The sequence below is a fragment of the Streptomyces bikiniensis genome (assembly GCF_000716625.1).
GTDB lineage: Bacteria > Actinomycetota > Actinomycetes > Streptomycetales > Streptomycetaceae > Streptomyces > Streptomyces bikiniensis.
On record NZ_JNXJ01000008.1, the window covers coordinates 109,598 to 165,544 of the forward strand.

At 72.9% G+C, this 55,947-nt stretch carries 53 protein-coding genes (2 of these 53 only partly in view); 34 read left to right on the forward strand and 19 right to left on the reverse strand.

What is annotated here, in order from left to right:
- Both OO47_RS07950 and OO47_RS37690 read right to left on the reverse strand, forming a co-directional pair.
- On the reverse strand, positions 1-1,219 hold the 5' portion of the coding sequence (locus tag OO47_RS07950; protein ID WP_234323105.1) for a serine/threonine-protein kinase. It extends 821 nt beyond the left edge of the window; 1,219 of the gene's 2,040 nt are visible here — the first part of the coding sequence; it begins with the start codon at positions 1,217-1,219; the stop codon falls past the left edge of the window.
- A 112-nt stretch (positions 1,220-1,331) separates the two neighbouring features.
- Positions 1,332-1,475, reverse strand: coding sequence for a hypothetical protein (locus tag OO47_RS37690; protein WP_234323106.1), 144 nt, complete (start codon positions 1,473-1,475; stop codon positions 1,332-1,334).
- Positions 1,476-1,568: 93 nt separating this feature from the next.
- On the opposite strand from OO47_RS37690, the gene OO47_RS07960 reads away from it, so the two are divergent.
- Positions 1,569-1,892 (forward strand): hypothetical protein, encoded by a 324-nt coding sequence (locus OO47_RS07960; protein ID WP_030209206.1) that lies wholly within the window; start codon positions 1,569-1,571, stop codon positions 1,890-1,892.
- A 13-nt stretch (positions 1,893-1,905) separates the two neighbouring features.
- Here the strand turns inward: OO47_RS07960 and OO47_RS07965 are convergent, their stop codons facing one another.
- The 3 genes from OO47_RS07965 to OO47_RS07975 are packed head-to-tail and all read right to left on the reverse strand — an operon-like array spanning position 1,906 to position 3,634.
- On the reverse strand, positions 1,906-2,532 hold the full coding sequence (locus tag OO47_RS07965; RefSeq protein ID WP_030208768.1) for an HAD family hydrolase: 627 nt from the start codon (positions 2,530-2,532) through the stop codon (positions 1,906-1,908).
- Positions 2,529-2,774 carry a DUF397 domain-containing protein gene (locus OO47_RS07970; protein WP_030208770.1) on the reverse strand — a complete coding sequence of 82 codons (246 nt, stop codon included), beginning with the start codon at positions 2,772-2,774 and terminating at the stop codon, positions 2,529-2,531. Before OO47_RS07970 ends, OO47_RS07965 begins: the two co-directional genes overlap by 4 nt.
- Positions 2,771-3,634 carry a helix-turn-helix domain-containing protein gene (locus OO47_RS07975; RefSeq protein WP_030208772.1) on the reverse strand — a complete coding sequence of 288 codons (864 nt, stop codon included), beginning with the start codon at positions 3,632-3,634 and terminating at the stop codon, positions 2,771-2,773. The genes OO47_RS07970 and OO47_RS07975 overlap by 4 nt, the downstream gene beginning before the upstream one ends.
- A 90-nt stretch (positions 3,635-3,724) precedes the next feature.
- On the opposite strand from OO47_RS07975, the gene OO47_RS07980 reads away from it, so the two are divergent.
- Positions 3,725-4,135 (forward strand): ATP-binding protein, encoded by a 411-nt coding sequence (locus tag OO47_RS07980; protein WP_030208774.1) that lies wholly within the window; start codon positions 3,725-3,727, stop codon positions 4,133-4,135.
- Between the two features lie 9 nt (positions 4,136-4,144).
- On the opposite strand, the gene OO47_RS07985 is transcribed toward OO47_RS07980, so the two are convergent.
- Together OO47_RS07985 and OO47_RS07990 are read right to left on the reverse strand one after the other, a co-directional pair.
- Positions 4,145-4,654: a mycothiol transferase gene (locus OO47_RS07985; protein WP_030208778.1), complete on the reverse strand. Its 510-nt coding sequence runs from the start codon at positions 4,652-4,654 to the stop codon at positions 4,145-4,147.
- Positions 4,651-5,079, reverse strand: coding sequence for a DnaJ family domain-containing protein (locus OO47_RS07990; RefSeq protein ID WP_030208781.1), 429 nt, complete (start codon positions 5,077-5,079; stop codon positions 4,651-4,653). Before OO47_RS07990 ends, OO47_RS07985 begins: the two co-directional genes overlap by 4 nt.
- A 154-nt stretch (positions 5,080-5,233) precedes the next feature.
- On the opposite strand from OO47_RS07990, the gene OO47_RS07995 reads away from it, so the two are divergent.
- Positions 5,234-6,067: a M23 family metallopeptidase gene (locus OO47_RS07995; RefSeq protein WP_030208783.1), complete on the forward strand. Its 834-nt coding sequence runs from the start codon at positions 5,234-5,236 to the stop codon at positions 6,065-6,067.
- Positions 6,068-6,196: 129 nt separating this feature from the next.
- Here the strand turns inward: OO47_RS07995 and OO47_RS08000 are convergent, their stop codons facing one another.
- Complete coding sequence (locus tag OO47_RS08000) at positions 6,197-6,400, reverse strand: cold-shock protein (RefSeq protein WP_030208785.1); 204 nt, start codon at positions 6,398-6,400, stop codon at positions 6,197-6,199.
- Positions 6,401-6,660: 260 nt separating this feature from the next.
- On the opposite strand from OO47_RS08000, the gene OO47_RS08005 reads away from it, so the two are divergent.
- The 6 genes from OO47_RS08005 (at position 6,661) to OO47_RS08030 (ending at position 12,865) form a co-directional block, all read left to right on the forward strand.
- The gene (locus OO47_RS08005) at positions 6,661-7,530 is read left to right on the forward strand and encodes a menaquinone biosynthetic enzyme MqnA/MqnD family protein (RefSeq protein WP_030208787.1); all 870 of its coding nucleotides are present in this window, start codon (positions 6,661-6,663) and stop codon (positions 7,528-7,530) included.
- Between the two features lie 291 nt (positions 7,531-7,821).
- The gene (gene mqnC / locus OO47_RS08010) at positions 7,822-9,021 is read left to right on the forward strand and encodes a cyclic dehypoxanthinyl futalosine synthase (RefSeq protein WP_030208789.1); all 1,200 of its coding nucleotides are present in this window, start codon (positions 7,822-7,824) and stop codon (positions 9,019-9,021) included.
- Between the two features lie 5 nt (positions 9,022-9,026).
- Complete coding sequence (locus OO47_RS08015) at positions 9,027-9,626, forward strand: hypothetical protein (protein WP_030208790.1); 600 nt, start codon at positions 9,027-9,029, stop codon at positions 9,624-9,626.
- Positions 9,627-9,726: 100 nt separating this feature from the next.
- Positions 9,727-10,419: a demethylmenaquinone methyltransferase gene (locus OO47_RS08020; RefSeq protein ID WP_030208792.1), complete on the forward strand. Its 693-nt coding sequence runs from the start codon at positions 9,727-9,729 to the stop codon at positions 10,417-10,419.
- Between the two features lie 70 nt (positions 10,420-10,489).
- Entirely contained in the window at positions 10,490-11,776 is a 1,287-nt protein-coding gene (locus OO47_RS08025) for a geranylgeranyl reductase family protein (RefSeq protein ID WP_030208794.1), read from the forward strand.
- 33 nt (positions 11,777-11,809) lie between these two features.
- Positions 11,810-12,865, forward strand: a complete 1,056-nt coding sequence (locus tag OO47_RS08030) for a hypothetical protein (protein WP_030208796.1) — start codon at positions 11,810-11,812, stop codon at positions 12,863-12,865.
- A gap of 43 nt (positions 12,866-12,908) precedes the next feature.
- Here OO47_RS08030 and OO47_RS08035 read toward each other — a convergent pair whose 3' ends face one another.
- Entirely contained in the window at positions 12,909-13,808 is a 900-nt protein-coding gene (locus OO47_RS08035) for a C40 family peptidase (protein ID WP_030208799.1), read from the reverse strand.
- A gap of 659 nt (positions 13,809-14,467) precedes the next feature.
- On the opposite strand from OO47_RS08035, the gene OO47_RS08040 reads away from it, so the two are divergent.
- The 16 genes from OO47_RS08040 (at position 14,468) to OO47_RS08115 (ending at position 32,205) form a co-directional block, all read left to right on the forward strand.
- Complete coding sequence (locus tag OO47_RS08040; protein ID WP_030208801.1) at positions 14,468-14,827, forward strand: NADH-quinone oxidoreductase subunit A; 360 nt, start codon at positions 14,468-14,470, stop codon at positions 14,825-14,827.
- A gap of 17 nt (positions 14,828-14,844) precedes the next feature.
- Positions 14,845-15,399: a NuoB/complex I 20 kDa subunit family protein gene (locus tag OO47_RS08045; RefSeq protein WP_030208804.1), complete on the forward strand. Its 555-nt coding sequence runs from the start codon at positions 14,845-14,847 to the stop codon at positions 15,397-15,399.
- On the forward strand, positions 15,396-16,127 hold the full coding sequence (locus OO47_RS08050; RefSeq protein ID WP_030208808.1) for an NADH-quinone oxidoreductase subunit C: 732 nt from the start codon (positions 15,396-15,398) through the stop codon (positions 16,125-16,127). Before OO47_RS08045 ends, OO47_RS08050 begins: the two co-directional genes overlap by 4 nt.
- On the forward strand, positions 16,124-17,446 hold the full coding sequence (locus OO47_RS08055; protein ID WP_030208811.1) for an NADH-quinone oxidoreductase subunit D: 1,323 nt from the start codon (positions 16,124-16,126) through the stop codon (positions 17,444-17,446). Before OO47_RS08050 ends, OO47_RS08055 begins: the two co-directional genes overlap by 4 nt.
- Positions 17,443-18,183: an NADH-quinone oxidoreductase subunit NuoE gene (gene nuoE, locus OO47_RS08060; protein ID WP_030208812.1), complete on the forward strand. Its 741-nt coding sequence runs from the start codon at positions 17,443-17,445 to the stop codon at positions 18,181-18,183. Before OO47_RS08055 ends, nuoE begins: the two co-directional genes overlap by 4 nt.
- Complete coding sequence (gene nuoF, locus OO47_RS08065) at positions 18,183-19,538, forward strand: NADH-quinone oxidoreductase subunit NuoF (RefSeq protein WP_030208814.1); 1,356 nt, start codon at positions 18,183-18,185, stop codon at positions 19,536-19,538. Before nuoE ends, nuoF begins: the two co-directional genes overlap by 1 nt.
- Positions 19,535-22,033 carry an NADH-quinone oxidoreductase subunit G gene (locus tag OO47_RS08070; protein WP_030208815.1) on the forward strand — a complete coding sequence of 833 codons (2,499 nt, stop codon included), beginning with the start codon at positions 19,535-19,537 and terminating at the stop codon, positions 22,031-22,033. Before nuoF ends, OO47_RS08070 begins: the two co-directional genes overlap by 4 nt.
- The gene (gene nuoH / locus OO47_RS08075; RefSeq protein WP_030208816.1) at positions 22,030-23,391 is read left to right on the forward strand and encodes an NADH-quinone oxidoreductase subunit NuoH; all 1,362 of its coding nucleotides are present in this window, start codon (positions 22,030-22,032) and stop codon (positions 23,389-23,391) included. The genes OO47_RS08070 and nuoH overlap by 4 nt, the downstream gene beginning before the upstream one ends.
- Positions 23,366-23,965 (forward strand): NADH-quinone oxidoreductase subunit NuoI, encoded by a 600-nt coding sequence (gene nuoI, locus OO47_RS08080; RefSeq protein WP_030208818.1) that lies wholly within the window; start codon positions 23,366-23,368, stop codon positions 23,963-23,965. Before nuoH ends, nuoI begins: the two co-directional genes overlap by 26 nt.
- The gene (locus OO47_RS08085; RefSeq protein WP_030208822.1) at positions 23,962-24,825 is read left to right on the forward strand and encodes an NADH-quinone oxidoreductase subunit J; all 864 of its coding nucleotides are present in this window, start codon (positions 23,962-23,964) and stop codon (positions 24,823-24,825) included. Before nuoI ends, OO47_RS08085 begins: the two co-directional genes overlap by 4 nt.
- Entirely contained in the window at positions 24,822-25,121 is a 300-nt protein-coding gene (gene nuoK, locus OO47_RS08090; RefSeq protein WP_030208826.1) for an NADH-quinone oxidoreductase subunit NuoK, read from the forward strand. Before OO47_RS08085 ends, nuoK begins: the two co-directional genes overlap by 4 nt.
- Before the next feature lie 10 nt (positions 25,122-25,131).
- The gene (nuoL, locus tag OO47_RS08095) at positions 25,132-27,024 is read left to right on the forward strand and encodes an NADH-quinone oxidoreductase subunit L (RefSeq protein ID WP_030208828.1); all 1,893 of its coding nucleotides are present in this window, start codon (positions 25,132-25,134) and stop codon (positions 27,022-27,024) included.
- Between the two features lie 6 nt (positions 27,025-27,030).
- Positions 27,031-28,617 carry an NADH-quinone oxidoreductase subunit M gene (locus tag OO47_RS08100; protein ID WP_030208830.1) on the forward strand — a complete coding sequence of 529 codons (1,587 nt, stop codon included), beginning with the start codon at positions 27,031-27,033 and terminating at the stop codon, positions 28,615-28,617.
- Positions 28,614-30,278 carry an NADH-quinone oxidoreductase subunit NuoN gene (nuoN, locus tag OO47_RS08105; protein WP_030208833.1) on the forward strand — a complete coding sequence of 555 codons (1,665 nt, stop codon included), beginning with the start codon at positions 28,614-28,616 and terminating at the stop codon, positions 30,276-30,278. Before OO47_RS08100 ends, nuoN begins: the two co-directional genes overlap by 4 nt.
- Before the next feature lie 134 nt (positions 30,279-30,412).
- Positions 30,413-31,333 (forward strand): helix-turn-helix transcriptional regulator, encoded by a 921-nt coding sequence (locus tag OO47_RS08110; protein ID WP_030208835.1) that lies wholly within the window; start codon positions 30,413-30,415, stop codon positions 31,331-31,333.
- 41 nt (positions 31,334-31,374) lie between these two features.
- The gene (locus OO47_RS08115) at positions 31,375-32,205 is read left to right on the forward strand and encodes a dioxygenase family protein (protein ID WP_030208836.1); all 831 of its coding nucleotides are present in this window, start codon (positions 31,375-31,377) and stop codon (positions 32,203-32,205) included.
- 3 nt (positions 32,206-32,208) lie between these two features.
- Here OO47_RS08115 and fahA read toward each other — a convergent pair whose 3' ends face one another.
- The gene (gene fahA, locus OO47_RS08120) at positions 32,209-33,435 is read right to left on the reverse strand and encodes a fumarylacetoacetase (RefSeq protein ID WP_030208837.1); all 1,227 of its coding nucleotides are present in this window, start codon (positions 33,433-33,435) and stop codon (positions 32,209-32,211) included.
- Between the two features lie 285 nt (positions 33,436-33,720).
- Between fahA and OO47_RS08125 the strand changes: the two genes are divergently transcribed.
- The gene (locus OO47_RS08125; RefSeq protein WP_030208840.1) at positions 33,721-35,031 is read left to right on the forward strand and encodes an LAETG motif-containing sortase-dependent surface protein; all 1,311 of its coding nucleotides are present in this window, start codon (positions 33,721-33,723) and stop codon (positions 35,029-35,031) included.
- Between the two features lie 30 nt (positions 35,032-35,061).
- On the opposite strand, the gene OO47_RS08130 is transcribed toward OO47_RS08125, so the two are convergent.
- Positions 35,062-37,032 (reverse strand): CocE/NonD family hydrolase, encoded by a 1,971-nt coding sequence (locus tag OO47_RS08130; RefSeq protein ID WP_051715574.1) that lies wholly within the window; start codon positions 37,030-37,032, stop codon positions 35,062-35,064.
- Between the two features lie 263 nt (positions 37,033-37,295).
- On the opposite strand from OO47_RS08130, the gene OO47_RS08135 reads away from it, so the two are divergent.
- The gene (locus OO47_RS08135; protein WP_030208844.1) at positions 37,296-38,306 is read left to right on the forward strand and encodes a polyprenyl synthetase family protein; all 1,011 of its coding nucleotides are present in this window, start codon (positions 37,296-37,298) and stop codon (positions 38,304-38,306) included.
- 61 nt (positions 38,307-38,367) lie between these two features.
- Here OO47_RS08135 and OO47_RS08140 read toward each other — a convergent pair whose 3' ends face one another.
- Positions 38,368-40,527 carry an FUSC family protein gene (locus OO47_RS08140; protein WP_051715539.1) on the reverse strand — a complete coding sequence of 720 codons (2,160 nt, stop codon included), beginning with the start codon at positions 40,525-40,527 and terminating at the stop codon, positions 38,368-38,370.
- A gap of 252 nt (positions 40,528-40,779) precedes the next feature.
- On the opposite strand from OO47_RS08140, the gene OO47_RS08145 reads away from it, so the two are divergent.
- Positions 40,780-42,003, forward strand: coding sequence for a LolA family protein (locus tag OO47_RS08145; RefSeq protein ID WP_030208846.1), 1,224 nt, complete (start codon positions 40,780-40,782; stop codon positions 42,001-42,003).
- Between the two features lie 78 nt (positions 42,004-42,081).
- Here the strand turns inward: OO47_RS08145 and OO47_RS08150 are convergent, their stop codons facing one another.
- Complete coding sequence (locus tag OO47_RS08150; RefSeq protein WP_033208408.1) at positions 42,082-43,137, reverse strand: M28 family peptidase; 1,056 nt, start codon at positions 43,135-43,137, stop codon at positions 42,082-42,084.
- 295 nt (positions 43,138-43,432) lie between these two features.
- Here OO47_RS08150 and OO47_RS08155 point away from each other — a divergent pair, with 295 nt between their 5' ends.
- Positions 43,433-44,023, forward strand: coding sequence for a DUF1203 domain-containing protein (locus tag OO47_RS08155; RefSeq protein ID WP_078489528.1), 591 nt, complete (start codon positions 43,433-43,435; stop codon positions 44,021-44,023).
- Positions 44,024-44,034: 11 nt separating this feature from the next.
- Here the strand turns inward: OO47_RS08155 and OO47_RS08160 are convergent, their stop codons facing one another.
- The 3 genes from OO47_RS08160 to OO47_RS08170 are packed head-to-tail and all read right to left on the reverse strand — an operon-like array spanning position 44,035 to position 46,038.
- The gene (locus tag OO47_RS08160) at positions 44,035-44,502 is read right to left on the reverse strand and encodes a VOC family protein (RefSeq protein WP_030208849.1); all 468 of its coding nucleotides are present in this window, start codon (positions 44,500-44,502) and stop codon (positions 44,035-44,037) included.
- Positions 44,499-45,167 (reverse strand): DUF4291 domain-containing protein, encoded by a 669-nt coding sequence (locus tag OO47_RS08165; RefSeq protein ID WP_051715542.1) that lies wholly within the window; start codon positions 45,165-45,167, stop codon positions 44,499-44,501. The genes OO47_RS08160 and OO47_RS08165 overlap by 4 nt, the downstream gene beginning before the upstream one ends.
- Before the next feature lie 40 nt (positions 45,168-45,207).
- The gene (locus tag OO47_RS08170) at positions 45,208-46,038 is read right to left on the reverse strand and encodes a nucleotidyltransferase domain-containing protein (RefSeq protein WP_030208853.1); all 831 of its coding nucleotides are present in this window, start codon (positions 46,036-46,038) and stop codon (positions 45,208-45,210) included.
- Positions 46,039-46,230: 192 nt separating this feature from the next.
- Here OO47_RS08170 and OO47_RS08175 point away from each other — a divergent pair, with 192 nt between their 5' ends.
- Positions 46,231-46,812 carry a dihydrofolate reductase family protein gene (locus tag OO47_RS08175; protein ID WP_030208856.1) on the forward strand — a complete coding sequence of 194 codons (582 nt, stop codon included), beginning with the start codon at positions 46,231-46,233 and terminating at the stop codon, positions 46,810-46,812.
- Positions 46,813-46,866: 54 nt separating this feature from the next.
- Here OO47_RS08175 and rarD read toward each other — a convergent pair whose 3' ends face one another.
- Both rarD and OO47_RS08185 read right to left on the reverse strand, forming a co-directional pair.
- Positions 46,867-47,862 (reverse strand): EamA family transporter RarD, encoded by a 996-nt coding sequence (gene rarD, locus OO47_RS08180; protein WP_030208858.1) that lies wholly within the window; start codon positions 47,860-47,862, stop codon positions 46,867-46,869.
- Positions 47,863-47,973: 111 nt separating this feature from the next.
- Complete coding sequence (locus tag OO47_RS08185; RefSeq protein ID WP_030208861.1) at positions 47,974-48,861, reverse strand: NmrA family NAD(P)-binding protein; 888 nt, start codon at positions 48,859-48,861, stop codon at positions 47,974-47,976.
- A gap of 96 nt (positions 48,862-48,957) precedes the next feature.
- Between OO47_RS08185 and OO47_RS08190 the strand changes: the two genes are divergently transcribed.
- The 4 genes from OO47_RS08190 to OO47_RS08205 all read left to right on the forward strand — a co-directional run bounded on the left by OO47_RS08190 (position 48,958) and on the right by OO47_RS08205 (position 55,517).
- A complete protein-coding gene (locus OO47_RS08190) occupies positions 48,958-49,374 on the forward strand; it encodes a winged helix-turn-helix transcriptional regulator (protein WP_030208864.1) in 417 nt (138 codons plus the stop codon).
- 141 nt (positions 49,375-49,515) lie between these two features.
- Positions 49,516-50,322 (forward strand): hypothetical protein, encoded by an 807-nt coding sequence (locus OO47_RS08195; protein ID WP_234323107.1) that lies wholly within the window; start codon positions 49,516-49,518, stop codon positions 50,320-50,322.
- A gap of 734 nt (positions 50,323-51,056) precedes the next feature.
- The gene (locus OO47_RS08200) at positions 51,057-53,285 is read left to right on the forward strand and encodes a bifunctional serine/threonine-protein kinase/ABC transporter substrate-binding protein (protein WP_030208868.1); all 2,229 of its coding nucleotides are present in this window, start codon (positions 51,057-51,059) and stop codon (positions 53,283-53,285) included.
- 6 nt (positions 53,286-53,291) lie between these two features.
- Positions 53,292-55,517, forward strand: a complete 2,226-nt coding sequence (locus OO47_RS08205) for a bifunctional serine/threonine-protein kinase/ABC transporter substrate-binding protein (RefSeq protein ID WP_051715545.1) — start codon at positions 53,292-53,294, stop codon at positions 55,515-55,517.
- A gap of 46 nt (positions 55,518-55,563) precedes the next feature.
- Here the strand turns inward: OO47_RS08205 and OO47_RS08210 are convergent, their stop codons facing one another.
- Positions 55,564-55,947 carry the end of a 2-oxoacid:ferredoxin oxidoreductase subunit beta gene (locus tag OO47_RS08210; RefSeq protein ID WP_051715548.1) on the reverse strand. The gene runs 723 nt beyond the window's last position, so 384 of the gene's 1,107 nt are visible here — the last part of the coding sequence; its start codon lies beyond the right edge, outside the window; it ends in the stop codon at positions 55,564-55,566.

Consider the following 55,947-nt stretch of genomic DNA (forward strand, 5'->3'; position numbering starts at 1 on the left):
ACGGCGGGGCGGAGTCCTGCGGGGCCGCGCCGAGGCGCCCGACCTCGTACGGCCCGAGGGCCACGGTCAGGGTGGTGCCGGTCGTCACGACGACGGGCACGGCGAGCATGACGAAACGGTTCCGCCGCTTCTCCGGCTTCCCCGTACCCCCGGCGGCGGTCACGGCGAGCGCGTCCGGCGAGGCCGTCGCGGGCTCCTTCCCCGCCTGCGGGGTGAGCGAGGCCGTCGGAACGTCCTCGGCGGGATCGGCCGCCTCGAGGTCCGCGAGCTGCCCGGCGGTCGGCGCCCCGGCCGCGAAGGCCGCCCGCTCCTCGATCCGCGCGGCGACGACCTCCGGCCACGCGGCCCCCGCCGCCCCCTCCTCGGTGAGTTCCACCAGCTCGGCGGCGGTCGGCCGCTCCGCCGGATCCTTGGAAAGACACTTCTGTACGAGCTCCGCGAGCGCGGGATCGGCCTCGGCGAGGCCCCCGAAGTCGGGCTCGCCGTGCACGACCCGGTACAGCAGGTCGGGACCGGAACCGTCACCGAACGGCGGCCGCCCGTTCGCCGCGTACAGCAGCAGGCTGCCGAGCGCGAAGACGTCGGCGGCACCCGTCAGGACCGGTTGCGCGACGGCCTGCTCGGGGGCCATGTAGGCGGGGGTGCCGATGACCATGCCGGTCCTGGTCAGCCGGCTCTGGTCGGCGGCGCGGGCGACCCCGAAGTCGATGAGGGAGAGCCCGTTCCCGGTCAGCATCACGTTGGACGGCTTGAGGTCCCGGTGCACCATGTCGGCGCCGTGCACGACCCGGAGTCCCGTGGCCGCACCCCGGAAGAGCCGCCACAGGGCCCCGCCGGACAGCGGGCCGCCGTTGAGCCGGATCGCCTCGTCGAGGGTGATGCCCGGGATGAACTCGGTCGCGAACCACGGCGGTTTCGACGTGCGGTCGCTCGCGAGCAGCTTGGTGTCGGCGCCGCCGGGCAGCCGGGCCAGGTTGTCCAGCTCGTGCCCGAAGTGGCTCAGGAAGTCCGCGTCCTCCGCGAGGATCGGCAGCACCCGCTTCACGGCGGCGAACTTCCCCGGCACGGCGCCGAGATAGACCCGGCCCATGCCCCCGGACCCGAGCACGCCGAGCAGCCTGAAGGCCCCGATCCTCCGAGGGTCCTCAGCGGCCAACGGCATGGCCCCGCTGCCGCTCAGACCGTCCGGGCTGGAATTCTTGTTCGGCTCCCCCTGCATGGGCGTCACCCTAGCCGAGCGGCCCGACACCCAAGGGTCCTCGAACTCCCTCTTTCTGCAATGTAGTTGAAGGAACGATGGACGAACGATGAAAGCCCTGGTGGAGACCGGGTCAGTCCGGCGCGTCGGAGCGCTCGGCGGTGACGAGGAAGGCGGCGGCGGCCCGGGGCCCTTCACCGGCGGGCAACTCCTCCACCCGGATCCCGGCGAACCCGGCCCCCTCCAGGACCTTGGTCCACACGTGCTCCCGCAGCACCCACCGGCGCAGGGTGGCACTCCCCCCGTCCGGGGTCTTCGCGGATACGTCGACCGCCGTGACGTCCGGCTGCGCGGGCTCCCCGGACGGGCGGTGCGCGAGCGTGGAGAAGCCCAGGACCTGATCCTGCGCGAGCTGCGCACCCTCACCGAACGGGCCGCCCCCTTCGCCGCCGTCCTCCTGATGCCCGCACCGGAGGAACGCCCCGCCGGCGCCCCCGCCACCGACCGCATCCGCGCCCTCAAGGAACTCCGCCCCGGCCTGACGGCCCACTGCCGCGGCCTCGCCTTCGTCGCCCCGGCCGACATCCCGGAGGAACGAGCCGGGGCCGTCCACAGCAGCGGCAGCCTCTGGGGCTGTCCGACGACGGCCACCCAGGACGCGGAGGCGGCACGCGCCCGGGTACGGAGCCGGTGACCCGGACCCCGGGTCAGGCCCCCAGCGCCGCCAGGACGTGCGGGGCCGCCTCCGCCAGGGTCGGGAAGTGGCGGTGGGCCTCCGGGTGCGGGGCCGGGACGTTGACCGTCCAGACCGTCATCCCGGCGTCGAGCCCCGCCCGTACGCCCGAGGGCGCGTCCTCGATCACCAGGCAGTCCGCCGGGTCCGCGCCCAGCTTCTCGGCGGCGATCAGGTACGGGACGGGCGAGGGCTTCCCCTCCGCCACCGAGGCCGCGTCGACGATCAGCCCCGGCAGCGGGAGGCCGGTCCGCTCGAACCGTCCCCGCACCCGGTGCTCGTAGTTCGACGTCACCAGCGCCCACCGGTCCGCCGGGAGCGCGCCCAGCAGCCCGGCGGCCCCGTCGAAGGCCGTGTACGTGCCCGTCCGCACGTCCTCGTCCTCCAGCTCGTGCAGGAGCGCGAGGCACGCGGCCGGGTCCTCGGCCGGTACGACCGCCGCGAACGTCTCGACGGGGCGGGTGCGCAGCGCCACGGCGTACACCTCGTCCCCGTCGAGCCCGTACCGCCCGGCCCACTCGTGCCAGACGCGGCGCTGGTTGGCGACGGCGTCCATGAGGGTGCCGTCGACGTCGAAGAGTACGAACTTCTTACTGGTCACACGGTGGAGGCTACGTCCACGAACGCGGCCCAGGCAGCGGGGGCCACGGCGAGCTGCGGGCCGTGCGGGACCTTGGAGTCACGGACGTGGACGGTGGTGGGGTGGGCGGCGACCTCGACGCAGTTGCCACCTTCGGAGCTGCTGTAGCTGGACTTCCGCCAGTCGTAGGCGATCTCGACGCAGTTGCCACCCTCGGGACCGCTGTAGCTGCTCTTGAACCAGGCCAGTTGCGCGGTGTTCATCGTTCTCCCAGCAGTTTCTCGATCCAGTCCAGGGACTCGCGCTTGGTGAGTGCCTGAGCCCGGATGATCCCATAGCGCTCGGTGTACATGCGCACCTCTTCCGGGTCGGTGATCAGCCGGGAGTGGCCGTAGATCTCGGTGTACGCGACTTCCCGCCGTCCCTTCGCAGTGATCAGGGTGAAGGGGGCTCCCAAGTAAGGGTGTTCGGGCTTGTCCTGCGGCATGATCTGAAGCTCGATCGTGCGCCGCCGGGCTACTTCGAGGATGCGCCTCAACTGCTCGCGGTGTACTTCCGGGCCGCCGAACGGCCGGAGGAGGGCGGCCGCCTCCAAGACGAAGCTGATCGTCGGGGCAGGCCACTGATCGAGCAGCACCTGTCGAGAGATCCGGTCCGCCACCCGCTTCTCGACGGTGGCCTCGTCCAGCAGAGGACGGCTGTGCTCGAACAGTGAGCGCGCATACGCAGGTGTCTGGAGAACGCCCGGCACCGCCTGCACCTCGTAGTAGTGCAGCGCGACCGCCTTCGCCTCCTCGTGGGCGAAGTCCCGGAACCAGTCCGGGTGTCGTACCCGCGCCTTCGCCAGCGCGGCCCGCACCTCGTCCGCCGTCGCCGCCAGCACCCCGCCCGCCTTCACCAGCGGGTCCACCCGCACCAGGAAGTCCGGCTGCGGAGTCCGTACGCCCCTCTCCACCGACGAGATCAGGTCCTCGCTGCAATGGGCCAGGTCGGACAGTTCCGCCTGGCTCAGTCCCGCATTGCGCCGCAGGACTTTCAAGATCTTGCCCAGAGCTTGGAAGAGGTGCGCCGTACCGTCCACCTCGGAGGGCCGTTCCGGCCTCTCCTCCTCGTTCCCCGACATCCGTACCGCCTTCTTGGCGTGCCCCTACCGTTACGCAGCGTCGTCACGTCGCTGCTGGTCAGCGTAGGGGCGGCGGTCCAGTCTCGGGGCATGAAGTCAGAAACCACCACCCCGACCGGTGAGTTCGTGCTCCGTCTCTCCGCCACGCGCCGGGGCGCGCGCCTGGCGCGTCTGCTGGGCGCGCAACAGCTCCGGGACTGGGGCGTGACCGGCCCGGCGACCGAGGCCGCCGAACTGGTCCTCGCCGAGCTGGCCAACAACGCGGCCCTGCACGGGCGGGTGCCCGGGAGGGACTTCGAGGTGCGGATGGAGCGCGGCGAGGGGCACGTACGGATCGAGTTGTCCGACGCGCACGGCGAGCGGCGGCCGTTACCGTCCGCGACGCCCGACGAGGGCGGCTACGGGCTGCTGCTCGTCGCCGCCCTCGCCACCGCGTGGGGCGTGAAGGAGCGGGAGGTCGGCAAGACGGTCTGGGCGACCGTCCCGCTGACGCCCCGGTGACGGGAGTCGTCAGCGGGCCCGCTCCACCACACCCCGTACGTACGCCGCCTGCCCCGCGTGCTGGAGGTCGTCCGCGATCACCGACACCAGGCGTACGCCGAGGGTGACCGGCGGGTCCCAGGACGTGTCCACGACCCGGTCGAGGTCCGCGTTCGTGACCGCCCCGACCAGCTCCGCCGTCCGGTCGTGCACGGCGTCGTGGTAGCCGAGGAGGAGGTCCGCGGGGGCCCGGACCCGGCCCGTCTGCGCGGGCGTCTGGCCGTACCCGGTGGCCTCCTCCGGGAAGGGCAGGCCGAAGCGGTCCGCCCAGCCCTCGGTGGTCCACAGCTGTTCCGTGCCGAAGGCGCCCGCCAGGTGGTCGTCCTGGATGCGGGTGAGGTGCCAGACGAGCCAGGCGATCGAGTTCGCCTCCGGATCGATCCGGGCGGCCAGCTCGTCCTCCGTCAGGCCCTCCACGGCCCCGTGGACGGCCTCGCGCACCCGGCCGAACGAGTCGACCAGCAGACCGGCGCTGTTCATGGGGACTCCTCGCGGTGGGAGGGGGCCGCGGACCGGGCCGCCCGCCACCGCTCCACCGTCGCCTCCACGTCGAAGGGCTTCAGGTTCAGCGGCGGCCCGGGCGGCGGGCGCAGCAGGGCCCCGGCGATCTTCGTGTTGATCTCGCCCAGGATCCGGCGGACCTGGCTCTCCGAGACCGCCGCGGCCACCGCCGCCTCCGCGTCCTCGGCCTCCTTGCGCAGGGCGAGGGCCGGCGGCAGCACGGACGCGCCCTCGCGGTGCATCTTCCCCTTGATCCACCACAGCTCGTCGTACGGCGCCGCGTCGTCGGGGAGCGGCTTTCCGAAGCCCGGCAGGCTCCGGAACTCGCCCCGTTCCGCCGCCTCGCGGATCTGCTTGTCCACGAACGACTCGAAGCTGACTCCCGGCGGCTTGCGTTCGGTCATGTGTCCAGACTACGTAACCGGCCCGGTCCGGGTGTGGCTCACGCGGTCTACTGCGACACGCGATCTTGCGGCACCCTGAGATCCGTTCAACGCGCGTCGACCCTTGTCCCGCCACGCTCCACCACGTCCCGCCACCCCACGTACCGGAGGACGCATGCGTGCACGGATCACCCCGCTCGGCACCCTGCTCGCGCTCGTCGCGGGCCTGCTCACCGCGCTCGTCACCACGACCCCCGCCCAGGCCGCGCCGCTCTTCAAGGCGCCCTTCGCCTGCGGCCAGAAATGGACCTACAGCCACCACTCGGCCGAGGTCCGCCAGGCCCTCGACTTCGTCCGCTCCGACGGCGGCGGCACCGCCGGGGCCCCGGTCCTCGCCTCGGCGTCCGGCACCGCCTACCGCTACTCCCAGCCGTCCGGCGCCGGGAACTACGTCGTGATCGAGCACGGCGGCGGCTGGAAGACGTACTACTTCCACCTCAACGCCTACTCGGTCGCCCACGGCGCCGCCGTCTCCCAGGGCCAGCAGATCGGCACCACCGGCTCCACCGGCAACAGCTCCGGCGCCCACATCCACTACGAGCAGCTGTACAACGGCGTCGGCCAGCCCGTCACGATCAACGGCGCCTCCCTCGCCCCCTACCCCGGCTCCTACGGCTCCCGGCACCTGACCAGCGACAACGGCTGCTCCGGCGGGGGCGGGAAGTACTGGGTGGACACCTTCGCCAACGCCGTCGGCTACGCCCAGGCCGACACGGGCGACGCCCAGGGCGTGCTGAACGCCGGCACGAACTACGTCTACTGCAAGGTCTGGGGCCAGGAGATCCGCGACGCCTCCGGCAACTACAACCACTGGTGGCTGCGGACCGACCTCGACACGGTGTACGCCGGGAAGAACGGGCGGGGCGCCTACGTCTCCGCCTACTACCTGTCCCGCTGGGGCAACGACGAGGCCCGGGACAACAACGGGACCGTGATCCCGAACTGCTGACCCCGAAAGGGACGGGTCCCGAAAGGGACAGGCCCCGGAAAAGGGCAGGAGCCCCGCTCGTGCCGTGAGGCACGGAGCGGGGCTCCTTGGGTACTGCTCTAGTCGTGCGCTGTCGCCGACCCGGGCACCTTAGGCCGGGGTGACGTTCTCCGCCTGCGGGCCCTTCGGGCCCTGCGTGACGTCGAAGGTCACGAGCTGGTTCTCCTCGAGCGAACGGAAGCCGTTCGCGTTGATCGCGGAGTAGTGGACGAAGACATCCGGGCCGCCGCCGTCCTGGGCGATGAAGCCGAAGCCCTTTTCAGCGTTGAACCACTTGACGGTTCCGGTAGCCATAAGCCCTCCTTGGGCCAAAGGGTTGCCCTGCTCCAGAACCTGCAAACAAGTCTGAAAACTACAAAAGCCTGCGGGTCACATGCTCCGCAGGCTCTGTACTGCAAGGGAAACCAAACTGCAACTTGCGTTGAGCGTAGCACGCAGAACGCTCTGGAGGGTAGAGGGAAAGATCACGTCACCCGAGTGTTTGAACGTCTCTTCCGTGCTGACGCGCGTGCCCCGGCGACGCCCGGTCCGTGAGACGGGTCTAGCCTCACGATGTGGACAAAGCAACCGACGACCAGCGCAGCCGGCCCCGCGTCGGACACATCCAGTTCCTGAACTGCCTCCCCCTCTACTGGGGCCTGGCGCGCACGGGGACGCTCCTGGACCTGGAGCTCACCAAGGACACCCCGGAGAAGCTCAGCGAGCGGCTGGTCCGGGGCGACCTGGACATCGGCCCCGTCACCCTCGTCGAGTTCCTCCGCAACGCGGACGACCTGGTCGCCCTCCCGGACATCGCCGTCGGCTGCGACGGACCGGTGATGTCCTGCGTGATCGTGTCCCAGCGGCCCCTGGAGGAGCTCGACGGCGCGCGCGTGGCGCTCGGCTCCACCTCCCGCACCTCCGTACGGCTCGCCCAGCTGCTCCTGGCCGAGCGGTACGGCGTGTCGCCCGACTACTACACCTGCCCGCCGGACCTCGGCGTGATGATGCAGGAGGCCGAGGCGGCCGTCCTCATCGGCGATGCCGCCCTCCGGGCCTCGCTCCACGACGCGCCCCGGCTCGGGCTCCAGGTCCACGACCTGGGCCTGATGTGGAAGGAGTGGACGGGCCTGCCGTTCGTCTTCGCCGTCTGGGCGGTGCGGAAGGACTACCTGGCGCGCGAGCCGGAGACCGTCCACGAGGTCCACCAGGCGTTCCTGGCCTCGCGCGACCTCTCCCTCGAAGAGGTCACCAAGGTCGCCGAGCAGGCGGCCCGCTGGGAGGCCTTCGACGCCGAACTCCTGGAGCGGTACTTCCGCACCCTCGACTTCCGCTTCGGGCCCGAACAACTGGCGGGCGCCCGCGAGTTCGCCCGCCGCACCGGCCCCACGACCGGTTTTCCGGCGGACGTCGCGGTGGAACTCCTGGAGCCCCCGCGCGACTGACCGCACGGGCCCGGTGGCGAGCCCGGTACGGGTCCGGGACGGGCACCCGTGAATTCACACGAATGTAATTCCGGTCGTGTCCCCGGACCCATTCCGGACGCCCGAAAGGCGGGGACGGTTTCCCGGTCGTTCACCCGCCGGGACCCCGGACGCCGGTAATTCACCGGAATGGCCGGGCGGCTTCCCGGGCGCTTCCCGGTGACTCCCCGGCCGCTCCCCGCCGGAGGCGGCCCGGACCCCTGGCGTACGCTGGTTCGGTCTGTCAGTACCCCTCCGAAAGGGACGAACCCGGTGACCGAGAAGGCCGAACTGCAGTCCGTTCTGGACCGCGCCGCCGCGGGCGGCCGGATCACCCCCGAGGAGGCGCTCGACCTCTACCGCTCGGCGCCCCTGCACGCCCTCGGCGCCGCCGCCGACGCCGTGCGCCGCCGCCGGTACGCGGGGACCGAGCACATCGCGACGTACATCATCGAGCGGAACATCAACTACACGAACGTCTGCGTGACGGCGTGCCGGTTCTGCGCGTTCTACGCCGCCCCGAAGGACACCGCGAAGGGCTGGACCCGGGACCTCGACGACATCCTGCGCCGCTGCGCGGAGACCGTCGAGCTGGGCGGCACCCAGATCATGTTCCAGGGCGGCCACCACCCGGACTACGGCGTCGAGTACTACGAGGAGCACTTCGCCGCGATCAAGGCCGCGTTCCCGCAGCTGGTCATCCACTCCCTCGGCGCCTCCGAGATCGAGCACATGGCCCGCATCTCCGGCGTCCCCGTGGAGGAGGCGATCGGCCGCATCCACGCGGCCGGCCTCGACTCCTTCGCCGGCGCGGGCGCCGAGCTGCTGCCCGAGCGCCCCCGCAAGGCCATCGCGCCCCTGAAGGAGTCCGGCGAGCGCTGGCTGGAGATCATGGAGATCGCCCACAAGCTGGGCGTGGAGTCCACCTCCACCATGCTCATGGGCACCGGCGAGACCAACGCCGAGCGCATCGAGCACCTGCGGATGATCCGCGACACGCAGGACCGGACGGGCGGCTTCCGGGCCTTCATCCCGTACACGTACCAGCCCGAGAACAACCACCTCAAGGGCCGCACGCAGGCCACGCTCTTCGAGTACCTGCGCATGATCGCGATCGCCCGGCTGTTCCTGGACAACGTCGCCCACATCCAGGGCTCCTGGCTGACCACGGGCAAGGAGGTCGGCCAGCTCTCCCTGCACTACGGCGCCGACGACCTCGGCTCGATCATGTTGGAGGAGAACGTCGTCTCCTCGGCCGGTGCCAAGCACCGCTCCAACCGCCTGGAGATCATCGACCTGATCCGCAAGGCGGGCCGCGTCCCGGCGCAGCGCTCCACCACGTACGAGCACCTGATCGTCCACGACGACCCGGCGAACGACCCGGTGGACGAGCGCGTCGCCTCCCACATCTCGTCCGTCGCGATCGAGGGCGGCACGGCCCACCCGGAGCTGAAGCTCCTCGACGCCCACTGAGATCCGTGCTGACGATCCACGTCGCCGAGGCGACCCCCGAGAGCGCCGTCCTGGTCGACGGCGCCCTCGTCGCGGCCGTCGGCCCCTACGAGGACCTGGCCGCCGTACGCCCCGGGGCGCGGGTGCGGCGGTGGCCCGGCGTCCTCACCCCGGGCCTGCTCAACCCGTACGGGCCCGAGCTGCTGGAAGCCACTTACCACCCGGACCCCCGGGAGGCCGAGGGGTTCGGCACCGAGCCGATCACGGGAGAGCGGGCGCGGCGGCTCTTCCGCGCCGACCCCGCGCGGCGGGGCGCCTCCGCGCGCCGGGGCGTGCAGCGGCTCCTGGCCCACGGGACGGTCGCGGTCGCGGGCGAGCTGCGCGACCGGGCCGCCGTGGACGCCGTGCGCCGGGCCGGTCTCGCCGTGGGCCGCCGCCCGGAGCGGCTGCCCGGTCCGCCGTCCCTGTCCCCGGTGCCGCTGGTGCTGCTGCCCGCCCTCGCCCCGGGGAGCCCCGCCCGCTTCGCGGTCTTCGACGTCCCCGACCGGGCGTCCCTGGTCCGCCTCGGGGCGTCGACCTGCGTCGCCACCGTGCTCGGCGGGCGGCTCGTCCACCGGGCCCGCTGAGCGCCCGGCGGCGCCGAGCGCGCCCTGCCGACCGGGACGGGAGGGGCCCTGAGACAATGGGACCGCCCGCCCGTCTCCGATTCTGCGAGGCCGAACACCCGTGACCCGCGCCACCCTGGACAAGCAGCCGCACGAAGTCGCGTCGATGTTCGACGACGTGGCGGCCAACTACGACCTCACCAACGACGTGCTCTCGCTCGGCCAGGACCGGCGCTGGCGCAAGGAGGTCGCGAAGGCGGTCGACGCCCGCCCCGCGCAGAAGGTCCTCGACCTCGCCGCCGGCACGGCCACCTCCTCGCAGCCCTTCGCGCGCGCGGGCGCGTACGTCGTGCCGTGCGACTTCTCCCTCGGGATGCTGCGGGTCGGCAAGAAGAACCACCCGTGGATGCCGTTCACGGCGGGCGACGGCACGAAACTGCCCTTCAGGGACGACGTGTTCGACGCCGTCACGATCTCGTTCGGGCTGCGGAACATCCAGGACACCGAGCAGGCGCTGCGCGAGCTGTACCGGGTGACGAAGCCCGGCGGCCGGGTCGTCATCTGCGAGTTCTCGCACCCGACCTGGGCGCCGTTCCGCACGGTGTACGAGGAGTACCTGATGCGCGCGCTGCCGCCGGTGGCCCGCGCGGTCTCCTCCAACCCCGACGCGTACGTGTACCTGGCCGAGTCCATCCAGTCCTGGCCGGACCAGCCGACCCTGGCGGGCCTGCTCCAGAAGGCCGGCTGGTCGAAGGTCGCCTGGCGGAACCTGTCGGGCGGCATCGTCGCCCTGCACCGCGGCTTCAAGCCGTAACCCCCGCCGCCCCACCGCCCCGCACCTAGACTTCCCCCATCCTTCCCTCGACCCCTTAGGGAGACCCGCCGTGACCGAGCAGCCCCTCTCCGAGCACAGCGCAGATGTGATCGTCGTCGGGGCGGGCCCGGCCGGCTCGACCACCGCCTACTACCTGGCGAAGGCGGGCCTGGACGTCCTCCTCCTGGAGAAGACCGCGTTCCCCCGCGAGAAGGTCTGCGGCGACGGCCTCACCCCCCGCGCCACCAAGCAGCTCGTCGCCATGGGCATCGACATCTCCGAAGAGGCCGGCTGGCTGCGGAACAAGGGCCTGCGGATCATCGGCGGCGGCGTCCGCCTGGAGCTGGAGTGGCCGGAGCTGGCCTCGTACCCGGACTACGGACTCGTCCGCAAGCGCGACGACTTCGACGAGCAGCTGGCCCGGCAGGCGCAGAAGGCCGGCGCCCGCCTGTACGAGCGCTGCAACGTCGGCGCCCCGATCGTCGACGACCGCACGGGCCGGATCACCGGCGTCCACGCCAAGCTGGGCGAGGAGAAGCGCGAGGTCACCTTCCACGCCCCGCTGGTCGTCGCCGCCGACGGCAACTCCAGCCGCATCTCGCTCGCGATGGGCCTGCACCGGCGCGACGACCGGCCGATGGGCGTCGCCGTCCGCACGTACTTCACCACCCCCCGGCACGAGGACGACTACCTGGAGTCCTGGCTGGAGCTGTGGGACCGGCGCGGCCCGCAGGACCGGCTGCTGCCCGGCTACGGCTGGATCTTCGGCATGGGCGACGGCACCTCGAACGTCGGCCTCGGCATCCTCGACTCCTCCTCCGCGTTCAAGGAGCTGGACTGGCGCGAGGTGCTGAAGGCCTGGTGCGCGTCGATGCCGGAGGACTGGGGCTTCGTCCCGGACAACATGACGACCCCGATCCGGGGCGCCGCCCTGCCGATGGCGTTCAACCGGCAGCCGCACTACACCAAGGGCCTGCTGCTCGTCGGCGACGCGGGCGGCCTGGTCAACCCGTTCAACGGCGAGGGCATCGCGTACGCCATGGAGTCGGGCCAGATCGCGGCCGACGTCATCGTCCAGGCGCACGCGCGCGCGACCCCGGCCCAGCGCGAACTGGCCCTGCGGAACTACCCGCAGGTCCTCAAGGACACCTACGGCGGCTACTACACGCTGGGCCGCGCCTTCGTGAAGCTCATCGGCAACCCGAAGATCATGAAGATCGCGACCCAGCGCGGCCTGACCCACCCGCTCCTGATGAAGTTCACCCTGAAGATGCTGGCGAACCTCACCGACCCGACGGGCGGCGACGCGATGGACCGCATCATCAACGGCCTGTCGAAGGTCGCGCCGAAGGCCTGACGGGGGCGAAGGACGCGAGGGGCGGGCGGGAGCGTGCGGGACGACGGGGGCGAAGCGGACGACGCGGAGTTCCCGGAGTTCTACGGGGGCGACGGGGACGACGGGGACGACGGGGACGAGGGCGCCGACGAGCAGGACGGCCCCGAGGCCCTGGAGCCCGTGGCCTTCCCCGGGGGCGCGCAGGAGGACCGGGTGCTCGCGGCGGCTCTGCTCGCCGTGCGCCACACCGCGCTGCTCGCGCCCGTGGCGGCCTCGCCCTGGGTCGGCCCGGTGCGCGACGCGCTGGTCCGGGCGCACTCCACCGCCGTGGTCATGCTCCGGGAGGGGTACGGCCCCGGCGGCGAGGTCGGCGCCTTCGACATCGGGCTCACCCGCTGGATGCTGGCGGGCGCTGCCGGGCTGCCCGGGGCGGTCCGGCGGCCGGAGGCGGCCGTCGACGGGCAGCTGGAGCTGGCCCGCGCGGTCTTCGACGCCGTCGCGCACCCGGGCGACGGGGAGCGGTTCGCCGGGGCGTGTGAGCTGGCGGAGCGGCTGGCGGGACCGGCCGCGGCGGAGGAGCGCGCGCTGCGGGCCCGGGACCTCGCGGACCTCGCGGCGGCGCGGGAGGCCGGCCGGCGGCCGGACGGCGCGGCGCTGGAGGCGCGTTCGGCCGTCTTCGGCCGGGTGCGGGCGGACCGGGTGCGGGCGGAGCTGCGGGCCCGGGGGCACCGCATCGGCGAGGTGACGACCGACTTCCCGGTGACGGCGACGGCGACGGCTCCGGTGCCGGTGAGCGAGCGGGGCGCGGAAGTGGTGCGCGCGATCGTGGCGGAGATGGCGGGCCGGTTCCGGGTGTCCGAGGAGGAGGCCCGGAGGCGGGTCCTCGCGCACTTCTCGGACCTGGACCTCGCGGACGAGTCCGACATGGGGGACCTGGACCACATCGACCACCAGAAGCCGGACCAGTGGGCGGGCAGCATCTACCTGGGCCTGGAGTTCCACGAGGTGCGGTGGGACGTCGACCTGAGCACCCGGACGCCGGTGCCGGAGCAGCCGGAGCAGCCGGAAGAGCAGGAACGGCCGAAGGGCCGTCACTCCCCCGAGGAGTGACGGCCCTTCCGCGCGAGCGCACGAGCGCTGCGATCGGGAGCGCTCAGAGGATGCGCACGGCGCCCGACGGCGGGTCCCAGTCCAGGGAGCGCTCGACGACGCCGGTGGAGGAGTTCTGCGCGCCGACGTACTTGCCGCCGCCGACGTAGATCGCGACGTGGTACGAGCCGCTGCGGCTGCCCCAGTACAGGATGTCGCCCGGCTGGAGGTCGCTCAGGGAGACGGAGCTGCCCCTGCTCGACTGCTGGTACGAGATGCGGGGCAGGTCGATGCCGGCCGCGCGGTAGGCGGCCTGGACGAGGCCGGAGCAGTCCCACGAGTTGGGGCCGGTGCCGCCGGTGACGTAGGAGTCGCCGACCTGGGCGCGGGCGAAGGCCACGATCGAGGCGGCGGAGCCGCTGGGGGCCTCCGAACGGCTGCCGCTGTCCGAGGCGCGCGAGCCGCTGTCGGAGGACGACGAGGACGGGCCGCCGTCGTCCGAGGAGCTCGCGGAGGTGGTGGCGAGCTGGGTGCGCGCACGGGTGCGGGAGGCGCGCTCGGCGGCCTCCTCGGCCTCCTTGCGCTCCTTCTCGGCCTTCAGGCGGGCCTTCTCGGCGCGCTCGGCCGCGGCCTTGCGGTCCGCCTCGGCCTTGGCCTTCTTGGCCTCCTGGGCGGCCTTCTGGAAGGCGGCCTGCTCCAGGGTCTGGAGGCTCTGGTCGAGGGCCTCCTGCTGGGACGCCTCGGCGGAGGCGGCGACCGCGCTCGCGAGGTTCGTACCGGCGTCGAGCGAGCCCAGGGTGGGCATTTCGATGGTCTCGGTCACCGGCTCGGCGTTCGCCGGTCCGGCGGCACCGGCCACCGCGATGGTGCCGAGGACGCCACCGGCAACTCCGGCGCGGAGCGCGAGCTTCGAAGCGCTGCGGCGGGGCTTCCGGTGGCTGGGTATGTGAGCGGTGTGGGACATGGGAACAACCGCTATCAGGGCTTGACGGTTCCCTTCAAGAAACGTGGGTTGCGCCACAGTTACGTTCGGAACCTGTGAATCCGCTTCTGTGGCACCCTTATTGACGCCGTAACGGGCAAATCGGTCATGGGCCATCCGGGCCTTGATCACGGGTTTTCAATGAAAAGCCCGAATTGCCCGACGCCTACCACTCCTTGACACCCTTGGCCAAGCCCCCTTCTTTTCGCGCCTCGGGTCTGTGGTGCAGATCACAACGCGGCTCGTGAAAACGCGCACGTGTCCACCTGCGTACGCGCGACCCCCCGACCGGGCGACGAGCGGGTCCTTTATCACCCGGCCGCGTCCACCGCCAATTTGCCTGTAGGGGCCAGCATTTGATAGTGCGACACCCCCTCCGAACAGCGATTTCCGGTACGGATGTCACATCTGGTGATCACCTGGGCGCTTCGCGCGACAAGATCACCGCTCATCCGACTTCATGATCCTTCGTCAGGTGGTGGAGATCACAAACTACGTGCTGCACCCCGTGTCGCAGATCACAGAGGGGCAGGCATAAGATGCGGGGCAGCCGGGCTTGTGAACTGCCTCACATGGGGGCGATCTTTCACGGCGCGGCGGTGCGGTCCAACGGTCAAGGACGACTGGAAGGAGCGAGGAGCGTGAATGCGTACGCGCCCGTCCTCGTGCTCGGTGCCCTGGGTGCGGGGTTTGCGATCTTCTCCGTGGTCATGGCCACGATCATCGGGCCAAAGCGGTACAACAGGGCGAAACTGGAGGCGTACGAGTGCGGCATCGAGCCGACGCCCACGCCTGCCGGAGGCGGCCGCTTCCCGATCAAGTACTACCTGACGGCGATGCTCTTCATCGTCTTCGACATCGAGATCGTCTTCCTCTACCCCTGGGCCGTCACCTTCGACGCCCTGGGGCTTTTCGGGCTCGTGGAGATGCTGCTCTTCGTGCTCACCGTCTTCGTCGCCTACGCCTACGTGTGGCGGCGCGGCGGCCTGGAATGGGACTGAGGGGCTGAGGGGCACCTATGGGACTCGAAGAGAAACTCCCGAGCGGCTTTCTGCTGACGACGGTCGAACAGGCCGCGGGCTGGGTGCGCAAGGCGTCCGTCTTCCCCGCGACCTTCGGCCTCGCCTGCTGCGCCATCGAGATGATGACCACCGGAGCCGGCCGGTACGACCTGGCCCGCTTCGGCATGGAGGTCTTCCGCGGCTCGCCGCGCCAGGCCGACCTGATGATCGTCGCCGGCCGGGTCAGCCAGAAGATGGCGCCCGTCCTGCGGCAGGTCTACGACCAGATGCCCAACCCCAAGTGGGTCATCTCCATGGGCGTCTGCGCCTCCTCGGGCGGCATGTTCAACAACTACGCGATCGTCCAGGGCGTCGACCACATCGTCCCGGTCGACATCTACCTGCCCGGCTGCCCGCCGCGCCCCGAGATGCTGATCGACGCGATCCTCAAGCTCCACCAGAAGATCCAGACCTCCAAGCTCGGCGTGAACGCCGAGGAGGCGGCGCGCGAGGCGGAGGAGGCGGCGCTCAAGGCACTGCCGACCATCGAGTTGAAGGGTCTGCTCCGGTGAGCGACGAGACACCCAACCCCGACAAGGACCTCAGCGCGCAGAACCTGCCGGGCCAGCGCGGGGACCACGGCGAGGAGGTCCGCGTCCAGCGCGGCATGTTCGGCGCCCAGAGCGGCGGCGACACCTCCGGATACGGCGGCCTCGTCCGCTCGATCCGGCTCCCCGGCCCGGCCACCCGCCCGTACGGAGGATGGTTCGACGAGGTCGCCGACGAGCTGGAGGGCGCCCTGGAGGAACAGGGGCTGCTCCCTTCGAGCGCGATCGAGAAGACGGTCGTGGACCGCGGCGAGCTCACCTTCCACGTCGAGCGCGAGCACCTGGTCCGCACGGCCCGCACCCTGCGCGACGACCCGGCGCTCCGCTTCGAGCTCTGCACCGGCGTCTCCGGCGTGCACTACCCGCACGACAAGGGCCGCGAGCTGCACGCCGTCTACCACCTGCGCTCGCTCACCCACGGCCGGACGATCCGCCTGGAGGTCTCGGCCCCGGACACCGACCCGAGGATCCCGTCCCTCGTCGCCGTCTACCCGACGAACGACTGGCACGAGCGCGAGACGTACGACTTCTTCGGCATCGTCTTCGACGGCCACCCCGCCCTCACCCGGATCATGATGCCGGACGACTGGCAGGGCCACCCGCAGCGCAAGGACTACCCCCTCGGCGGCATCGCCGTCGAGTACAAGGGCGCCCAGATCCCGGCTCCGGACCAGCGGAGGTCGTACTCGTGACCACTCCCCATGCGTCTCCGCGAGAGACGACAGAAGGCGCCGTCTACACGGTGACCGGCGGCGACTGGGACGAGGTCGTCCGGTCCGCCGCCAAGGCCGACGACGAGCGGATCGTCGTCAACATGGGCCCCCAGCACCCGTCCACCCACGGCGTGCTCCGCCTCATCCTGGAGATCGACGGCGAGACCGTCACCGAGGCCCGCTGCGGCATCGGCTACCTCCACACCGGCATCGAGAAGAACCTCGAGTACCGGACCTGGACGCAGGGCACCACCTTCGTCACGCGCATGGACTACCTCACCTCGTTCTACAACGAGACGGCGTACTGCCTCGGCGTGGAGAAGCTCCTCGGCATCACCGACCAGATCCCGGACCGCGCCAGCGTCATCCGCGTCCTGCTCATGGAGCTCAACCGGCTCTCCTCGCACCTGGTCTGCATCGCCACCGGCGGCATGGAGCTCGGCGCCACCACGATCATGATCTACGGCTTCCGGGACCGCGAGATGATCCTGGACCTGTACGAGCTGATCACCGGCCTGCGCATGAACCACGCGTACATCCGCCCCGGCGGCCTCGCCCAGGACCTCCCGCCCGGCGCCGTCGACGCCGTGCGCGAGTTCGTGAAGACCATGAAGAAGAACCTGCCGGAGTACGACAAGCTCGCCACCGGCAACCCCATCTTCAAGGCCCGCATGCAGGACGTCGGCTACCTCGACCTCACCGGCTGCATGGCGCTCGGCGCCACCGGACCGATCCTGCGCTCCGCGGGCCTCCCGCACGACCTGCGCAAGACCGACCCGTACTGCGGCTACGAGGAGTACGACTTCGAGGTCCCCACCGCCGACACCTGCGACTCCTACGGGCGGTTCCTGATCCGCCTGGAGGAGATGCGCCAGTCGCTGCGGATCGTCGAGCAGTGCCTCGACCGCCTGGAGCCCGGCGCGGTCATGGTCGCCGACAAGAAGATCGCCTGGCCCGCGCAGCTCGCGCTCGGCACCGACGGCCTCGGCAACTCCCTCGACCACATCAAGAAGATCATGGGCACCTCCATGGAGGCCCTGATCCACCACTTCAAGCTGGTCACCGAGGGCTTCCGGGTCCCGCCCGGCCAGGCCTACGCGGCCGTCGAGTCCCCCAAGGGCGAGCTCGGCGCGCACGTCGTCTCCGACGGCGGCACCCGTCCCTACCGGGTCCACTTCCGCGACCCGTCCTTCACCAACCTCCAGGCCATGGCGGCGATGTGCGAGGGCGGCCAGGTCGCCGACGTCATCGTCGCCGTCGCCTCCATCGACCCCGTGATGGGAGGCGTCGACCGATGACCGAGCAGATCAGCCTGGGCATGCCCCAGCTCCCCGCCCCCGGCTACCCGGCGGACGTCCGCGCCCGCCTGGAGGAGGACGCGCGGGCCATCGTCGCCCGCTACCCGGACTCCCGCTCCGCGCTCCTGCCGATGCTGCACCTCGTGCAGTCCGAGGAGGGCCACGTCACCCGCACCGGCATGGCGTTCTGCGCCGACGTCCTCGGCCTCACCACCGCCGAGGTCACCGCCGTCGCCACCTTCTACACCATGTACCGGCGCAAGCCCTCCGGCGACTACCAGGTCGGCGTCTGCACCAACACCCTCTGTGCGGTCATGGGCGGCGACGCCATCTTCGAGGAGCTCAAGGAGCACCTGGGCGTCGGCAACAACGAGACCACCGAGGACGGCAAGGTCACCCTCGAACACATCGAGTGCAACGCGGCCTGCGACTTCGCGCCCGTCGTGATGGTCAACTGGGAGTTCTTCGACAACCAGACCCCCGAGTCCGCCAAGAAGATGGTGGACGACCTGCGGGCCGGACGGACCGTCGAACCCACCCGGGGCGCCCCGCTCTGCACCTTCAAGGAGACCGCCCGCATCCTCGCCGGCTTCCCCGACGAGCGCCCCGGCGCCGTCGAGGCCACCGGCGGCGCGGGCCCCGCCTCCCTCGTCGGCCTCCGACTGGCCAAGGGCGAGCAGCCGCACCGTCGAATCGTCCACCCGCGCGGCGAGACCTCCGGACAGGAGGGGGAGTGATGACCTTGGCCACCGAGATCAACAACGGCAGCAGCAGCCCCGAGAAGCTGCTCGCCCCCGTCCTCTCGGCCTTCTGGGACCAGCCCGATTCCTGGACCCTGGAGACCTACGAGCGCCACGAGGGCTACCGGGGCCTGCGCAAGGCCCTCGCGATGAGCCCCGACGACCTCATCGCGTACGTCAAGGAGTCCGGGCTCCGCGGCCGCGGCGGCGCCGGCTTCCCCACCGGCATGAAGTGGCAGTTCATCCCGCAGGGCGACGGCAAGCCGCACTACCTCGTCGTCAACGCCGACGAGTCCGAGCCCGGCACCTGCAAGGACATCCCGCTCCTCTTCGCCAACCCGCACTCCCTCATCGAGGGCATCGTGATCGCCTGCTACGCGATCCGCTCCAGCCACGCCTTCATCTACCTGCGCGGCGAGGTCGTCCCCGTCCTGCGCCGCCTCCACGAGGCCGTGCGCGAGGCCTACGCCGCCGGCTACCTCGGCCGGAACGTCCTCGGCAGCGGACTCGACCTCGAACTCACCGTGCACGCCGGCGCCGGCGCGTACATCTGCGGCGAGGAGACCGCGCTCCTCGACTCCCTCGAAGGCCGCCGCGGCCAGCCCCGGCTGCGGCCCCCCTTCCCCGCGGTCGCCGGCCTCTACGCCTGCCCCACCGTGGTGAACAACGTCGAGTCCATCGCGTCCGTTCCCGCGATCCTCAACAAGGGCAAGGACTGGTTCACCTCCATGGGCAGCGAGAAGTCCCCGGGCTTCACGCTGTACTCGCTCTCCGGGCACGTCGCCTCGCCCGGCCAGTACGAGGCCCCGCTCGGCATCACCCTGCGCCAGCTCCTCGACATGAGCGGCGGGATGCGCCCCGGCCACCGCCTCAAGTTCTGGACCCCCGGCGGCTCCTCCACCCCGATGTTCACCGACGAACACCTCGACGTGCCCCTCGACTACGAGGGCGTCGGCGCCGCCGGCTCCATGCTCGGCACCAAGGCGCTCCAGTGCTTCGACGAGACCACCTGCGTGGTCCGGGCCGTCACCCGCTGGACCGAGTTCTACGCCCACGAGTCCTGCGGCAAGTGCACGCCCTGCCGCGAGGGCACGTACTGGCTCGTCCAGCTCCTCCGCGACATCGAGGCGGGCAAGGGCGAGACGTCCGACCTGGACAAGCTCAACGACATCGCCGACAACATCAACGGCAAGTCGTTCTGCGCCCTCGGCGACGGCGCCGCCTCGCCGATCTTCTCCTCCCTGAAGTACTTCCGCGAGGAGTACGAGCAGCACATCACGGGCAAGGGCTGCCCCTTCGACCCGGCCAAGTCGACCGCCTGGGCGGACAACCACAAGGAGGTGACCGCATGACCGTCACCGAGTCCGGACCGACGGGAGGCGCCGGCCCGGCCGTGCCGCCGGAGGACCTCGTCACGCTGACCATCGACGGCATCGAGGTCTCCGTCCCCAAGGGGACCCTGGTCATCCGCGCCGCCGAACAGCTCGGCATCGAGATCCCGCGCTTCTGCGACCACCCGCTCCTCGACCCCGCCGGCGCCTGCCGCCAGTGCATCGTCGAGGTCGAGGGCCAGCGCAAGCCCATGGCCTCCTGCACCATCACGTGCACCGACGGCATGGTGGTGAAGTCGCAGCTCACCAGCCCCGTCGCCGAGAAGGCCCAGCACGGCGTGATGGAGCTGCTGCTCGTCAACCACCCGCTCGACTGCCCCGTCTGCGACAAGGGCGGCGAGTGCCCCCTGCAGAACCAGGCCATGTCCCACGGACAGGCCGAGTCCCGCTTCGAGGGCGTCAAGCGCACCTACGAGAAGCCGATCCCGATCTCCACCCAGGTCCTCCTCGACCGCGAGCGCTGCGTGCTCTGCGCCCGCTGCACCCGCTTCTCCAACCAGGTCGCGGGCGACCCGATGATCGAGCTGATCGAGCGCGGCGCGCTCCAGCAGGTCGGCACCGGCGAGGGCGACCCCTTCGAGTCGTACTTCTCCGGCAACACCATCCAGATCTGCCCGGTCGGCGCCCTCACCTCCGCCGCCTACCGCTTCCGCTCCCGCCCCTTCGACCTGGTCTCCTCGCCGTCGGTGTGCGAGCAGTGCGCGGGCGGCTGCGCCACCCGCACCGACCACCGGCGCGGCAAGGTCATGCGGCGGCTCGCCGCCGAGGACCCGGAGGTCAACGAGGAGTGGATCTGCGACAAGGGCCGCTTCGGCTTCCGGTACGCGCAAGCGCGCGACCGGCTCACCACCCCGCTCGTACGGAACCAGGCGACCGGTGAGCTGGAGCCCGCCTCCTGGCCCGAGGCCCTGGAGGCCGCCGCCCGCGGGCTCGTCCGCGGCCGCACCGGCGTCCTGGCCGGCGGCAGGCTGACCGTCGAGGACTCCTACGCGTACGCCAAGTTCGCCCGGGTCGCCCTCGACACCAACGACGTCGACTTCCGGGCCCGGGTCCACTCCGGCGAGGAGGCCGACTTCCTGGCCTCCGCCGTCGCCGGCCGGGGACGGGACCTGGACGGCAGCGGAGTCACGTACACCTCGCTCGAAGCCGCCCCGGCCGTGCTCCTCGTCGGCCTGGAGTCCGAGGAGGAGGCCCCCGGCGTCTTCCTGCGGCTCCGCAAGGCCTGGCGCAAGCGCGGCCAGAAGACCTACGCCGTCGCCGCCTTCGCCACCCGGGGCCTGGAGAAGGCCGGCGGCACCCTGCTGCCCGCCGCCCCCGGCACCGAGACCGAATGGCTCGACGCCCTCACCTCCCGGGTCGGCCTCACCGGTGACGGGCTCGCCGCCGCCGAGGCCCTGCGCCAGGAGGGCGCCGTCCTCGCCGTCGGCGAACGCCTCGCGGGCGTGCCCGGCGCGCTCACCGCCGCCCTGCGCGCCGCCACCGCCACCGGCGCCCGGCTCGTCTGGATCCCGCGCCGCTCCGGCGAACGCGGCGCCGTCGAGGCGGGCGCGCTGCCCTCGCTGCTCCCCGGCGGCCGGCCCGCGACCCACCCCCGCGCGCGCGAGGAGGTCGCCGCCGCCTGGGGCCTGCGCGAGCTCCCCGCCCGCTACGGCCGCGACACCGGCCAGATCGTCGAGGCCGCCGCCACCGGCGAACTCGCCGCCCTGCTCGTCGGCGGCGTCGAGGTCGCCGACCTGCCGGACCCGGCACGCGCGCGCGAAGCGCTCGACGCGGCCTTCGTCGTCTCCCTGGAGCTGCGGCCCGGCGAGGTCACCGACCGCGCCGACGTCGTCCTTCCGGTCGCCGCCGTCGCCGAGAAGCCCGGCACTTTCCTCAACTGGGAGGGCAGGGCCCGGCTGTTCGAGGCCGCGCTCAAGCCGGAGCAGATGACCCGGCCGCTTGCCCCGACCGACACCCGCGTCCTGCACATGCTGGCCGACGCCCTCGACGCCCACCTGGGCCTGCCCGACCTCAGGGCCGTACGGCGGGAGCTGGACCGGCTCGGCGGCTGGGCCCACGAGCGGGCCACCGAGCCCACCGAGCCCGGCCGGCCCGCGCCCCGCACCGGCGACGGCGAGGCCGTCCTCGCCGGACACCGGCTCCTGCTCGACCTCGGCCGCCTCCAGGAGGGCGACACCGCCCTCGCCGGCACCCGGCACGCGGCCGTCGCCCGGCTCTCCGCCGCCACCGCCGCCGACACCGGCGTCAAGGACGGCGACGTCCTGGAGGTCACGGGCCCGGCCGGGTCCACCGCCCTCCCGCTCCTGGTCACCGAGATGCCCGACCGCGTCGTCTGGCTCCCGCTGAACTCGACCGGGCACGGCGTCCTCTCCGACACCGGCGCCCGCCCGGGCGACCTGGTCCGCATCGGCCCGGCGGCCCCGCGCCCCGCCGACGTCACGGAGGTGCAGGCATGAGCGTGCCGCTCGCCGCTGAAGACCTGTCCATGTTCGGCACGGACCCCTGGTGGCTCGTGGCGCTCAAGGCCGTCTTCTGCTTCGCCTTCCTGATGGTGACCGTGCTCTTCTCCATCGTGTGGGAGCGCAAGGTCGTCGCCTGGATGCAGCTGCGCGTCGGCCCCAACCGGCACGGCCCCTGGGGCCTCCTCCAGTCCCTCGCGGACGGCATCAAGCTGATGCTCAAGGAGGACGTGATCGTCAGGAGGGCCGACAAGGTCGTCTACGTCCTCGCCCCGGTCGTCGCCGCGATCCCCGCCTTCATGGCGATCGCCGTGATCCCCTTCGGCCCGGCGGGCAACGAGGTCTCGATCTTCGGCCACCGCACCACGATGCAGCTCACCGACCTGCCGATCGCGATGCTGTACGTCCTCGCGGTCGCCTCCGTCGGCATCTACGGCATCGTCCTCGCCGGCTGGTCCTCCGGCTCCACGTACCCCCTCCTCGGCGGACTGCGCTCCTGCGCGCAGATGATCTCCTACGAGATCGCCATGGGCGCGGCCTTCGCCTCCGTCTTCCTCTACTCCGGGTCGATGTCGACCTCGGCGATCGTCGAGGCGCAGGCGGACCGCTGGTTCGTGATCCTGCTTCCGGTCTCGTTCATCATCTACGTCGTCACCATGGTCGGCGAGACCAACCGCGCCCCCTTCGACATGCCGGAGTCCGAGGGCGACCTCGTCGGCGGCTTCAACACCGAGTACTCGTCCATCAAGTTCGCGATGTTCATGCTCGCCGAGTACGTGAACATGGTGACGGTCTCGGCCGTGACGGTGACCCTCTTCCTGGGCGGCTGGCGGGCCCCGTACCCCGTCTCCACCTTCTGGGAGGGCGCGAACCACGGCTGGTGGCCGATGCTCTGGTTCGTGATCAAGGTGCAGCTGCTGCTGTTCTTCTTCATCTGGCTGCGCGGCACCCTGCCCCGCGTCCGCTACGACCAGCTGATGAAGCTCGGCTGGAAGGTCCTCATCCCGGTCTCCGTGGTCTGGCTGATGCTGGTCGCCACCGTCCGGGCGCTGCGCAACGAGAACATCGCGTTCACGAACATCGTCCTGTACGTGGCCGGGGCCGTGCTCGCCCTGCTCCTCCTCTCCTTCGTGGTGGACCTCTTCCGCGACCGGAAGGCGAAGGCGGCGGCGCCCGCGCCCGAGGAGGAGCGCGCCTTCGACCCGATGGCCGGAGGCTTCCCCGTACCGCCCAAGCCCGGACAGTCCCTGCCGCCCGTGCCCCGGCGCAGGTCACGGCACCAGCGGGACCTCGTTGTCAGTGGCGCCCCCGATACTGCTACTGCGAGTGATGGAAAGGAGACGGACGGTGTCTGACTTCCAGAATCCGGTGGCCGGCTTCGGCGTGACCTTCAAGGCCATGTTCAAGAAGCGGCTGACCGAGCAGTACCCGGAGCAGCAGAAGACGACGGCGCCCCGCTTCCACGGCCGGCACCAGCTCAACCGCCACCCGGACGGCCTGGAGAAGTGCGTCGGCTGCGAGCTGTGCGCCTGGGCCTGTCCCGCCGACGCCATCTACGTGGAGGGCGCGGACAACACGGACGAGGAGCGCTACTCGCCCGGCGAGCGCTACGGCCGCGTCTACCAGATCAACTACGCCCGCTGCATCCTGTGCGGCCTGTGCGTCGAGGCCTGCCCCACGCGCGCGCTGACGATGACCAACGAGTTCGAACTGGCCGACTCCTCCCGGGCGAACCTGATCTACACCAAGGAGCAGCTCCTCGCCGGCCTGGAGGAGGAGATGGTCGACACCCCGCACGCCATCTTCCCGGGCATGGACGAGCAGGACTACTACCGGGGCCTGGTCACCGGGGCCGCGCCCGGCACCGTCCGCCAGACCGCCACCTCCAAGGGGGAGAAGGACGACGCCGACGAGGAGGTGGACGCGTGAGCGCGCACCTCGCGGCGTACGCGACCTCCACCGGCGAGGCCGTCCAGTTCTGGGTCCTCGGCACCGTCGCCGTGATCGGCGCGCTGTGCACGATCCTGATGCGCAGGGCCGTCCACTCCGCGCTCTGCCTCGCCGGGACCATGATCATCCTGGCGGTCTTCTACCTGGCCAACGGCGCGTACTTCCTCGGCGTCGTCCAGATCGTCGTCTACACCGGCGCGATCATGATGCTGTTCCTCTTCGTCGTCATGCTGGTCGGCGTCACGGCCGCGGACTCGCTGAAGGAGACCATCAAGGGCCAGCGCTGGTGGGCCGTCGCCTGCGGCCTCGGCTTCGGGATCCTGCTCTCCGCCGGCATCGGGAACGCCTCGCTCACCGAGTTCGCCGGCCTCGGCGCCGCGAACGGCGCGCGCGGCGGAAACGTCGAGGGCCTGGCCGCCCTCATCTTCACCAAGTACGTCTTCGCCTTCGAGATCACCGGCGCGCTCCTCATCACCGCCTCCGTCGGCGCGATGGTCCTCACCCACCGAGAGCGCACCGAACGCGCCCGCACCCAGCGCGAGCTCGCCGAGCAGCGCGTGCGCGAGGGCAAGCACGTGCCGCCGCTGCCCGCGCCCGGCGTCTACGCCCGGCACAACGCCGTGGACGTCCCGGGCCTGCTGCCCGACGGCACCCCGGCGGAGCTCACCGTCATGGGGACCCTGCGCAAGCGGGGCCAGATCCGGGACGTGTCCGCCGAGGCCATGGCCGACCTCAAGGCCCTGGAGCAGCGCTCCGAGGAACGGCTCGGCCGGGACCGGGACGCGCGCGACCAGGACGCCTTCGGCCGGGACCGGGACGAAGAGGAGGCCAACCGGTGAATCCCGTCAACTACCTGTACCTCTCCGCCCTGCTGTTCACCATCGGCGCGGCCGGGGTGCTGATCCGGCGCAACGCGATCGTGGTCTTCATGTGCGTGGAGCTGATGCTCAACGCCTGCAACCTCGCGTTCGTCACCTTCTCCCGCATGCACGGCAACCTCGACGGACAGATCGTCGCCTTCTTCACGATGGTCGTCGCCGCCGCGGAGGTCGTCGTCGGGCTCGCGATCATCGTGTCCGTCTTCCGTGCCCGCCACTCGGCCTCGGTCGACGACGCAAGCCTGATGAAGCTGTGAGGGGCTGACCGTGGAAAATCTCATCGCTCTGCTCGTCGGGGCGCCCCTGCTCGGCGCGGCCGTGCTGCTCTGCGGCGGCCGCCGGCTCGACCGGACCGGCCACTGGATCGGCACGCTCCTCGCGGCCGTCTCCTTCGCGATCGGCCTGGCGCTCTTCGCCGACATGCTCGGCAAGGGGGCCGAGGAGAGGGCCCTGTACCAGCGGCTCTTCACCTGGATCCCCGTCGAGGGCTTCCAGGCGGACATCGCCTTCCAGCTCGACCAGCTCTCCATGACGTTCGTCCTGCTGATCAGCGGGGTCGGCACCCTCATCCACGTGTACTCCATCGGCTACATGGAGCACGACGAGCGGCGCCGCCGGTTCTTCGGCTATCTGAACCTGTTCGTCGCGGCGATGCTGCTGCTCGTCCTCGCCGACAACTACCTGCTCCTGTACTTCGGCTGGGAGGGCGTCGGCCTCGCCTCGTACCTCCTGATCGGGTTCTGGCAGCACAAGCCCAGCGCGGCCACCGCCGCGAAGAAGGCGTTCCTGGTCAACCGGGTCGGTGACATCGGCCTCTCGATCGCCATCATGATCATGTTCACCACCTTCGGGACCTTCGCCTTCGGGCCGGTCCTGGAGGCGTCCGGGCAGGCCTCTCAGGGGACGCTGACCGCGATCGGCCTGATGCTGCTCCTCGCGGCCTGCGGCAAGTCGGCCCAGGTGCCGCTGCAGTCCTGGCTCGGGGACGCGATGGAGGGCCCGACCCCGGTCTCGGCCCTCATCCACGCGGCCACGATGGTGACCGCCGGTGTCTATCTGATCGTCCGCTCCGCCGACATCTTCAACGCGGCCCCGGACGCGCAGCTCGTCGTCACGATCGTCGGCGCCGTCACGCTCCTCTTCGGTGCGATCGTCGGTTGCGCCAAGGACGACATCAAGAAGGCGCTGGCCGGCTCGACCATGTCGCAGATCGGCTACATGATCCTGGCGGCCGGGCTCGGCCCGATCGGCTACGTCTTCGCGATCATGCACCTGGTGACGCACGGCTTCTTCAAGGCCGGGCTCTTCCTCGGCGCCGGTTCGGTCATGCACGGCATGAACGACGAGGTCGACATGCGGAAGTACGGCGGCCTGCGGACGTACATGCCGGTCACCTTCGTCACCTTCGGCCTCGGCTACCTCGCGATCATCGGCTTCCCCGGCCTGTCCGGCTTCTTCTCCAAGGACAAGATCATCGAGGCGGCCTTCGCGAAGGGCGGCGCCGAGGGCTGGATCCTCGGCGCGGTCACCCTGCTCGGCGCGGCCATCACCGCGTACTACATGACCCGCGTGATGCTGATGACCTTCTTCGGCGAGAAGCGCTGGCAGCCCGACGCGGACGGCAACCCGCCGCACCCGCACGAGTCGCCCAGGTCCATGGTGATCCCGATGGTGCTGCTGGCCGTCGGATCGGTCGCCGGGGGCGCGGTCTTCGAGTTCGCCGGGTTCGTGGAGTGGCTGGAGCCGGTCACCGGGTACGAGCACGGCCACCCGCCGATCGGCGCCGCGGCCGTCACCGCCTGCACCGTCGCCGTCATGGTGATCGGCGTCGGCCTGGCCTACCTCCAGTACGGGCGCCGGCCCGTCCCGGCGGTCGCCCCGCGCGGCTCGCTGCTCACCCGGGCGGCCCGCCGCGACCTGCTCCAGGACGACTTCAACCACGCCGTCTTCGTCACGGGCGGCACGCACCTCACCCGCTCGCTCGTCTACGTCGACCACTCCCTGGTGGACGGCGTGGTCAACGGCACCGCGGCGAGCGTCGGCGGGCTCTCCGGCCGGCTGCGCAAGCTCCAGAACGGCTACGCCCGCTCGTACGCGGTCTCCATGTTCGGAGGTACGGCGGTGCTGATCGCCGCGACCCTGCTGATGAGGGCGGTGTAACTCCCCATGTTCGGAACAAGCACAGCCTTCCCGCTCCTTACGGTGACGGCAGCGGTGCCGGCGGTCGGTGCGATCCTGACCGCCGCCGTGCCCGCCGCCCGCCGCACCGCCGCCAAGTGGCTGGCGCTGCTCGTCTCGCTCGCCACGCTCGTGCTCGCCGGGATCGTCTTCGCCCGGTTCGAGCCGGGCGGCGAGCGGTACCAGCTGACCGAGTCGTACGCCTGGATCAAGGACTTCGGGGTCCGGTACGAGCTGGGCGTGGACGGCATCGGGGTGGCGCTGATCGCGCTCACCGCGCTGCTGGTCCCGTTCGTGATCCTGGCGGGCTGGCACGACGCCGACCCCCTGGAGACGTCCTCGAAGCGCTGGCGGCCGACGCAGGGCTTCTTCGCCCTGATCCTCATGGTCGAGGCGATGGTGATCCTCTCCTTCGAGGCCACCGACGTCTTCCTCTTCTACATCCTGTTCGAAGCCATGCTCATCCCGATGTACTTCCTCATCGGCGGCTTCGGGGACCGGGCCCACGCGGGCTCCGACGAGAACGCGGCGGCCCAGCGCTCCTACGCGGCCGTCAAGTTCCTCCTCTACAACCTGGTCGGCGGCCTGATCATGCTGGCCGCCGTCATCGGCCTGTACGTGGTGGCGGGGAACTTCTCGCTCACCGAGATCGCCGGGGCCCGGGCCAACGGCTCCCTGGAGATCGCGACCAGCACCGAGCGCTGGCTGTTCCTCGGCTTCTTCTTCGCCTTCGCGGTGAAGGCGCCGCTGTGGCCGCTGCACACCTGGCTGCCGAACGCGATGGGGGAGGCCACCGCCCCGGTCGCCGTCCTCATCACCGCCGTCGTCGACAAGGTCGGCACCTTCGCGATGCTCCGCTTCTGCCTCGGGCTCTTCCCCGAGGCCTCGAAGTGGGCCACGCCCGCGATCGTCGTCCTCGCCCTGATCAGCATCGTCTACGGGGCGCTCGTCGCGGTCGGCCAGCGGGACATCAAGCGGCTGGTCGCCTACGCGTCCATCTCGCACTTCGGCTTCATCATCCTGGGCATCTTCGCGATGACCAGCCAGGGCCAGTCCGGTGCCACGCTCTACATGGTCAACCACGGCATCTCGACGGCCGCCCTGATGCTGGTCGCCGGGTTCCTGATCTCCCGGCGCGGCTCGCGGCTCATCGCCGACTACGGCGGCGTTCAGAAGGTCGCGCCGGTGCTCGCCGGCACCTTCCTGATCGGCGGCCTCGCGACCCTGTCGCTGCCCGGAATCGCGCCGTTCGTCAGCGAGTTCCTGGTCCTGGTCGGCACCTACGCCCGCTATCCGGTGGCCGGCGTCATCGCCACCACCGGCATCGTCCTCGCCGCGCTCTACACCCTCGTCCTGTACCAGCGGACGATGACCGGGCCGGTGAAGGAGGAGGTGCGGAAGCTGCCGGACCTGCGGCCGCGCGAGCTGGCCGTGGTCGTCCCGCTGATCGCCGTCCTGATCTTCCTCGGGGTCTTCCCGAAGCCGCTGACGGACGTCGTCAACCCGGCGGTGCGGCACACCATGTCCGACGTCCAGCAGAAGGACCCCCAGCCTGAAGTGGAGGCGGCCAAGTGAGTGCTCCCGCTGTCGCATCCTCCGTCCACACCCTGTGGACGACCGCCGCCGTCGAACCGCTGGAGAAGATCCCGGCGCCCCACATCGAGTACACGCAGCTCGCGCCCGTGCTCATCGTGGTCGGCGCCGCGGTCCTCAGCGTCCTCGTCGAGGCCTTCGTGCCCCGCAGGGGCCGCTACACCGCCCAGGTCTTCCTGAGCGTCCTCGCGCTCGCCGCCGCCTTCGCCGCCGTCGTCGGCCTGGCGGCCGGCGGCTACGGCTCCACCAAGGCCCACATCGCGGCCATGGGCGCCATCGCGGTCGACGGACCCGCCCTCTTCCTCCAGGGCACGATCCTGCTCGCCTCGATCGTGGCCGTCTTCACCTTCGCCGAGCGCAGGCTCGACCCGGCCGACCACGGCCACCGGGTCGACTCCTTCGCCGCCGAGGCCGCCGCCGTGCCCGGCAGCGACCACGAGAAGGCCGCCGTCAGGGCCGGGTTCACCACCACCGAGGTGTTCCCCTTCGCCCTCTTCGCCGTCGCGGGCATGCTGGTCTTCCCGGCGGCCAACGACCTCCTGACGCTCTTCATCGCCCTGGAGGTCTTCTCCCTCCCGCTGTACCTGCTGTGCGCCCTCGCCCGCCGCAAGCGGCTGATGTCGCAGGAGGCGGCCGTCAAGTACTTCCTGCTCGGCGCCTTCTCCTCGGCCTTCCTGCTCTTCGGGATCGCCCTGCTCTACGGCTACGCGGGCTCCGTCTCGTACGCCGTGATCGCCGACGTGGTCGACGGGACGGTCGCCTCGGTGAACCCGGCGCTCGCCGGCACCATGGGCAACGACGCGCTGCTCCTCATCGGCTTCGCCATGGTCCTCATGGGGCTCCTCTTCAAGGTCGGCGCCGTGCCGTTCCACATGTGGACCCCGGACGTCTACCAGGGCGCCCCGACCCCGGTCACCGGCTTCATGGCCGCCGCGACCAAGGTCGCCGCCTTCGGCGCCCTGCTCCGCCTGCTGTACGTGGTGCTCCCGGGCCTCACCTGGGACTGGCGGCCGGTCATGTGGGGCGTCGCGATCCTCACCATGCTGGGCGGCGCGATCGTCGCCATCACCCAGACCGACATCAAGCGGCTCCTGGCGTACTCGTCCATCGCGCACGCGGGCTTCCTGCTCGCGGGCGTCATCGCGGCCACCCCGAGCGGCATCTCGTCCGTTCTCTTCTACCTGGGCGCGTACTCCTTCGTGACGATCGGCGCCTTCGCCGTCGTCACCCTGGTCAGGGACGCGGGCGGCGAGGCCACCCACCTCTCCAAGTGGGCCGGTCTGGGCCGCCGTTCGCCGCTGGTCGCGGCGGTCTTCGCGGTCTTCCTGCTCGCCTTCGCCGGCATTCCGCTGACCTCCGGGTTCTCCGGGAAGTTCGCGGTCTTCAAGGCGGCGGCGGAGGGCGGCGCGGGCGCCCTGGTGGTGGTCGGCGTGCTCTCCTCGGCGATCGCGGCCTTCTTCTACATCCGGGTCATCGTGCTCATGTTCTTCAGCGAGCCCAAGGCCGACGGCCCCACGGTCGCCGTCCCCTCGGCCTTCACCACCGTCGCCATCACGGCGGGCGTGGCGGTCACCCTGGCCCTCGGCCTCGCCCCGCAGTACTTCCTGGACCTGGCGAACCAGGCGAGCGTGTTCGTGCGGTGACCCCGCGGGGACGCGCGCGAAGGGCCCGGCTCCTCCAGGAGCCGGGCCCTTCGGCGTACTTCACCCCCGCCGGACGCCGTGTCATCGTGGGAACCGCACCCAATGGTCTGTACCAGTCGTGGAGGGATGGTTCCATGCGCGGCACCACCGTCTTACCCGGCACCCCCTGCGCCGTCCCCCGGCCCGGTGATCCGCCCGTGCACCGGCTGGAGCTGAGGCTGCCCGACCGGGTGCCCTTCGCCGCCGGGGGGTTCGACGCGATGGGGCCGATGTCGCGGGCCGCGTACCCGCACCGGCACACCTTCTACGAGATCGTGCACGTCACCGAGGGGAGCGGGACGCACGTGCTCGATCTGGAGCGGTACGAGGTGCGGCCGCCGCAGCTCGGGGTGATCCTGCCCGGGCAGGTGCACCACTGGGAGGGCGTGCGCGGGCTCGAAGGGTCGCTCGTGCTCTTCACGCCCGAGTTCCTGGTCGGCGGGCCCGACGACGAGGAACTGCTGCGGCGGCTGGGGGAGCGGCCCTGGGTGGACCTCGACGCCGCCACCCACGAGCGCACGAGCCGGCTCCTGGGCGACCTGGCCGAGGAGTACCGGCACGGGGCCGACGGGTTCGCCGGGGTGCTGCGGTCCCTGCTGCACGTGCTCCTCGTACGGGCCTCCCGGCTGCCCGGCGGCGGGGGAGCGGGGGCGCCGCCGCCCGGTCTCGCCGAGGAGTTCCTGCGCCTCGCCCGTACCGCCGGGACCGCCGGGCTCTCCGTACGGGAGTGCGCCGAGCGCATCGGGGTGACCCCCGGGCACCTCACCGAGGTGGTGCGGGCGGCCACCGGCCGCACGCCCGCCGCGCTCCTGCGCCAGGAGCGGGCGCGCGAGGCGCAGCGGCTGCTCGTCGCCACCGGGCTGCCCGTGCGGCAGGTGGCCGCCCGCGTCGGGTTCGACGACGCCGCCTACTTCTGCCGGTTCTTCCGGCGGGAGGTCGGGTGCAGCCCCGGCCGCTTCCGAAAAGACCACGACCGCCGTGTTCCGTCCATCGAACCCGGTGGCGCGGGCCCCTAGGTTCGGTGCCGATCCCAGCCCCCACCCGAGGAGCCAGGCACATGGACCACGAGACCAGCACCGGGCACGTGACCCGCAAGACCGTCCTGCGGGCCGCGCTCGCGGCCGGCATGGCGGCGCCCGCGGTGCTCATGGGCGTCCCCGCGCTCGCCCGCACCCTGACCGGCGGCGAGGAGGCGCCCGAGCTCACCCCCACGTGCGACGACGGCGACGACCCCACCCCGGCGCAGATGGAGGGCCCGTACTTCAAGCCCAACTCCCCCCGGCGCTCAAGCCTGTTGGAAGGGAACACCCCCGGCGTCCGGCTCACCGTCAGCGGGTACGTCTTCGGGCTCGCCTGCCGGCCGATATCCGGGGTCCTCCTGGACTTCTGGCAGGCCGACACCAACGGCGCCTACGACAACACCGGGTTCCGCTTCCGCGGCCACCAGTTCACCGGCGCCGACGGCTCCTTCAAGCTCACCACGATCGTGCCCGGCCTCTACCCGGGCCGCACCCGGCACATCCACGTCAAGGCACAGGCCCCCGGCCGCCCGGTGCTCACCACCCAGCTGTACTTCCCGGGCGAGCCCCGCAACAACACCGACAGCCTCTTCGACCCGCGGCTGCTCATGACCGTCAGGGACGCGGGCGGGGCGCGCGAGGCCGCCTTCGACTTCGTCCTGAACGTGCCGCAGAACCCCGGCCCGACGCCGACGCCGACGCCGACCCAGACCACCCAGCCGCCGGGGGGCAGCTGGGCGGTCGGCACCGCCTACCGGGCCGGGGACGCCGTCACCTACGGAGGAGCGGCCTACGTGTGCCTCCAGGCGCACACCGCCCAGCCCGGCTGGCAGCCGCCGAACGTCCCCTCCCTCTGGCGGGCCGTCTGACGGTCAGGCGGCGGGGGCGATCCGGCCTCGGACCTCGCCCAGGGCGACCCGGGTGCCGTCCGGGCCCGGCGCCCACGCCGTCAGGACGACCTCGTCGCCGTCCTCCAGGAACGTCCGCTTCCCGCCGGACAGTTCGAGCGCGTCCCGCCCGTTCCAGGTCAGCTCCAGGAGCGAACCGCGCTGGTTCACCTCGGGTCCGGAGACCGTCCCGGAGCCGTACAGGTCGCCCGTGCGCAGCGACGCGCCGTTCACCGTCATGTGGGCGAGCTGCTGGGCCGCCGTCCAGTACATCGAGGAGAACGGCGGCTCGGCCACCACCTCGCCGTTGATCTCCACGGAGATCCGCAGGTCGAAGCCGCCCGGCTCCTCCTCGTCCGCGTCGTCCAGGTACGGCAGGAGCGGGAGGTCCCGCGCGGGCGGGGCGGTGCGGGCCGCGTCCAGGGCCTCCAGGGGCGTCACCCACGCCGAGACCGAGGTCTGGAACGACTTGCCGAGGAACGGGCCGAGCGGCACGTACTCCCACGCCTGCACGTCCCGCGCCGACCAGTCGTTGAGCAGCGTCAGACCGAAGACGTGCTCGCGGAAGTCGGAGAGCGGGACCGGCCGGCCCAGCTCCGAGGGGGTGCCGACCAGGAAGCCGACCTCCGCCTCGATGTCCAGCTTCACCGACGGCCCGAAGACCGGGGCCGGGTCGGTGGGCGCCTTGCGCTGCCCGGAGGGGCGCACGACGTCGGTGCCGGAGACCACGACCGTGCCCGCGCGCCCGTGGTAACCGATGGGCAGGTGCTTCCAGTTGGGGGTGAGCGCGTCGCCGTCGGGGCGGAAGATCCGGCCCACGTTGGTCGCGTGGTGCTCGCTCGCGTAGAAGTCGACGTAGTCCGCGACCTCGTACGGCAGGTGCAGCGTCACCGCGTCCAGGGGGTGGAGGAGCGGTTCGACGTCGGCCCGGTGCGCGGGGACCGTCACCCAGGCCGTGAGCGCCCGGCGGACGTCGCGCCAGGCGGTCCGCCCGGCGGCGAGCAGCGGGTTCAGGCTCGGCTGCGCGAGCAGCGACGCGTACGGGGAGCCGAGCGCGTGCGCCGCGGCCCCCGCGTCCAGCACGTACCCGCCGATCCGGACGCCGAGCCGGCGCCGGTCGGGCTCCTCGGCGGTGGAGAAGACGCCGTACGGGAGGTTGTGCGGGCCGAAGGGGTCGCCCTCGGCCAGGTCGAGCGGGCTGTGCTCGGACATCGGTACCTGCCTCGCTTTCCACGGGTGTGGGGGACACGTTACGGGGCGGGCCGCCGGGCGCTGATGACATGGATCACACGGAAAGTGCGGCCTCCGTGGGCAACTGTCCGCGTTCGCTCCCTTTGGGTGCTGGGCGCTCGTTCCCGCCCGCCCGGGGCCGCGGAGACGGGCCTCCCGCGAAGGCGCCCACGGCCATACGATCACGGTGGCGACGCGCCGCGTGACGTAGCCGCAGGAGCGCGCCCCGTTTTTCTTCGACCCCCTGACCAGGGAAAGGTCCACAACGTGAAGATCCGCCGCATGCTCGCGACCGCCGTGGCCGCCGCCGTCACCACGCCGCTCGTGCTCCTGTCCGCCACTCCCGCCCTCGCCGACACCAAGCCGTCGCCCGCCTCCACGCAGAAGCCGGCGGCCGGCGAGGACGAGAAGCCGCCCACGCCGGCGGAGCTCAAGGCCGCCGTCGAACTGGCGCAGAAGGAATACGACGCGGCCGTCGCCGAGGTCGCCAAGGCCAACGCCGCCATCGAGGCCCTGGAGAAGGCCGACCACCCGCTGGTGGTGGCGGCCTCCGACGCGAAGAAGGCCGCCGAGGCGGCCGCCGCCGCCAAGGCCGCCGCCGACGCGGAGCTCGCCAAGGCCGAGGAGGCCCGCGAAAAGCTGGCCGAGGACGCCACCGACGAGGAGAAGAAGGCCGCCGACGAGGCCGTCGCGACGGCGAAGGCGACCGCCGAGGCGGCCGCCGCCGCCAAGGCCGCCGCCGACACGAAGGCGAAGGACACCGCCAAGGCCCTGGAGGAGGCGCGCGTCGCCGCCTTCACGACGCTCGGCCTCGCCCAGAAGGTGGAGAAGGCCGCCGCCAAGGAACTCGCCGCCGCCAAGCAGGCCCTGGCGGACTTCGAGGAGCTCGGCCAGGAGTGCGCCGAGGACAAGTCCGTCACGGTCGCCCTCAGCGGTCCGAAGAAGGTCACCGCCGGCACCAGCGCCCTCTTCTCGCTGCGCGTCTCCAACACCTCCGAGGAGACCTTCGACGAGGTCGAGGCCTACGCCTTCGCCGCCGCGCTCCCCGACAGCATCGAGGAGGACGACTTCTTCGAGGACTACATCACCGTCGAGTGGTCCTCCGCCGCCCACCCGAAGTGGACGGAGGTCACCGAGGAGAACGACGCCGTCCGGGTCGGCAGCCTCGTCAAGGGCGGCCACGCCGACGTGAAGCTGCGCCTCACCCTCGACAGCAAGACCCCGGCCGGCCCCGGTGTCGTCTTCGCCGTCGGCGCGTACGAGAACAACGACGGCTCCTGCGGGTTCGGCGAGGAGTTCGCGACCGCCGACTTCGAGATCCTCGCCGCCAAGGGCGACAAGCCGAAGCCGACCCCGTCGCCGTCGACCTCGACGCCCGCCCCGGCGCCCACCGCCGGCAACACCGGCACCACCCCGCAGGGCGGTTCGTCCTCCACCCCGGTGACCGGTGGCAACCTCGCCGCCACCGGCTCGAACGACGCCCTGCCGATGATCGGCCTCGCCGCCGCCGGGGCCGTCGCCCTCGGCGCCGGCGCGGTGTTCGTCGCCCGCCGCCGCAAGGCCGGCGCGGACGCGTAGGGCGGGACACCGGTCCCCCGCACGGCGTGCTCAGCCCGCCGTGCGGGGGATCCGCTTCTCCCAGGTGCGGTGGAAGACGACCTCGTCGCCCTCCCGGCACACCACCTCGTTCGAGGTGTGGAAGGCCTCCGCGTCGCAGGTGATCTCCGAGCGGGTCTCCACGCCGACGTCCCAGCCCCGGTCGGGACGGCGCAGCCGGATCGTCCAGTCCGAGCGGGTGCGGGCGGTCAGCGGGCCGCTCTCCTCGATCGTGTAGGTCTCCAGGGCGTCCTCGGTGAACTCCAGACCGTCCGGATACACGCGCGTGCCCCCGTACTTCGGGTCCACTTCGAGGCGCCACTCGCCCTTGGCCACGTCCCGGACCACCACCCGCTCCGGGCGCCGCTCCTCCGGGGAGGCCGGACGCACGACCTCCAGGGGCTCGGCCTGCTCCGGCTCCTCCCACACGACCGCGTCCTCGGTGCGGCGGCGGACCGGCAGGGTGAGGGAGGAGCCCGCCGGGTCGAGCGTGAAGCCCGCCGCGTCGGGCCGGGGCCAGATCCACGGCCAGTACGTGGAGGAGACCGCGAGCCGCACCCGGTGACCGGGCGCGAAGGCGTGCCCGATGCCGTTCAGCTCGAAGGTGAAGCCCTCCGTCTCCCCGATCCTGGCCGGCTCGGCCCGGTCGCGGCCGTGGCGGGCGGAGAAGTTCAGGGCGCCCCGGGTGACCAGGGTGGAGGAGCCGTCCGGGGCGATGTCGCAGAGCCGGGCGATCACCTGCCCGGTGGGCGCGGCGGTGCGCAGGGACAGGGTCACGGACGGGCGGCCCAGGATCTCGACGGGCCCGCCGTCCTCGGGCACGGGGAAGTCGAAGCAGGCCGAGTGGGCGTCCTCCTCGCGCTGGTCGGGCGGCAGGTCGGCGTCGTTGCCGAAGGGGAAGAAGCGACCCGCGTCGATCCCGGTCTGCTGGGGCGAGTCGACCACCACCGGGGAGCCCTGGAAGCCGTACGTCACGGGGGTGACGTGCGGGGACGGCCAGGCGGGGTCGGCGACCCAGCGGCCCGGCAGCTCCTCGTACACGGTGGCCGGCGGGTGCGAGTCGCTGATCCAGGACCGCAGCAGGGGCTCGTCCATGACGCCGTTGGCGGCCCCCTTGAGGTGGTGGTCCCACCAGCGCAGGGTCTCCTGGAGGAAGCCGATCGCGGGCCCCGGCGGAAGGCCCCGGTCCGGGTACTGGTGCGACCAGGGCCCGACGATCCCGCGCACCCGGTCCGCCGGCAGGTGCCGGACGAGCCGCAGGACGGTGTCCCGGTACGGGTCGTGCCAGCCGCCCACGGTGAGGACGGCGGCCCCGATCGCCCCGTAGTCCTCGCAGACGCTGCCGTGCTTCCAGTACGCGTCCCGGGTCTGGTGCGAGAGCCAGGTGTCCACGAGCGGTTCCACGGCCTCCAGGCGCCGCAGCCACGTCGACCGCCACTCGTCGCCGACGTGCTCCGGGTCCGGCGGGCGGCAGGAGAAGGCGAGCATGGCGGCGCCCCAGGCGTGCATGTCGACGCCGAGGACCGAGCCGCCCATGTAGTGCACGTCGTTGTCGTACCGGTCGTCGGTGGAGCAGACGGTGACGACCGCCTTCAGGGGTTCGGGCGCGAGGGCGGCGATCTGGAGCGCGTTGCAGCCGCCCCAGGAGATCCCGAACATGCCGACGTCCCCCGTGCACCAGGGCTGCTCGGCCAGCCAGTTCACGACGGCGACGCCGTCCGCCAGCTCGGTCGCGTCGTACTCGTCGCCGGGCAGGCCCCCGCTGTTGCCGTGGCCGCGCACGTCCACCCGTACGGAGGCGTAGCCGTGGCCCGCGTACCAGGGGTGGCGCTGCTGGTCGCGGGGCGCGGTCCAGTCGGTCAGGCGGTACGGCAGGTACTCCAGGAGGGCCGGTACGGGCTCCTCGGTGACCGGGCGCCACACGCGCGCGTACAGCGAGGTGCCTCCCCCGGAGCCTTCGGCCCGGGAGGTGCCCCCGGGCATCGGGATGCGGACGTCCTCGCGGCAGGTCTCGTACGGGAAGTCGGTGCGGATGCTTGTTCGGGACAAAGCGCCTACTCCTGCTCGTATCGTCTGATCACGAACATACCGGGGGTGACGGGAAGGCGCCCACGGTGATCGAAAGGTGACCGGATACGCTGGCTTGAGTGAATCCAGCGACACATCGACAATCCGCGTGATCGTCCCGTGTGATCGCTGCCGACCGTGTGATCGACAGCAGGCGTCAGCAGACAGGAGACTCCCTCGTGACCGTCGTCGGGCCGTTCGGCCTCAGCGTGCGGGACCAGGCTCTTGAGGCCGATGTCCAGACCGGTCTGGCGGCCGTGGAGGCGGGTCTCCTGGACGCCACCAAGAGCGACGTCCCCTTCATCACGGAGGCCGCGCAGCACCTCGTCCTGGCCGGCGGGAAGCGCTTCCGCCCGCTGCTCGTGATGCTCGCCGCCCAGTTCGGAGACCCCTACGCGCCCGGCATCGTGCCCGCCGCCGTGGTCGTCGAGCTGACCCACCTCGCCACGCTCTACCACGACGACGTCATGGACGAGGCCGACGTCCGGCGCGGCGTCCCCAGCGCCAACACCCGCTGGGGCAACTCGATCGCCGTCCTCACCGGCGACTTCCTCTTCGCCCGCGCCTCCCACACGCTCGCGGACCTCGGCCCCGAGGCCGTCCGCATCCAGTCCGAGGCGTTCGAGCGCCTGGTGACCGGCCAGATCCTGGAGACCGCCGGACCCACCGACGGCCGCGACCCCGTCGACCACTACCTCGACGTCCTCGGCGGCAAGACCGGCTCCCTCGTCGCCGTCGCCTGCCGCTTCGGCGCCATGATGGCCGGCGCCGACGAGGGCGTCGTGGACACCCTCACCCAGTACGGCGAGCGGCTCGGCGTCGCCTTCCAGCTCGCCGACGACGTCCTCGACATCGCCTCCGACTCCCACGAGTCCGGCAAGACCCCCGGCACCGACCTGCGCGAGGGCATCCCGACCCTGCCCGTCCTGCACCTGCGGGCCGCGGCCGCCGCGCACGGGCGCCCCGAGGACGTCGAGCTCGTCGCCCTCGTCGACGGCGACCTCACCGACGACGCCCGGCACGCCGAGGTCCTGCGCCGGCTGCGCGCCCACCCGGCCCTGGAGCAGGCCCGCCGGGACACCGTGCGCTACGCGGAGGAGGCCCGCGCGATGCTGGCCCCGCTGCCCGACGGCTACGCCAAGTCGGCGCTCGCGGAGCTGTGCGACGCGGTGGTGTACCGGGCGGGCTAGCTTTCCGGTTCGGCTTTCCGGCCCAGTCTTCCGGTTCGGCTTTCCGGCTCGGTTTTCCGGCTCAGCTCTTCGGCCGCGGGGGCGAGCCCGCCTCCAGGTCCCGGGCGAGCGCCCGCAGCCAGACCTCCACGTCCGTGAGCGGGGCCAGCAGCGGCGCGGGGACCCGCTCGGCCACCTCCGGCGGCAGGGAGGCGGGGCGGACCCGCACGCCCTCCGGGGGGAAGCCTGCCGCCCGTACGGTCGCCGCGGCCACCTCCTCGGCCGCCTCCCGCGCCCAGCGCCGCGCCTCCGGCGGAAGCCCCGGCATGCCGTCCGTACGGGGCAGCCAGTAGGCGCCGACCAGCGTGCGCGACCCGTGGTCGAGCACCGCGAGCCAGTCGCGGGCGGCGTCGGCGGTGTCGGGGGCGGGCTCCGTCCGGTACTGCGCGTAGGCCGCCTCGGCGATCCGGAGCCGGTGGAGGGTGAGGCGTACGCCGGGGGAGGGGGAGCCGGGCCCTCCGGGGACGCGGTCCGGGGCGGTGCTCTCGCCGGTCCCGTCCTTTCCGGAACCGGTCCCGCTCCCCCCGCTTCCCTCCGTCACCGCCCTCGCCGTGGCCCGTACCACCGGTGCCGCCGCCCGCAGCAGGGCCGACATCGCGTACCGGATCTCGGCGCGGGCCCCGGCCGGCCAGGCCAGGAGGCCGCACAGCAGGCCGATCGCGCTGCCGGTGAGCACGTCGACCAGACGGGCCTCCGCGAGCCGCCAGGTCACCGGCGCGATCTGCGCGAAGGCCGTGGCGACGACCAGCGTGAAGAGCCCCTGGCCCCACGCCGGGCCGCCGAGCGGGCCCAGCGTGAAGGCCACCAGCATCATCGGCACGAGCAGCGCCGCGTACACGTCGGAGGAGCCCCCGGCCCCCACGATCAGGAGCCCGGCGGCGAACGCCCCCGCCAGCGTCCCGGCCGCGGCCGCCCGTACGGCCGACCAGGTGGCGCCCGCCGTGGTCCGCCCCAGGGTCAGGACGGCGAGCAGCACCCAGAAACCGTGCGACAGGTCGAGCGAACCGGCCACCAGCCGGGCGAGCGCCAGGCCGAGCGCGGTGCGCAGGGCGTTCTGGAAGACGACCGAGCGCCGGGTCAGATTGCCCCTGACCCGGACGGCCAGCAGCCGGGCCGGGCCCTCCGCCGCGTACCAGAACTGCTCGCGGGGCAGCCCGTACAGCCGTTCCCGGCCGCCGAGCGCGAGGGAGGCGGCCGTGCGGACGGTCACCGCCGACACCGCCGCCGTCAGGACCGTCGACCGCCGGACCAGGACGGCGCGCGGGGCGGGGACGCCGGCCCTCGCCCTCAGGAAGTCGGCGACCAGCTCTTCGAGGAGCTGCGGCCCGGCGAGGACCCGCCCCGCACGCCTCCGCCGTCCCCGGCGCAGGGCCGCGGCCGTCTCCGTACAGCTCGCCGCGACCCCCCGCAGCAGCTCCGCCGAGGCCGTGTCCCCGGGCGCCGGGCCGTGCCCGGCGAGCAGGGCCAGCTGGTCGAGGAGCCGGCGGGCCGCGGCCCCCGCCTGGGCCAGGGCCCGGTCCGTCCGGCCCGCGCCCGTCGGCCGGGCCCCGGCGGGCAGCCGCGACAGGCGCAGCTCCCGCCCGGCCGCCCCGAGCCGCGCGGCGGTCTCCGGGTCCGGCCCCTGCCCGCGCACGACCCCGGAGGCGGCGCGGGCCGCCAGGTCCAGGGCCCCGGCGATCCGCGTACGGTACGAGGGCCCCGGCGCGTCCGGGAAGAACACCGCCTCGGCCAGGGCCAGGAGCGCCCCGCCGACGGCGAGTCCGACGAGCCGCTGCGGCAGCGTCCCCGGCTCGTACGGCGGGAAGCAGGCCAGGATGTAGAAGAGCTGGAGCCCGGGGGCGGCGCCCGCGGTCCGGGGCCCGCAGGCCGACCCGAAGGCCAGCGCGAACCCCACCGCCAGCATGCCCGCGACGGCCGGCCAGGTCCCGACCGCGAGGACGGTCCCGAGGGCGACGAGCACGGCCGCGGCGGGCACCGCCCGCAGCACGGTCCCGGCCCGCTCCCGGCCCGCCCCGGGCAGCGGGGAGAGGATGCCGAAGGCGATGGGGGTGAACAGGGCGTAGATCCCGGCCACCGGCCGGTCCAGGAGGTGGAGCGCCGGGTAGAACCCGGCGGCCGTCGCGGCCGTGACGTGCGCGGCGTGACGCCCGGTGCGCGCCACCGCGGAGAGCCCCTCGGCCATGCCGGCTCCTCTCGACCCGCCTCCTTCCAGTCTCGCCCGGGAGCGCGCGCCCCGCCTTCGCGGAAGCGGGCGTTCCGGCCGTACGGGGACCGCGCGGGCCGCACCGGTCTCGGGGTCGGGTCATCCCCAAGGGGTAGGCGGGGTTGATCCCCGGGGCTGACGCTTCCCGTCGCCCCGTTTGGTGAGATGGAGTACATCGACCACACGGGGCCGTACGAGGCCCCTTCAGGGCGCACGGAGGTAGCGGAGACCATGGCAGCGAACGAAGTCCCCGGCGGGACCGCCGGCGAGATCCGCGGCGAGGCTCGTGGCGAGACCCGTCGCCGGGCGAGCCGGTACGTCGTCCCCGTCGCGGTGGCCGGCGTGGCCGCGGCGACCATCGGTCTGGTCCCGGCGCTCGCGGCGTCCGGCGACCCGGACCTGCCGGAGATCACGGCACAGCAGCTCATCGAGAAGATCGCGGGCTCGGAGACCCAGACGCTCTCCGGCACCTTCAAGGTCTCCACCGACCTGGGCCTGCCGGCCCTCGGCGGCCTGGCGTCCGGCCTCGGGAGCCTGGGCGGCGGGGCGGGCTCCTCCACGGCGGACCCCTCGCAGAAGCTCACCGAACTCGCCTCGGGCACCCACACGCTGCGCCTCGCGGCGGACGGTCCCGAGCGCCAGAGGCTCACCCTGCTCGACGGCTCCGACGAGTACAGCCTGATCCACAACGGCGACGACGTCTGGGCCTACGACAGCAAGTCGAACGAGGTCTTCCACGAGAAGGGCGCGGCGGAAGGCCCGGAGGCCGGGCAGAAGGAGCTGCCCGCCACGCCCAAGGAGCTCGCGGACGAGGTCCTGAAGGCGGCCGGCGACACGACGTCGATCACGGTCGACGGCACGGCGAAGGTGGCGGGCCGGGACGCGTACCAGCTGCTGATCAAGCCGAAGCAGGCCGGTTCGACGGTCGCTTCGGTGAAGATCGCGGTGGACGCGGCGAACGGCACCCCGCTGAAGTTCACCCTCTCCTCGGTCGAGGGCGGCAAGCCGGTCGTGGACGCGGGCTTCACGAAGGTCGACTTCGCCCGTCCGGACGCGTCGGTCTTCGCCTTCGAGGCGCCGAAGGGCGCGAAGGTGACGGAGGGCGCGGAGGAGGCGCGGAAGTCGGAGAAGCTCCCGGAGGACTTCGAGAAGGAGTTCGGCAAGGACTTCGAGAAGGAGTTCGGGGGCTTCGGCAAGGGCCTGAACGTCATCGGCGAGGGCTGGACGACCATCGCGAGGCTCGACACCGGCGCCCCGGCGCCGAAGACGGACGAGGCGCCGAAGGAGATCCAGGGCCTCCTGGACTCCTTCGGCGACGAGGTCACCGGGAAGTTCGGCTCGGGCACCCTCTTCAAGACGAAGCTGGTGAACGCGCTGCTGACCGACGACGGCAAGGTCTACGTCGGCGCGGTGACGAAGGACGCGCTGGTGGACGCGGCGAACGCCGGCAAGTAGGCGCCGACCGGGTTGGGACCCCGGGCGGGTCGGGGGCTGTGGTCACCGACCCGCCCGGGCGTTTCGTCGGACCGTCCGCTACGGGAAGGTCAGCTTGACGGCGTTGATGTAGCCGACGTCGGCCGGACCCCTGTCCTGGACGCGGAGCTTCCAGGCGCCGTTGGCGACCTCGGAGGAGGCGTTCACGGTGTAGGTCTGGACGATGTTGTCGGCGCTGCCGCCGGTCTGGTTGTGCAGGTTGTAGACCGAGCCGTCGGGGGCGACGAGGTCGACGACGAGGTCGCCCTTGTAGGTGTGGACGATGTCCACGCCGACGGAGAGGTTGCGCGCGCTGGTCTTCACGCGGCTCGCGCCGGTGAAGAGGCCGCCGACGGGGACGCCCGCGCTCTTGAAGGGGGCGTGGTCGGAGCGTCCGTCGCCCTCGGTCTCGATCTCGGTCGGGACGCCGAGGCCCGCGAAGTAGTTCTTGAAGGTCTGCTCGATCGTCGGGTCGTCGTCGTAGACGAAGTAGCCCGGGTTCGGCGAGCCGATCATGTCGAAGTTCAGATAGCCCTTGATCTTCGAACGCTCGGTCGCCGGAAGGTTGTTGACGTAGTACTTGGAGCCGACGAGGCCCAGCTCCTCGGCGCCCCACCAGGCGAACCGCAGGTGCTTGGAGGGCTGGTAGCCCGCGCGGGACACGGCGAGGGCGGTCTCCAGGATCGCGGCGGAGCCGGAGCCGTTGTCGTTGATGCCGGGGCCGGAGGAGACCGAGTCGAGGTGCGAGCCGGCCATCAGGACCTGGTTGGGGTCGCCGCCCGGCCAGTCGGCTATCAGGTTGTAGCCGGTGGCGCCGCTGGTGGTGAAGGTCTGGAGGCTGGTGGTGTATCCGGCGGCGTCCAGCTTCGCCTTCACGAAGTCGATGGACGCCTTGTAACCGGCGCGGCCGTGGGCCCGGTTGCCGCCGTTGGCGGTGGCGATGGACTGGAGGTCCGTCAAGTGCTGCTTGACGGCGGTGAGCGAGATGTCGGGCGCGGCGGCGGCGCCGGCGGCCTCGGCGGGCCGGGCGGTGGCGCTGGTCCCGGTGAGACCACCGAGCGCGAGCGCCGCGAGGGCGGCGACCGCGGTGACGCGTCTGGGCACGGAGATGTTCATGTGGGGGCTCCGGATTCCGAACGGGGATGGGACGGAACGTGCGAGACGCCCCGGGCGTGGGAGGCCGCGAGGCGTTGGAGCTGTACGAATGCGTGCGTGCTGTTCAGTTGTTGTTGCGCGAGTGTTCCGCTGTGCGTGCTGAATGTTCAGTGACAGGATGTGTCCACGTCAAGAGCGGAAACCGGTCAGTCCCGTTCGCTCAGCGGACGAGCACGTCGGACACGGCCTCCCGCACACCGGGGTCGGCGTCCGAATCCCGCCGGTGCGCGGGGCGGGGAAGGGCGACGCTGGAGCCATGCGTACAGCCGAGACCTCCCACGGCCCCCGGGGCGCCGAGACCTCCCACGTCCCCCGGGTCGCCGAGACCTCCCACGTCCCCCGGGTCGCCGAGACCTCCTACGTCCCCCGGGCCGTCGCGCCCGCCGCCCTCGTCGAGTTGCGCGCCGTCGACGACGCCGGGCGTCCCTGTGTCCCGTACACGGCCACCGAGGGCGGGGAGCCCCTTCGCTGCTGTCTGCGGCCCGCCGCCCCCGGCGAGCGGATCGCGCTCGTCTCGTACGCGCCGCTGCGCCGCTGGGCGGCGGAGACGGGGGCCGAGCCCGGCGCGTACGACGAGCAGGGCCCCGTCTTCGTGCACGCCGGGGAGTGCGGCGGGCCCGCGCCCTCGGGGACGTACCCCTTCGCGCGGCCCGGGGCCCTGCGCGCCCTCCGCCGGTACGACGCGGAGGGCCGGATCGTCGGCGGCCGGCTCCTGGAGCTCCCGGAGGACCCGGCGGAGGGCTTCGACCTGGCCCTCGCGGAGGCCTTCGACGACCCCGCCGTGGCCCTGGTCCACGTCCGGGCCGTCGAGTACGGCTGCTTCCACTTCGAGGTCCGCCGCCCCTGACCCCTCCCGCCCTACTGCACGCAGAACTCGTTCCGCTCCGGGTCCGCCATGACCACCCACGAGCCCGACGGCTCGTCCACCTCGCGCAGGACCGTCGCGCCGAGGTCGATCAGGCGGGCGACCTCCTTGTCCCGGGCGCCCTCCTCCGCGTGGAGGTCCAGGTGGAGGCGGTTCTTGACGGTCTTCGCCTCCGGGACCCGCTGGAAGAGGATCCGGTGGCCCAGACCCGCGTCGGTGTCCTCGTCGTACGGCTCGTCCGGGTGCCGCACGGCGGCGAGGTCCCGCCAGCCGAGCCGTTCGTGCTCCGTCCCGCCGTGCACGGTGGTCGTCACCTCGTCGGGGACGGCCCCCATCCCGAGCAGCCGGCGGACGAGCGGGCTGTGGTCCTCCTCCCGGTAGCGCAGGGCGGCGGCCCAGAAGGCGGCCTGGGCGTGCGGGTCCGAGGCGTCGACGACGAGCTTCCAGTGCAGGGGTTTCATGCCCCCGGTTCTAGCGCCCCGTTCCCGCCCGTGCCACCGGAACGGTTCTTTCCGCTGGAACGGCGGTCCTGCCCGACCCGCAGGTGGTCCAGGAGCCCCTCCGGCTCCGGGTACGGCTCCTCCCGGGGGAGCAGGGCCCGGGCGCCGTCCACGTCCCCGGCCCGGACCAGGGCGTGGACGCGGTGGGCGAGCGGGGTCGCGTCGGTGATCGACACCGTCCACTCGTCCGCGTACCGGCGGGACGCCTCGCCCGCCAGGCCGAGCTGGAGCGAGCGGTACGGGAGGGGATTCAGGCGCGGGTCGCGCTCCGGGTCCCACTGGACCCGGGCCGGGGACTCCCGCAGCTGCCGCCGCCACGCGTCCCGGTCGGGGTGGAAGCCCCGCTCGTAGGGGGAGAGGCAGGCGTTCCGCAGGGCCCACTCGAAGCCCTCGCGGGTGATCTCCACGGCGAGGACGGTCTCCTGCCCCTCCTTCAGGCCCCAGCCCGAGCGGTACATCATCCACAGGAACGACGGTTTGATCCACGTCATCCGGTCCCGCTTCCAGGCGGCCGGAAACCGGCCCTCCCGCGCCGCCGGGAGCCCGATCGCGGGCCTGTACGCCTGGTAGACGGTGACCGTGCGCTCCGTGTGGAGCGCGCGGATCCGGTGCTTCGGTTCCTCCATGGGGTTCAGGGTGGGGGCGGGCCCCTCGTACCACCACCGGTTATTCCGGGGCCGTCCGGTCCGCGAGCGCCTTGCACACCTCGGCGGTCAGGGCGTCGGCCTCGTCCAGGACCGCCGCCAGGGAGGCCGGATCCGTGCCGGGGGCGGCGAACAGCCGGTGGGCGCGGTCCGCGAAGTCCGGCGGGGCGGCGGGCAGCCCGTCCGCCTCCCGTACCGCCCCCTTCTCGTTCAGGACCCAGCTCCCCGCGTGCGCGTGCAGGGCGTGTACGAGGAGGCCGACCGCGCGGAAGAGGCAGCCCGCCACATAGAAGACGTCCCCGCGGGCCGCTCCCTTCCGGGCGCAGGCCAGGGTGAACGGCGCCTCCCAGCACGCGTTCTCGACGAGCGCCGTGCGCAGCGCGTCCGGGTAGGGGCGGACCCGCTCCCGGAGGGCCCGCAGCTCGCCGGTCGGGTCGGACAGGACGCGGCCGAGCGCCAGCTCGCCCGCGTAGGACGGGGAGAAGAAGCCCAGGGGGTGGCCGGGCTGGGCGCCGAACTCGAAGCGGCCCGCCTCGCACTCCTCCCGGACGCGCCGCACCCGGTCCAGGTCGCGGTAGATCCAGTCCACGTGGTGGCCGTCGACGGTCAGCCAGCCGCCGCCGTCCACCCACGGCCCCCAGCCGCCCGGCTCGGTCACCTCCACCGGCCCGCCGGTCAGTTCGGCCGCGATCCGGCGCAGGGCGTCGGTGTCCAGCGGCCGCCGGTAGTACAGGCCGAGGTCGAAGTCGGAGGCCGGGGAGTGCGTCCCCCGCGCCCGGCTGCCGCCCAGGCACACCCCGACGACCCCCTCGACCTCGGACAGACGGGCCGCGATCTCCTGCAAGCGTTCCATCCGGCCCATTCTGCGGAGGCCGCCCGCCGCCCGCGAACCGTTTGCGGGCGCCCCGCCGTGGCGGCGACCGATGAGTTTCCCCGTGCTCCGCGGTCATGTGTCACGGCAGGAGCGCGGCGGTCGCGAAGGAGGACGGGCGCGCACCGGAGGAACCGCCTGCCGACCGGACACGAGAGACCGAGGATGCCTTCCATGCGCACTCTGATCAGCACCGCCTTCATCTCGCTCGACGGCGTCGTCGAGGCCCCGGGCGGCGAGCCCGGCTACCGGAACTCCGGGTGGACGTTCAAGGACGTCGAGTTCCTTCCCGAGGCGTTCGAGATCAAGGACCGGGAGCAGAAGGAGGCCGCGGCGATGCTGCTCGGCCGCGTCAGCTACGAGGCGTTCGGCGCGGTGTGGCCGGACATGGAGGACTTCGCCGGCTACAAGGCGATGCCGAAGTACGTCGTCTCCACCACCCTCGCCGAGGACGACCTCGTCCCGAACTGGGGAGAGACCACGATCCTGCGCTCGCTCGACGAGGTCGCCGCGCTCAAGGAGACCGAGGGCGGCCCGATCATCGTCCACGGCAGCGCCGCGCTGAACCGGGCCCTGTCGGACGCCGGCCTGATCGACCGGTACCACCTGCTCGTCTTCCCCCTCCTGCTCGGGGCGGGCAAGCGGCTCTTCAGCGCCACGGACAAGGACGCCCAGAAGCTGAAGCCGGTCGAGCACGAGGTCTACGCGAACGGCCTGCAGAAGCAGGTCTTCGACGTCGTCCGGCCGGACGCCTGAGCCTCCGGCCCGCCGTCTATGGGCACGGTCACAGGCACGGGTACGGGTACGCCGTCAGCGTCCGGTCGAGGGCGCGGTCCCGACCGGCCCCGGGGCCTCGACCGGTTGCGAGGACCCGGCCGTACCTGCCGCTGCCGCCGCTGCCGCCGCCGCGACCGCCGCCCGGTTGCGCCGGTTCGCGCGCAGGGCGTCCCACGTGAGGATCGTCAGGGCCAGCCAGACGAGGGAGAAGCCCGCCCAGCGCTCCGCCGGCATCGCCTCGTGGAAGTAGAGGACGCCCAGGAGGAACTGGAAGGTCGGCGCGAGGTACTGGAGGAGGCCGAGCGTCGACAGCGGGACGCGGATCGCCGCCGCGCCGAAGCAGACCAGCGGGATCGCCGTGACCAGGCCGGTGGCGGCGAGCAGAGCGGTGTGGCCGGCGCCGTGCGAGCCGAACGCCAGGGTGCCCTGGCCTCCGAGCCAGACCAGGTACGCGAGGGCGGGCAGGAACTGGACGGCGGTCTCGGCGGCCAGCGACTCCAGGCCCCCGATGTTGACCTTCTTCTTCACCAGGCCGTAGAGCGCGAAGGAGAAGGCGAGGACGAGCGAGATCCACGGCGGCTGCCCGTATCCGATCGCGAGGACGAGCACGGCCGCGAGGCCGATGCCGACCGCCACCCACTGCGCCGGGCGCAGCCGCTCCTGGAGGACGAGGACGCCGAGGGCGATGGTGACGAGCGGGTTGATGAAGTAGCCGAGGGAGGCCTCGACGACGTGGCCCGCGTTCACGGACCAGATGTAGAGGCCCCAGTTCACGGTGATGACGGCGGCGGCGAGGGCGATCAGACCGAGCTTGCGCGGGCTGCGCACCAGCTCCCGCACCCAGCCCCAGCGGCGCAGGACCAGCAGGGCGAGCCCCACGAAGGCCAGGGACCACACCATGCGGTGGGCGAGGATCTCGATCGCCCCGGCCGGTTTGAGGAGCGGCCAGAAGAGGGGGACCAGGCCCCACATGGCGTAGGCGCCGATCCCGTGGAGCAGGCCTGCTCGTCCCTCGTTCTCCGTCTTCACCGGACCTCCCGCCCTGTGCCGCGCCGTCCTGTCGGCCGCTTCGTCGACGGTAGCGCCGCACGGGGCGGGTTGTCATGCCCGTACCGCTATACGGTCATGACGGTCGGACGGTCAGCGGGAGGCGTCCAGGGCCTCCTGGACCGAGACGCCGACCGGGGTGGTCGGGCGGCCGATCAGCCGGGCCAGGTCGCCGGTCCGCAGGGCGAGCGCGCCGTGCCCGGCGGCCCGGTCGACGTCGACCAGGATCTCGGCGAAGGGGCGCGGGAGGCCGGCGCCGGTGAGGATCTCCAGATGGGCCTCGGCGGAGACGGGGGTGTACGCGACCTCCCGGCCGGACCGGGCGGCGACCTCGGCCGCGTACTCGGCGAAGGACCAGGCGGTGTCGCCGCTCAGCTCGTACACCCGGTTCAGGTGCTCCTCGGCCGGGCCGGTCAGGACGGCGGCCGCGGCGGCGGCGTAGTCGGCGCGGGAGGCGGAGGCGATCCGGCCCTCGCCGGCGTTGGAGACGACGGCGCCGTGGGCGAGGACGGGGGCGAGGTTCGCGGTGTAGTTCTCGCTGTACCAGCCGTTGCGCAGGAAGGTGTACGGCAGGCCGGAGGCGAGGATCAGGCGCTCGGTCTCCTTGTGCTCGGCGGCCAGCTCGAAGTCGGCGTCGTCGCCGCCGAGGACGCCGGTGTATGCGAGCTGCGCCACCCCCGCCGCCCTGGCCGCGTCGATCACGGCGGCGTGCTGGGCGACGCGCCGCCCGACCTCGCTGCCGGAGATCAGGAGCACCCGGTCACCGGCCCCGAAGGCGCCCGCCAGGGTCTCGGGGCGGTCGTAGTCGGCGATCCGCAGCTCGACCCCGCGCTCGGCCAGGTCCGCCGCCTTGTCCTTGTCGCGGACGACGGCGACGACCTGTTCGGCGGGGGCGGTGCCCTCGGCGGGGGCGGCGGCGAGGAGGGCGTCGACGACGAGGCGGCCGAGCTGCCCGGTGGCTCCGGTGACGACGATGCTCATGGTGCTTCCTTACGCGTGGGGTGCGGTGGACGGTGCACTCACCGTACGACGGGCACTAACTTTTCGACAGTGCCCACTTTGAAGTAAGGTACTGGCATGGGAGTAAGTGAAGAGGTGGGCGCGACGGCCCCGCTGCCCGACGTGTTCGAACCGATGTGCCCCTCGCGTGCCGTCCTGGAGCACGTCACCAGCCGCTGGGGCGTCCTCGTCCTCGCGTCCCTCCTGGAGCGCCCGTACCGCTTCAGCGAGCTGCGCCGCCGCATCGGGAACGTCAGCGAGAAGATGCTCGCCCAGACCCTCCGGACCCTGGAGCGCGACGGCTTCGTCCACCGCGACGCCAAGCCCGTCATCCCGCCCCGCGTCGACTACGCCCTCACCCCGCTCGGCACCGAGGCCGCCCGCCGGGTCCGGGAGCTGGCCCACTGGAGCGAGCGGCGGGTCGCCGCCGTCCAGGAGGCCCGCGAGCGGTACGACGGGGCGCGTCGCGAGAGTGCCACCGCTTCGTCCCAATGAGGTTGCGGGCACGGCCGGTTGCCCCGCCAGGTCGTACGATCTGATCGCCGTTCGGGTGATTCGGGTCATCCGCGTAGGGACCGTGGGGGGACTGTGGCGTACGGGGACCGAAGACTGCTGCGTGCCTGCTGTGCCGTGCTGGTGGGCGGACTGATCGCGACCGGATGCGCCGACGGGCGCGACGACGGGGCGAAACCCGACGGCAGGGCGAGTACGAGCGGGGCGTCGACCCCGGGCGGTACGGCCCCGGCCCCCGCGCCCACCCCGACCCCCACCCCGACCGCCCTCGACTTCACCCCCGACCCGAAGCGCGCGCCGAAGAACGCCGCCGACGCCCGGAGGCTCGCCCTCGCCGTCGTCGCGGGGCCCGACGCCTGGGGCCCGGACTACGTGAAGCGCACCCCGCACCTCAGCGACCCCGACTACTGGCCCGTGCTCGGGGAGGGCTGCTCCTGGGGGACCGGGACCCGTCCCTCCACCGTCCTGCACAGCGTCACCGCCTACAGCGAGGTCCCCGCCGTCGACGGCCGGGGCACCCTCCGGGTCGCCGCCACCGTCACCGTCCACCGCACCGAGGAGGACGCGGACTGGGAGATGGCCGGGACCCTGGAGGAGGCCCTGCGCTGCCCGAACCAGAGGCTGCGCGACGGCGAGCGCATCGAGGGGCTCATCTCCCTCGGCAACCCCTTCGGCCTCGGCGGCAACTACACCGCCGCGGACTCCCTCGGCGAGCGCGGCGGCTACTACAACGACGAGTTCCGCGGGAGGCAGTTCTACGGCTGGTACCAGTCGAGGATCGGCCAGGTCACCGTCGCCACCGTCGTCAAGGGCGCCCCGGGCTACAGCGAGGAGACGACCGACACGACGATCGGCACCGTCACCGCCCAGGTCCAGGCCCTCGTCACCATGCTCGAACGCGTCAAGGACGAGCTGGAGGTCCAGTCATGAGCCCCGTGAACCCGAGCGACGCCCACGAGCCGGAGGACGTCCGCGAGGCGGGGGGCGCCCCGGGTGCGGGCGCCGACCATGGACCGGAGGACGCGCGCGCGCCGGAAGGCGCCCCGGGGACGGAGCCGGGTGTCGGCCACGGGCCGGAGGACACCCGGACGCCGGAGCCGCGCGCCGACCGCGCGCCGGAGGACGCCCGGGGGCCGGAAGCCGGCCGCGGGCCGCAGGGCGGCCGTGAGCCGGGGGACGGGGCCGGGCCCCGGGCGCCGCGCGACCCCCGGGTCGGCCCCCTGCCGGGCGTCCCGGCCCGGCCGGGCGCCAGGCGTCGGCCCCAGGGCGCGGCCCGGCCCGGGCCCGGCCACCAGGACCCGCCCGCCGCCGATCGGCGGAACCGGCCCGGCACCGGGGGCGAAGCCCCCGGCGAGACCCCGCCGGGGACGGAGCACCAGGAGCACCAGCCCCCGACCCCGTCCCAGCCCCCGGCAGGGGACCCGCCCGCGTACCCGCTCCGGCCCCCGGCAGAGGCGCCGGCGAGGGACCCGTACCCGCTCCAGCCTCCGGCAGGGAACCCGCCCCCGCCAGAGGACCCGTACCCGCTCCAGCCCCCCGCAGGGAGCCGGCCCCCGGCCGAGCCCCCGCTCCCCGCCCAGCCCCCGGCAGGGAACCCGCCCCCGGCAGGAAACCCGCCCCCGGCACAGGCGCCGGCAGGGGCGCCGGCAGGGAACCCCTCCCCCGTGAAGGCCGCTCCCGGCGACCTTCACCCCCTCCTCCCCTCCGACCCCTCCTCCCTCGCCGGTTACCGGCTGCTCGGGCGGCTCGGGGCCGGGGGCATGGGCGTCGTCTATCTGGGCCGTACCGCCAACGGCGAGCTCGCCGCCGTCAAGGTCACCCACGCCGACCAGGCCGACCAGCCCGACTTCCGGGCCCGGTTCCGCCGCGAGGTCGAGGCCGCCCGCCGGGTCTCCAGCCCCTGGGCCGTCCCCGTCACCGGCGCCGACCCGGACGCCCCCGAGCCCTGGATGGCCACCGCCTTCGTCGCCGGGCCCTCCCTCGGCGAGGCCGTCACCGCGCACGGCGCGCTGCCCGAGCGGAGCGTCCGGCTCCTCGGGTGGGCCGTCGCCCGCGCCCTCGCCGCCGTGCACGCGGCCGGACTCGTCCACCGGGACGTGAAACCGGGGAACGTCCTCCTCGCCGTCGACGGCCCCCGCCTCATCGACTTCGGCATCGCCCGCTCCACCGGCGAGACCGCCCTCACCGCCACCGACATGGTCGTCGGCACCCCCGGCTTCCTCGCCCCCGAGCAGGCCGAGGCCCGCGCCGACGCCATCGGCCCCGCCGCCGACGTCTTCGCCCTCGGCTGCCTCCTCGCGTACGCGGCGACCGGGCGCCCGCCCTTCGGCACCGGCACCCCGGACGCCCTCCTGTACCGGACCGTCCACGACGAACCCGACCTCACCGGCGTGCCCGAGGGGCTGCTCGACCCCGTCCGGGCCTGCCTCGCCAAGGACCCGGCCGCCCGCCCGACCGCCGCGGAGATCGGCGTACGGCTCGTCGAGGACGCCCCCGGCGACGCCGCGGAGTGGCTGCCCGCCCCCGTCGTCCGGACCATCGCCGAGCGCTCCGCCCGGATGCTCGCCCTGCCCGAGATCGACGCGACCGCGCCCGGCACCGGCCCGGCGGAGCCGCCGAAGCGCAGCAGGCGCGGCTTCCTGCTCCTCGCCTCCGGCGCCGCCGTCCTCGCCGCGGGCGGCGGAGCCCTCGCCGTCCGGTCGCTCCTCGGGGACGACGACGAGGGGGGCGACGGCAAGAACCCCCCGCCCCGCACCTCCTGGAAGATCGGCGTCCTCGCCGACCTCTCCGGCCCCGCCCGGGAGATCGGGCGGGCCCAGGAGCGCGGCGCCCGCCTCGCCGTCGAGCAGTTCAACGCCCGCGCGGACAAGCCGTTCGCCCTCGAAGTCGCGGTCTCCGACGACCGGGGCGACCGGCGCACCGCCCTCGAAGCGGCCCGCCGGCTCACCACCGACCCCGGCGTCGTCGCCGTCCTCGGCCCCACCTCGGACGACACCGGACAGGCCGCGCTCCCCGCCTTCGAGGAGGCCGGCCTCCCGCTGCTCACCACCTCCGCCGGGTTCAACCTCTTCACCCTGCGGGACGAGAAGAGCCCGCCCAACGTCACGGTCCTCCGGGCCGTCCCCAACCACCCCATGGGCGGCACGTACCTCGCGTACACCGTCACGCTCCTGCCCACCATCAGGAAGCCCGGAGTCCTCCAGGAGCGCACCGACGACCAGTACAGCTGGCTCCTCGTGCGCGGCGTCCAGTTCGGCTTCGGACAGGCGAAGATCACCCCGCTCTACCGGGTCGTGCCCGCCCGCGCCCGGGACTACCGCCGGATCCTCGGCGAGATGATCGACGCGGGCATGGACGCGTACGTGCACTGCGGGGTCCGCGGGACCGCCGTCCTCGCCGCCCGCGCCCTCCTCGAACTCGGCTTCACCGGACCCCGGTTCGGCGGCCAGCACCCCTTCGGGCCCGCCTTCCTGAAGGAGGCCGGGCCCGCCGCCGAGAACTGGTTCTTCGGCGCGCCCGTCCTCGACCCCCTGACCCGCGAGAAGGACACCAAGATCAAGACGGAGGAGCGGCAGAAGGCCGTCGCGTTCGTCGCCGCGCACCGCAAGCGCTACGGCGCCCCTCCCGCGTACTACACGGGCGAGTCGTACGACGTCGTCAACATGGTCCTGGACCAGCTCGCCCGGAACGCGAAGGCCGGCCGGCCACCGGCCCGCAAGGGCCTCTGGGCGCAGCTCCGGGCGAAGGAGTACACGGGCGCCATGGGCGGCTACTCCTTCGACAAGTACGGCGACCTCGCCGGCGTCGGCACGTTCGTGCACGGCGTGCAGAACGGCGCCTACAAGTCGCTCGGCGTCGCGCCCCCCGCCCCGCAGAACCGGCCGAAGGCCTGACCGCCCGTGCAGCCGCTCCGCAGGGCCGACCCGTCCTCGATCGCCGGCCACCGGCTCCTCGGCCGCCTCGGCGCCGGCGGCATGGGCGTGGTCTACCTCGCCCGCACCGCCGGCGGGACGCTCGCCGCGCTGAAGATCGTCCGCGCCGAGCACGCCGCCGACCCCGGCTTCCGGGAGCGGTTCCGCCGCGAGGCCCGGATCGCCGGGCGGATCACCGGCCGCTGGGTGGTCCGCGTCCTCGGCGCCGACCCGGAGGCCCGGGAGCCGTGGCTGGCGACCGAGTTCGTCCCCGGGCCCTCGCTCGCCGAGGCCGTCGGGCTGCACGGCGCCCTGCCCGAGCCGACCGTACGGGCCCTGGGCGCCCGGCTCGCCGCCGCGCTCGCCGACGTGCACGCGGCGGGCCTCGTCCACCGGGACGTGAAACCGGGCAACGTCCTCCTGGCCCTCGACGGCCCCCGCCTCATCGACTTCGGCATCGCCCGCTCCGCCGGGGCCACCGCGCTGACCGCCACGGACGCGATGATCGGCACCCCCGGCTTCCTCGCCCCCGAGCAGGCCCGCGTCGGCACCGCGGACGAGGTCGGCCCGGCCGCCGACGTCTTCTCGCTCGGCTGCGTCCTCGCGTACGCCCTCACCGGGGAACGCCCCTTCGGTACGGGCGCGGTGGCCGCCGTCGTCTACCGCACCGTCCACGAGGAACCGGACCTCCGCGAGGTCCCGGACACGCTCCTGCCCCTGGTCGCGGCCTGCCTGGCCAAGGACCCGGCGGCCCGCCCCACGGCCGCGCGGGTGCGGGCCGCCCTCGGGGAGGCCGAAGGCCCGGCGGGGGACTGGCTGCCGCCCGGCCTGCCCGCGCTCATCGCGCAGCGCTCCTCGCGCGTCCTCGACCTGCCCGTACCCGAACCGACCCTGCTCGCGGCCCCCGAACCCGCCACGGGCGCCTCGCGCCGCCGCGTCCTGGCGGCCGGCTCGGCGCTGGCCGTCGCCGGGGCGGGCGGCCTGACCGCCTGGCTCCTCGGCCGCACCTCCGCCGGGAAGGGCGCGGGCACGGAAACGGGCAAGGGCGCCGCCCTCCCCTCGTACACGATCGGCCTCCTCACCGATCTGAGCGGCCCCACCGCGGCGGCCGGGCGGGCGCAGGAGCGCGGCGCCCGGCTGGCCGTGGAGACCTTCAACGCCCGCCCGGACCGGGCCTTCGACGTGGTCCTGCGGGCGATGGACGACGGCGGGCAGGGGCCCCGCGCCGCGGCCGCCGCCCGCGCCCTGCTCGAGGACGGGAGGCTCGTCGGCGTCGTCGGCCCGACGACCGTCCCGAGCGTGGTCGCCGCCGTGGCCGAACTCGTCGACCGCTCCGTCCCCCTGGTCAGCGTGCTCGCCGCCGTCCCGAACGGCACCACGCTGGAGGGCCAGACCACCAAGCGCACCTACTTCGAACCCCGCCCCTCCCCGGACTCGATGATCGTCCCGTTCGCGCGCTACCTCTCCGAGCGCGAGGTCGTCCGCACCGCCGTCGTGGAGGACCGCGACGGCGGCCGGTCCACCTGGTTCGCGGTCAACAGCCTCAGGAAGACCCCGCCCTCGCAGGCCCGGGGCGGGACGGCGACCGCACACCCCGTCGAGGCGGACAGCGAGGACTTCGCCTCCGCCGTACGGGCCGCCCTCGCGACGGACCCGCAGGGCGTGATGTACGTGGGGACCTCGCCGCGCCGGGCCGCCCTCTGCGCGAGGGCCCTGCGCGACCGGGGCTTCCGGGGCCCCTGCGGCAGCGTCGAGCAGCCCTTCACGCGGGAGTTCACCGACCTCGCGGGCCCGGCGGCCGAGGGCTGGTACTTCGGCACGTCCCACGTCGACCCGGACGGCCTCCCGAAGGCGAGGGACTTCGCCGCCGCGTACCGCAGGCGCTGGGGGCTGCCGGGCACCACCCCCGTCGATCCGTACGCCACGGAGGCGTACGACGCCGTCAACTGGACGCTCCAGGCGCTCGGCACGACGGTCGGGAACCACGCGGAGTCGGTGGCGTCCGGAGTGGCGAACGCCCTGCGGCAGACCCCGTACAAGGGTCTCGCCAAGACGTACTCCTCGGCGGGCCGGGAGAGCGTCGCCGCGAGCCTCGTCGGGCTCTTCCTCTGGCAGGTGAGGAACGGGGAGCCGCACTTCCTGGGGGAGTTCGCGGACGCGGCGGTGGCGGAGGCGAGGAGGACGGGGAAGACGGGGGCGGCGGGGACGACGTGAGGGAGGGCGGGCCCGTGAGGACCCGCCCCCGCCCCGTGCCGGTACGTCAGCCGACGACGGTCCAGGTGTCGTTGCCGGCGAGGAGCCGGGCGAGGTCGCCCTTGCCGTGCTGCTCCACGGCCGCGTCCAGCTGCTCGGCCATGAGGGTGTCGTAGACCGGGCGCTCCGCCGCCCGGAAGACGCCGATGGGGGTGTGGTGGAGGGTGTGGGGGTCGGCGAGGCGGGAGAGGGCGAAGGCGGTGGTGGGGGTGGCGGCGCGGGCGTCGTGGACGAGGACGTCGCCCTCGTTGGCGGGCGTCACCTCCACGATCTCCAGGTCGCCGGTGGCCGGGTTCCGGACGACCCCCTTGGCGAGGTCGGTGCCGAAGCGGATCGGCCGCCCGTGCTCCAGGCGGATGACGGCCTCCTGGGCCCGCTCCCTGTCCTTGAG

What these genes read in the sequence shown, in the direction of transcription:
- OO47_RS07970 (WP_030208770.1), bottom strand. Translation starts at nt 2,774, where the DNA reads ATGAACACCGCGCAACTGGCCTGGTTCAAGAGCAGCTACAGCGGTCCC.
- OO47_RS07975 (WP_030208772.1), bottom strand. Translation starts at nt 3,634, where the DNA reads ATGTCGGGGAACGAGGAGGAGAGGCCGGAACGGCCCTCCGAGGTGGAC.
- OO47_RS07980 (WP_030208774.1), top strand. Translation starts at nt 3,725, where the DNA reads ATGAAGTCAGAAACCACCACCCCGACCGGTGAGTTCGTGCTCCGTCTC.
- OO47_RS07985 (WP_030208778.1), bottom strand. Translation starts at nt 4,654, where the DNA reads ATGAACAGCGCCGGTCTGCTGGTCGACTCGTTCGGCCGGGTGCGCGAG.
- OO47_RS07990 (WP_030208781.1), bottom strand. Translation starts at nt 5,079, where the DNA reads ATGACCGAACGCAAGCCGCCGGGAGTCAGCTTCGAGTCGTTCGTGGAC.
- OO47_RS07995 (WP_030208783.1), top strand. Translation starts at nt 5,234, where the DNA reads ATGCGTGCACGGATCACCCCGCTCGGCACCCTGCTCGCGCTCGTCGCG.
- OO47_RS08000 (WP_030208785.1), bottom strand. Translation starts at nt 6,400, where the DNA reads ATGGCTACCGGAACCGTCAAGTGGTTCAACGCTGAAAAGGGCTTCGGC.
- OO47_RS08035 (WP_030208799.1), bottom strand. Translation starts at nt 13,808, where the DNA reads ATGTCCCACACCGCTCACATACCCAGCCACCGGAAGCCCCGCCGCAGC.
- OO47_RS08045 (WP_030208804.1), top strand. Translation starts at nt 14,845, where the DNA reads ATGGGACTCGAAGAGAAACTCCCGAGCGGCTTTCTGCTGACGACGGTC.
- nuoE (WP_030208812.1), top strand. Translation starts at nt 17,443, where the DNA reads ATGACCGAGCAGATCAGCCTGGGCATGCCCCAGCTCCCCGCCCCCGGC.
- nuoF (WP_030208814.1), top strand. Translation starts at nt 18,183, where the DNA reads ATGACCTTGGCCACCGAGATCAACAACGGCAGCAGCAGCCCCGAGAAG.
- OO47_RS08070 (WP_030208815.1), top strand. Translation starts at nt 19,535, where the DNA reads ATGACCGTCACCGAGTCCGGACCGACGGGAGGCGCCGGCCCGGCCGTG.
- nuoH (WP_030208816.1), top strand. Translation starts at nt 22,030, where the DNA reads ATGAGCGTGCCGCTCGCCGCTGAAGACCTGTCCATGTTCGGCACGGAC.
- nuoI (WP_030208818.1), top strand. Translation starts at nt 23,366, where the DNA reads ATGGAAAGGAGACGGACGGTGTCTGACTTCCAGAATCCGGTGGCCGGC.
- OO47_RS08100 (WP_030208830.1), top strand. Translation starts at nt 27,031, where the DNA reads ATGTTCGGAACAAGCACAGCCTTCCCGCTCCTTACGGTGACGGCAGCG.
- OO47_RS08110 (WP_030208835.1), top strand. Translation starts at nt 30,413, where the DNA reads ATGCGCGGCACCACCGTCTTACCCGGCACCCCCTGCGCCGTCCCCCGG.
- OO47_RS08115 (WP_030208836.1), top strand. Translation starts at nt 31,375, where the DNA reads ATGGACCACGAGACCAGCACCGGGCACGTGACCCGCAAGACCGTCCTG.
- fahA (WP_030208837.1), bottom strand. Translation starts at nt 33,435, where the DNA reads ATGTCCGAGCACAGCCCGCTCGACCTGGCCGAGGGCGACCCCTTCGGC.
- OO47_RS08130 (WP_051715574.1), bottom strand. Translation starts at nt 37,032, where the DNA reads ATGCCCGGGGGCACCTCCCGGGCCGAAGGCTCCGGGGGAGGCACCTCG.
- OO47_RS08140 (WP_051715539.1), bottom strand. Translation starts at nt 40,527, where the DNA reads ATGGCCGAGGGGCTCTCCGCGGTGGCGCGCACCGGGCGTCACGCCGCG.
- OO47_RS08145 (WP_030208846.1), top strand. Translation starts at nt 40,780, where the DNA reads ATGGCAGCGAACGAAGTCCCCGGCGGGACCGCCGGCGAGATCCGCGGC.
- OO47_RS08150 (WP_033208408.1), bottom strand. Translation starts at nt 43,137, where the DNA reads ATGAACATCTCCGTGCCCAGACGCGTCACCGCGGTCGCCGCCCTCGCG.
- OO47_RS08155 (WP_078489528.1), top strand. Translation starts at nt 43,433, where the DNA reads ATGCGTACAGCCGAGACCTCCCACGGCCCCCGGGGCGCCGAGACCTCC.
- OO47_RS08160 (WP_030208849.1), bottom strand. Translation starts at nt 44,502, where the DNA reads ATGAAACCCCTGCACTGGAAGCTCGTCGTCGACGCCTCGGACCCGCAC.
- OO47_RS08165 (WP_051715542.1), bottom strand. Translation starts at nt 45,167, where the DNA reads ATGGAGGAACCGAAGCACCGGATCCGCGCGCTCCACACGGAGCGCACG.
- OO47_RS08170 (WP_030208853.1), bottom strand. Translation starts at nt 46,038, where the DNA reads ATGGAACGCTTGCAGGAGATCGCGGCCCGTCTGTCCGAGGTCGAGGGG.
- OO47_RS08175 (WP_030208856.1), top strand. Translation starts at nt 46,231, where the DNA reads ATGCGCACTCTGATCAGCACCGCCTTCATCTCGCTCGACGGCGTCGTC.
- OO47_RS08185 (WP_030208861.1), bottom strand. Translation starts at nt 48,861, where the DNA reads ATGAGCATCGTCGTCACCGGAGCCACCGGGCAGCTCGGCCGCCTCGTC.
- OO47_RS08190 (WP_030208864.1), top strand. Translation starts at nt 48,958, where the DNA reads ATGGGAGTAAGTGAAGAGGTGGGCGCGACGGCCCCGCTGCCCGACGTG.